The organism is Streptomyces sp. P6-2-1, assembly GCF_050613165.1.
Taxonomy (GTDB): domain Bacteria; phylum Actinomycetota; class Actinomycetes; order Streptomycetales; family Streptomycetaceae; genus Streptomyces.
This window is the reverse complement of the sequence record NZ_CP192513.1, coordinates 5,331,615-5,389,285: the sequence shown is the minus strand read 5'-3', so window position 1 is coordinate 5,389,285 and position 57,671 is coordinate 5,331,615. Positions and strand designations below refer to the sequence as shown.

The following is a 57,671-nucleotide window of genomic DNA, read 5'->3' as shown; positions in this document are numbered from 1 at the left end:
TGGCCGAGTTCGCTGAGCGCCTCCACGACGAGACCGACGAGGCCGCCGTGCGCGGCGCGGATCTTCTCGCGCGCACCGCGGTCGAGTTCGCTGGCGGAGATCGCGGCGACAGCACGGTGCCTGCGGTCCCCGACCAGGTCCAGCTGGCGCCGCACGTACGCCTCGACCTTCCCCGCCGCGGTGGGCGCCTCCGTCATGGCGAGTTCGACCTCGGCGGCCCAGACAGGGAAGTCGACGGCGCAGAGTTCCTCGACGACGGCGCCCCGGGAACGGAAGTACTCGTAGACCGAGGACCGGGCGAGGCCGGTGCGCTCGGCGAGCGCGGGGAAGGTCAGCGCTTCGGTTCCGCCTTCGGACAGCAGGGTCCGCGCGGCGTCCAGCAGGGCACTGCGCTGCATCGCTCGGTGCTCGGCCACGGAGGCCGCTCGAATCCTTGGCACCCGTCCACTTTACGGACGTCGCTTCCCTCGGCCCAGGGCGCGGGGTGCCGATACATGAAAGGAGGTCAAATTCTGGCAAAGCGCACCGCTCGCCGAGGAATCCGGCCGCCACTGGTAGGGCGCCATGTCCCACCCCGCCACCGCGGGCAGGTCCCCACGCCGCATCCGGCCCCGCGGCGTCCCCCGCGCTCCGCGTCCTGCCCTCAGGTGTCGAAGCTCGACAGTTTCGCGCGCAGCTGGAGCACGGACTTGGTGTGGATCTGACTGACCCTGCTCTCGGTCACGCCGAGGACGTGCCCGATCTCCGCGAGCGTGAGCCCTTCGTAGTAGTAGAGCATCACCACGGTCTTCTCGCGGTCCGGCAGGGAGTTGATGGCACGCGAGAGCAGTCGGCGCAGCTCGCGCCCTTCCGCGACCTCGACGGGGTTGTCGGCCCCGGTGTCCTCCAGGGTGTCCATGATGCTGAGCCGGCCGCCCCCCTCACTGCCGACGCTGAGGAGTTCCTCCAGCGCCACGACGTTGGCGAGGGACAACTGACTGAAAACGGCGTGCAGGTCCTCCACGCCCACGCCCATCTCACGTGCCACCTCCGCCTCGGTGGGGGTGCGGTGGAGCTTCGCCTCCAGCGTGGCGTAGGCGCGTTCGACGTTGCGCGCCTTCTGACGGACGGAGCGCGGAATCCAGTCGAGGGCGCGCAGTTCGTCGATCATGGCACCCCGAATCCGGGTGATCGCGTAGGTCTCGAACTTGATGGACCGCTCGATGTCGAACTTCTCGATCGCGTCGATCAGCCCGAAGACCCCGGAAGAGACGAAGTCCGCCTGCTCGACATTGGGGGGCAGGCCGACACTGACGCGGCCAGCGACGTACTTCACGAGGGGCGAGTAGTGCAGGATCAGCTGCTCGCGCAGCCGTGCGTCCCCGGTCGTCTTGTACATGCGCCACAGTTCGTCCACCGACTGGGGCGCGCGGCGCTGGACACTGTCGCCACCGGCGGCAGGGGGAGCCGCCGCGCTGTCGGAGTCGGAGATCTGCTGGGGCATGCGTCGCCTTGGGTCGTTCTGGGCCGAACTGAGGTGTTCGTCTGCGGGGTTGTGGATACGGGCCGGGCCCGCGGGGGCGGGGGCCGCCCGGTCGCCTGCGGAGAGTGGGAGTGTCGTGAGCGTAGCGTGACTACGGTGCCGCAATGTGCGCATGTTAGGGGATCACGCGTTTGCAGATACGTTCCGCTCCCCCGGCGAGACCCCACGTGCCGTCACGCTCCGCAATGGCTCCCCGCGCTCCACCCGCGGGCCGACGGGGACTTGAGGCCCCGTCGGCCCGCTCACGTCACACGCGACCACCGCGTTCGTGCCCCGGGGAAGCCGTGGTCCGCGTCCGGCGTGTCAACTGCCAGCCGTCACCGTCCCGTTCGACAAACCCGAGGGCCTGGAGCTCGTACAGGCGCGCGATGGCGTCGTCCTTGGCGGTGACAGCGGCCAGAGCGACACTCTCCGCGGACACCAGTCCGCGCGCGGGCATCGCGGCGAGCACGTCCGCCGCCTCAGGGCTCAGCAGATCTCTTGGTACGAGGGGCCCACGCCGTTCCGGGGCCAGTTCGCCGATCTCCCCGACCAGCTCCACGATCTCGGCCGCGTCCGTCACGAGGTGCCCCTGGCCGCGCAGGAGTTCGTGCACTCCCGCGGAGAGGCCGCTGGTGGCGGGACCAGGAACTCCCATGACGTGGCGCCCCAGACGCCCGGCCGCGCGGGCGGTGACGAGCGCCCCGCTTCGCAGCGCGGCCTCGACCACCACGGTCCCGCGGGTCAGTGCGGCGATGACCCTGTTGCGCGTGACGAAGCGGCTGGGGGTGGGGTGCTCCCCCGGCGGCAGCTCCCCGATCAAGAGCCCCTGCTCGGCGATCCGTGCGAGGAGGCGCGCATGCCCCGGGGGATAGCAGCGGTCGATGCCACAGGCGAGCACCGCCACCGTGCCCCCGGCGACACCCAAGGCCCCGCGATGCGCCGCTCCGTCGATCCCGAACGCTCCCCCGGAGACGACGACCCAGCCCCGTTCCGCAAGGCCGACGGAGAGCGCCCCTGCCATATAGGTGCCGTAGTCGGTGCAGGCCCGCGCCCCCACGACGGCGACTGCCCGCAGCGACCACATGCGCAGGTCAGCGGGCCCGCGCACCCACAGCCCGAAGGGGCGGATGTCCTGGAGATCGTCGAGCTGCGAAGGCCATTCCAGGTCCCCCGGGCACACGAACCTCCCGCCCACCGCCGCGGCGCGCACCAGATCCTGCTCCGGGTCCGCGCGCAGCGCCCTCGCGGTCAGCCCTTCCCAACGGGCCCTCGTGAAGCCCTTGGGGGGCTCCTTGCCCGCACGCAGGCGTTCCAGGAGCGGCGAGGCCCCACCGCTGGTGCGCAGCAGGACGCCGGTCTTCGGTTCGCCCGGTTCGAGCACCCTGCTGAGGGCGGCGCGCGCCAGGCGTTCGGTGTCGCTCGCCCCGGCCGGCGTGGGGTTCGCCTCACTCATGCGGGGGCTCCCGTCGTGAGTGCGGCTCCGCGTCGTACGCCGGTACGCAGCTCCAGAGCCAGCGCCAAGGCCGCCGCGTCGGGGCGGTCGTGGCCCGCCAGATCGGCGAGGGTCCAGGCGACGCGCAGCACCCGGTCGAGCCCCCGGGCTGTCAGCAAGCCGCGCTCCAGGTCTCTGGCGACGGTGTCCAGAGCACCGGGGGCGAGTGGCCAGCGCGTACGCAGCTCATGGCCTGGAACCTCGCTGTTGCAGTGCCACGGCTCGTCGCGATACCGGGCGAGCGCGCGTTCCCGCGCCTCGCGCACTCGCGCGGCCACGACGCTCGTGGACTCGTTGTCCGAGCGATCCCGGTGCAGTTCCGCCCGGCCGATGGGATCGACCCGGACGTGGAGGTCCACGCGGTCCAGCAGCGGGCCGGAGATCCTGGCCTGATAGCGCCGCACCAGGGCCGGCGGGCACTCGCAAGGGTCGCCCACGAGGCCGCTGCGGCCGCACGGACAGGGATTGGCCGCGAGCACCATGAGGAACTTCGCCGGCAACCGGACCACCCCCGCGGCACGCGCGATCACCACGTACCCCGATTCGAGCGGCTGCCGCAGGGAGTCGAGCACCTGACCGTGGAACTCGGGAGCCTCATCGAGAAAAAGCACTCCACGGTGGGCCAGCGAAACGGCGCCCGGTCGGGGCAGCCCGGCGCCGCCGCCCACGAGCGACTGCATCGTCGCCGAGTGATGCGGCGCGCAGTACGGGGGTGCTTCCACCAGCGGCCGCCCGGGCGGGAGCATGCCCGCCACCGAGTGCACCGCGGTGACCTCCAGGGACTCGGGACGGGTCAGCGGCGGCAGAATGCCCGGCAGCCGCTCCGCGAGCATGGTCTTCCCCGCACCCGGCGGCCCGTGCAGCAGCAGGTGGTGGCCGCCGGCGGCGGCGACCTCCAGGGCACGGCGAGCGGTGTGCTGTCCCGCGACATCCGCGAGGTCCGGCTGCCGGTCCGTGAGGCCGGAAGCGGCACCGGTCCCGAACCCCGCGCCCGGCATCGACAGACCTGCGTGCAGAGGATCAGGACGGCCGGGGGCGAGTGGCTCCTCCTCCGGTACCGGTTCGCCCGCGAGTACGGCGACGAGCTGGCGCAGGCTGCGCACCCCCAGGACGGACATCCCGGGCACGAGGGCAGCCTCGGCCGCGGAACCCTCCGGGACGACCACGTGCCGGTACCCGGCATCGGCGGCGGCGAGGACACCGGGCAGGATGCCGCGCACCGGCCGGACGCGTCCGTCGAGGCCCAGCTCGCCGATCATCACGAGGTCGGCGAGCGCGGCGGGGGCGATCCGCTCCGTGGCGCCGAGGACGGCGCAGGCGACCGCGAGGTCGAATCCGCTGCCGCTCTTGGGGACCGACGCGGGGCTCAGCCCGACCGTCAGCTTCTTCTGCGGCCACTCGGCGCCGGAGTTGACCACGGCGGCGCGCACCCTGTCGCGGCTCTCGACCAGGCTTTTGTCGGGCAGCCCGACGAGGGTGAAGGCGGCGACACCCGGTTCCAGGTCGGCCTGGACCTCGACCACCACCGCGTCGATGCCGAGCAGGGTGACCGAGCAGGTACGGGCGAAGCCCATTCAGCCCACCCCCCGCACGTGCTCGATCTCAGGAGCCCCCGACCGTCGCGGGACGAGGACCCCCACGAGATCGATGCGCACTCCTCCCGGCGGCGCCCCTCCGTGCCTGCTCAGCCACAACTCGGCGAGCCGCCGCAATCGGTCCACCTTCGCGCCCCGTACCGCCGCCATCGGGTGCTCGAACCCCCCGGCCTTGCGGGTCTTCACCTCGCAGATGACCAGGGTGTCGCCGTCCAGGGCGACGATGTCGACTTCACCGGCCCGGCCGCACCGCCAATTGCGTGCCACGATCCGCAGCCCTGAAGTGCGGAGCGACCTCACTGCGGCTTCCTCGCCGTACTTGCCCAGTGCCGTTCTGGTGTTCACGGACACCACCTCCTTCCTCACTGACTGTGACGGACGAAGAGAGGGCACGGGAGGGCTCGACGAAAATCTGTGGATAACTTGGAAGAAAAAGAAAAATCGACCACCCGTTCGGGTGAGGCGTGTCGGCGAAAACGCAGAGTTATCCCCAGGCCGGTCTCGGTACCCGGCTTCCTGATGTATGGGGACGGCCGAGCAGACATGACGGAGGGGCCCCACGCCTGCGCGCCGGGCCCCTCCGGTTGGTTCGGTTCGTCGTTCGGTTTCGCCGTCGTCGCTGTTCAGCCGCCGGGAAGGTCCAGGTCGGTCTTGTTCAGCTCCTCGATGTTCACGTCCTTGAACGTGAGCACCCGCACCTGCTTCACGAAGCGCGCGGGGCGATACATGTCCCAGACCCAGGCGTCCGCCATAGACACCTCGAAGAACACCTCGCCCTGCACCGAGTGCACCTGCATCTCGTAGTCGTTCGTCAGGTAGAAGCGCCGCTCGGTCTCGATCACGTATTTGAACAGGCCGACGACGTCGCGGTACTCCCGGTAGAGCTTCAGCTCCATCTCGGTCTCGTACTTTTCGAGGTCCTCGGCGCTCATGGCAGTTCCCCTTCAGCCGTGCGTCCCCCCATTGTGCGCCTGCCCATCCACTCTCAGGCGATTTCCGTGGCGAGGATCTCGGGCACCGGTGGCGGCCCCTCGCGCAGCAGACGCCGCAGGAGCGACGCGAGCCGGGTCGGATACACCGTCTCCGACGTGGCCTCCAGCTCGTCGCAGGTCCACCACCGGACGCCGTCCACACTGCTGCGCTCCAGCTCGGTCAGCCCCTCCGCGACTGTGGCGGTCTGCGCCGTACGGGCGAGGTAGTACCACTCGTCCTGCTCCCAGCGCCGGCCGGCGAAGGGGAAGGAACAGGTCCGCCTCCACAGGAGGGGCCCCAGGGCGACCTCCGTGATCCCTGTCTCCTCCCTCAGCTCCCGCAGAGCCGCCTGCTCACGCGTCTCGTCCCCCTCCAAGCCGCCGCCGGGAGTGAACCACCAGGCGTCGGACGCGTCCCCGGGCTCGTGTCCGTGGATCAGGAGGATGCGGTCGTCCGGATCGAGCAGGACGACCCGCGCTACGCGGCGTAGCGAAGAGGTGTCGCGGGGCGCAGCGGCCCGGGAGGTCGGGTACGGCGCGGCGGCGCGCGCGGCGGCGGTCGGCGCGGCGTCTCCGGAGCGCCGCGCCACGTTACGCAGCGTCGCGTCGTACGCGCCGGGCGAGGCGTCGTCCCCCGACGCCGCCCCGTCGCGGAAGCTCACCGTCGGGTCATCTCCACGCGCCACGCCGGCCCCAGGCGCCGCGTCGTCCCCGTACGCCGCATCGTCCCCGTGCGCCGCGCCATCCCGCCACGTACCGCCGCCCGCGTGTGTGTCCGCGTCTCCACCGCCCTCAGACCGCACTCGTCGCCGCCTCCCTCCGGCGTCGCGCGGCGCGACGTCGCTCGCCGCGTCGCGCGAGGGGGCCGTACGCCGCCCCGCCGAGGATCAGTACGGCGCCGAGCACGACGGAGCCGAGGAGCAGGCGCAGGGGTCCCGGCGTGGAGATGCCGCCCGGGAGCCCGGCGAAGCCGCTCGGGCGCTCCAGCATGCCGCGCCAGGGCAGGACGACGGCGTCCACGCGCGCCGAGACCGCGGAGCGGGGCACGGAGCCGCGCGCGACATCGTCGAGGTGGGCGGTGGAGTCGAGGGAACCCGCACGCTCGTCGCCGAGAACGAAGAGTCGGCCCTTCGGCACGACCGTCTCGGGCAGCCGCGTACCGCTGTGCGCGGCGTCGGTGGGGAGGTAGGGCTCGGCGATCTGTTCGCCGTTGACGGTGAGACGGCCGTCGGTGCAGCAGGCGACCTTGTCGCCGCCGACGGCCACGACGCGTTTGACCAGCGTCTCTTCGCCCCAAGTGCGGTCCTTGAAAACGACCACGTCGCCGCGGCGCACCTGGTCACCCGATATGCGCTGCCCGAGCACGCGGTCCCCCGCGTCGATGGTCGGGGTCATCGAAGGCGTGGGCACCGTGTACGGCCGGTACTCCCACGCCCCCCAGGCGAACCCACCGACGAGGAGCACGAAGCCCAGCGCGACGACGATGCCGGACAGCACGTTTCCCCTACGGCTTCCGGGCGGGGCCGTACCGGATGATGCGCTCATGGTGGTGCCCCCAGATGGAACGGTGCGTCACCGGGCCGGCGCACCCGGCACACGGGGCGTCCGGCCGCGGTGATCGCCGGTCTGGGGAGGCACCCTACCCGTCGGTACGCTCGGCAGAAAGCCTGCGCCTGCGCCAGAGCACGAGCGGGAAAGCACCCACGAGGCCGAGGGCAGCGGGGGCGGTCGCGGAGGCCGCCGCGTTGATGCCGGACTGGTGGAAGGTGCCGGGCACCGAGAGGGTGGACCAGCGGTTCGGCGGCCAGGCGATCACGAAGGCGCGGCCGATGACGTTGTCGACAGGGACGAATCCCTGGTTGCGGTCGGTCTGGTGGTACCGCGAGTCGGCGGACGCCTGACGATGGTCACCCATCACCCAGAGCTTGCCCTTGGGGACCTTGACCTTGAACTGGCCGCCCTCGTCGACCGAGCAGGCCGTGTTCCCCTGGAAGACGTAGGGCTCGTCGAGCGGCTTCCCATTGACCTTGAGGGGTCCGGTGCCGTTGCACTCGACGGTGTCCCCGCCGACGCCGATGACGCGCTTGATCAGGTCCTTCTCGTCCGCCGATGGCATCAGCCCGATGAAGCTGAGGCCCTTCTGGAGGATGTTGGGCGTGGGCGTGGGCTCGTTCTCCAGCCAGCGGTCCGGGTCCTTGAAGACGATCACCTCGCCGCGCGAGGGCTTCGAGCCGAACCACGGCGTGAGCTTGTCGACGAGCACCCGGTCGCTGACCTGGAGCGTGTTCTGCATCGAGCCGGACGGGATGGAGAACGCCTGCACCAGGAACGTCTTGATGATCAGCGCCAGGACCAGCGCGATGACGATGAGCAGCGGCAGTTCCTTCCAGAACGGCCGGGGCTTCTTCGGGGCGCTGGTCCTGCCATGTCCTCGCGGTGCGTCCGCGCCGGATTCGGTCACCTCAGGCTCCCGCCCTTCTCCGGCGCCGGCCGGTCCCGCGCCTCCCTGCTCCGGCTCTTCCGGCCCCTCGTGTCCGGACCGGGCGCCCACCGCGACGTCCCCCACGCTCACTCCTCACTTCGAGCCACTGCCCGCGCCGTACGAGGCGCAGGCCCATCACTCCCATAACGAGCGGGAGTTCCGCAGGGGTCGGGAGCGCGACGCCGGCCTTCGGCCGCGCCTGGGCCAGACTATGCGAGTCCTCTGTGTGCGCAGGCCACCCCGACGCCGCGTCGGGGACCCGCGCGAAGCGCTCCCTGTGGCCCGGCGTGGACCAGTTCCCCACGGGCCAGACAACGGCGATGGCCCGCCCTACCACGGCGTCCTCCGCGACGGTTCCGTCGTGGCCCGCCTCGCGGTGGAAACGGGAATCCCCCGAGTTCGCCCGGTGGTCCCCCAGCACGAAGAGGCGCCCGGCCGGTACATGGACTGTGAACTCCACTTCGGACGGCCTATTTCCCGCACGCACGTACGGCTCTTCGACGGCCTGGCCGTTGACGGTGACGCGTCCCCGCGCGTCGCAGCACGCGACGGTGTCGCCCCCGACGCCTATGACGCGTTTGATCAGGTCTTTCTCATCGGCGGACGGCAGCAGACCGATGAACGCCAAGCCCTTCTTCAGCTGCCGTACGGGGCCGGACGAGGTGTCCTGCCCCGGCGCCTCAGCCCCGAGCCAACCACCCGGGTCGCGGAAGACGACGACGTCGCCGCGGTGCACGTCGGCGCCGAACCACGGCGTGAGCTTGTCGACGACGACGCGGTCGCCGATCCGGAGCGTCTCCTCCATCGAACCCGACGGGATCACGAAGGCCTGCACGAAGAACGTCTTCAGGACGAGGGCGATGATCAGCGCCGCGCTCAGGAGGAGAGGGATCTCGCGCAACGTCGCGCGACGTCTGCGGCGCGCGACGCGACGTGCCCGCGCGCGACGTCCCACACGACCTACGTCGCGTCGCGTCCGGCTCTCCGCGTCATACGTCGCCTCCGCGGCGTCGTACCGGGCGTGCACCGCGTCGTACCCGGCGTGCGCGGCGTCGTACCCGGCGTGCGCGCCGTCGCCCGCGACGTTCGGGGCATCCCGGCCCTCGTACACGGCGTCGTGGGCCCCGGCCCCCTCCCGGCCCCCGTACGAGGCGTGCCACGTCGCGTCGGGTGACGATCCGGTCGCGTCGCGCGCCGCGACGTCGGGGTCGTCGTCGCCGTCCGCCGTTCCGCGCTGCCCCGGCTGTCCCCCGTGCCTACCCATGCGCCGCGGCGGACGGCGCCGGGACACGCGCGTAGGCGTCGCGTTGTTGCAGACCGCTCCAGCGGCTCGGTGGCCAGACCACCAGGTCCGCACGGCCACGTACGGCGTCGAGGGGGATCATGCCGCCGCCCGGGGAGCCGAGGTGGTCCCGGGAGTCGGCGGAGTCCGCGCGGTGATCACCGAGGACGAAGAGACGTCCGGCCGGGACCACGACGTCGAACGCGACGTCCGAAGGCTCGTCTCCCGCGTGGAGGAAGGGTTCGGTGACCGGCTTCCCGTTGATCGTGAGCCTGCCGTCCTTGGCGCAGCACCGCACTCGGTCACCCCCGATTCCCACGACGCGCTTGATGTAGTCGCCGTCACCGAAGTAGCCGGTGCCGTCGAAGACCACGACGTCGCCGCGGCGAGGCTCGCCGCCGAAACGGTACGCCAGTTTGTCGACCATGACACGGTCGCCGACGTGAAGCGCGGGTTCCATCGACGCGCTGGGAATCCCGAAGGGCTGCGCGACGAAGCGGCTCACGAGGAGCAGGGCGACGACCAGAGCGAGCCCCGCGACGGTCCAGGTGCCGCCGGGAAGCCAGGACAGACGAGAGCGCGACCCCTCCACCGCCTGGTCCGTCGCGTGCGCGGACGGACTCGGTACGGCGGAGCGGTCGCGCTCCGTGTCCTGCGTTTCGGTGTCCATGACGCCCCGATGGTATCGGGCGGCACTGTGGACCCCTCGGGCCGTGACGGCCCGGTGCGCGCTGCCTGCCGGCGGCGCGTGCGAGATCAGCTCTCGCGCTTCTCCTTGATCTTCGCGGCCTTGCCGCGCAGCTCACGGAGGTAGTAGAGCTTGGCGCGACGGACGTCACCGCGGGTCACCAGCTCGATCTTCTCGACGATCGGGGTGTGCACGGGGAAGGTGCGCTCCACGCCGACGGAGAAGGAGACCTTGCGGACCGTGAAGGTCTCGCGGACGCCCGAGCCCTGGCGGCGGATGACGACGCCCTTGAACTGCTGCACACGGGAGCGGTTGCCCTCGATGACGCGCACGTGGACGTTGACGGTGTCGCCGGGGCGGAACGACGGGAGGTCGCTGCGCAGCGACGCGGCGTCGACGGAGTCGAGCAGGTTGGACATGTGTGTCTGCTTCCTCGCTGATGCCACAGGTCATCAGCGGAACATGGTGATGAGTGAAGGGTGCCGCTTCGCCGGGCGGGCGTCGTTCCCCCTGTGGCAGGGGCGCGCGCCGGACGGACGGCAGCGGCCTATTCTTCCACGTCGGAGGGGGCAGGCCCAAATCGGCCGTCGGGCCCCTGCCGCCAGCCGAGGATCGAGAGCGTCTCGCGGTCCTTCTTGTCGAAGGCCGCGGGGTCGCACCGGGCGATGAGGTCGGGGCGGTGCGCGACGGTACGGCGCAGCGCCTCGTCGCGGCGCCAGCGCGCGATTCTGCCGTGGTGGCCGCTCAGCAGTACGTCGGGGATGCCGCGTCCGCGCCAGGACGGCGGCTTCGTGTAGACGGGGCCTTCGAGCAGGTCCGCCATAGCTCCGGGGGCGAAGGAGTCGTCGCGGTGCGACTCGGCGTTACCGAGCACGCCGGGCAGGAGACGCGCGACGGCCTCGGTGATGACGAGGACCGCCGCCTCGCCGCCCGCCAGCACGTAGTCGCCGATGGAGACCTCGTACACGGGCAGCCGCGTCGCGTACTCCTCCATGACGCGCCGGTCGATGCCCTCGTACCGCGCCGGTGTGAAGATCAGCCACGGGCGGGCGGACAGCTCGACGGCGAGCTGTTGGGTGAAGGGCCGGCCGCTCGGCGTCGGTACGACGAGAACCGGTTCGCGGGCTCCGGCCTCGTAGCCGTCCGCGAGCACCTCGTCGAGGGCGTCGCCCCACGGCTCGGTCTTCATGACCATCCCGGGCCCGCCGCCGTACGGCGTGTCGTCGACCGTGTTGTGACGGTCGTACGTCCAGTCGCGCAGGTCGTGCACGTGGACGTCGAGTTGCCCGCGGGCGCGCGCCTTGCCGACGAGGGAGACGTGGAGCGGGTCGAGGTACTCGGGGAAGATCGTCAGTGCGTCGAGGCGGAGCGAGGGGGCGACGGCAGCCGACGAGTCCGCGGCCGCGGGCTCGCGCGACGTGGCGGCACTGCGCGACGTGGCGGCGGTCACCGGGGGCCCTCGGGCGCGACGTCGCGCGACGTCGCGCTCTTCGCGTCGGACGTCGCGTGCGACGCCTCGTCCGCCGCCCCGTTCGTACGCGACGTGGCGTCGTCCGTACGCGACGTGGCGGGCGACGTGGCGTCGTCCGGCGTCGTGTCCTCGTCCGTACGCGACGTCTCCCGTTCCGAGGCGACGTCGGCCTCGTCCGGGTCGAGCAGCCCCCGCGGCGGGTCGATCACGGCGCGCTGTTCGTAGAGATCGATCTCGGTGACGATCTCCTCGACGAAGGGGATCATCACCTCGCTGCCGTCGGGCCGCTCGACGATGAAGAGGTCCTGCGAGGGAAGGTGTGAGATCTCCGTGATCCGCCCGATCTCCTGGCCGTCCTCGGTGACCACGTCGAGGTCCATGAGCTGATAGTCGTAGAACTCCTCGGGGTCATCGGGCACCTCCTCCGGATCGACCTCGGCGATGAGCAGCGTGTTGCGCAGCGCCTCCGCGGCGGTGCGGTCCTTCACCCCCACGAAGCGCAGCAGCAGCCGGCCGCTGTGCACCCGTCCCTGCTCGATCGTCAGCGGCCCGGCACCGGGCGGATCGGTCGCGAGCACGGCGCCGGGCGGCAGCCGCAGCTCCGGCTCGTCCGTACGCACCTCGACGGTGACCTCGCCCTTGATGCCGTGGGCGCGGCCGATCCGTGCGACTACCAGCTGCACTCTGGGGATCTCCTGTCCTGCTACGACGCCTGCGGCGACGTGGGTCCTGGTACGACGACGGGCCGGGACCGGCCCGAGGGCCCGCCCCGGCCCGCGCCGGTGCTGTGCTGTGTCCGGTGGGACCTCAGCGCATGTGCGAGTTCAGCGCACGTGGTCCACGTCGACGAGATCGACGCGGACGCCACGGCCACCGATGGCACCCATGACGGTGCGCAGGGCACGCGCGGTGCGGCCACTGCGACCGATCACCTTGCCGAGGTCGTCGGGATGCACCCGTACCTCAAGCACGCGCCCGCGGCGCAGGTTGCGCTCGGCGACCTGCACATCGTCGGGGTTGTCGACGATGCCCTTCACGAGGTGTTCGAGAGCCTCGTCGAGCATGTCAGCCCTCGGTCGACTCGGACGAGTCGGACTCGTCCTTCTTATCGGCCTTCTTCGCCTTCTGGGTGATCGCCTCGCCCTTGGGCTCGTCGCCGGCCTTCGCCGCGGCGGCCTCGAAGAGACCGCTGTGGTCGGGCTTCGGCTCCGGCTGGAGCAGCGGCGCCGGGGCGGGCTCGCCCTTGAACTTCTGCCAGTCGCCGGTCTTCTTCAGGATGGCGAGCACGGGCTCGGTCGGCTGCGCGCCGACACCCAGCCAGTACGCGACGCGGTCGGCGTCGACCTCGATGCGCGAGGGGTTCTGCACCGGGTGGTACAGGCCGATCTCCTCGATCGCACGGCCGTCACGGCGGGTGCGGGAGTCGGCGATGATGATGCGGTAGTGAGGCGCGCGGATCTTGCCCAGACGCTTCAGCTTGATCTTGACTGCCACGGGAGTGGTGTCTCCTGGTCTTGACGGGGTGGGGCACCGGATGATGCCGCGTGGGGTTGCGGAATCCGACCGGGCCCGCAGGACACGTCAGCCGGAGGAGAGAGGGGTCCTGTGCGGCTGTCGAGTACAGCTGTCCATTCTGCCACAGCCGACGACGCGCCCGGACCCGTGGGTAGGAGCGCCAGGATCACCGCCGCTACGGGGCCACGCGACGTGCGCGACCCGTACGACGCGACGGGGGACGCGACGTACCCGACGTGCCGGGGGCGACGCGACGTCGCGTGCGATGACGCGGGGACGGCGCACCGCACGGGACGCCGTGCCGCGACGTCGCCCGCGTGATGCGCCGCGACGTCGCGCGCGAGGAGCACAGGCGTACGAGAGAAGCGCGCCGCGGCGTCCGGCGGCGTGGCACGTCCGGGGCAGGGGTGCCGGACATGCCGCGCCGTCGGCTCGCACAGCGGCACGCGGCCCGGCGTTCAGGACATGGCGGGCACGGCGGGCTCGGGGATGCGGAACGGCTTTCCGCAGCCGCCGCACATGATCGGCGCCTGGGCGAGGACCGAGGGAACGACGCGTACGTTCCGCCCGCAGTCGCACACCGCTTTGACGCGCACGCCGCCGCCGGACGAACCGTGCCGCGCCGCGGGGCCGCGGAAACTGCTCGACGAGTCGGTGGAGGTCGCGGCGGTGTGCGCCTTCAGCGCGCGGTGCAGCTGGTCGATGGTGGCGCGGTACCGCTTCCTCGCCTCGGTACTGAGCGTGACGAGGGAGAAACCGCTGCTCGGATGCGGCTCCTCAGGATGGTCCAGGCCCAGCTCCTCGGCGATCGTGAGGAATCTGCGGTTGTGGTAGCGGCCGGCGCGGGAGGTGTCGCGAACACCCCGGGCGGCGGCGAGACCGTGAACTGCCTCGTGAAGCAGTCGTTCGAAGGAGAGTTCGTGTCCGCAGGCGGACGACGACTCCCCGATCAGGGACTCGGGCGCGGCAAGATCCGGCAGGTCGGGGTGGTACCGCTGAATGTCGGCCCACGCCTGTGCCAGCTCTGCGGCGAGAACAGGTGGTGTCGTGCTCACGTCGTGACCAACGAGCCGCGCGCGCGGCGTGTTCCTATTCCGGGCCATCCCAAATAATTTGCTCGTACCCGCCAGTTGGTCTTGATGCGTCCTGAGGAGGGCGGGTGCGTCGATGTGCGGAGAAGCCGTCACAGTCCCCCGCAAGACCGTACGTAGCGCCGCTACGCACTGCGTCCGGCGACGCGACGCGGCGCGCCTCGGGCGGCTCCGAGAAGTGCCACGGGGAACTCGCGGCGGGAGCCGCGTGTCCGGCCCGGTCGCCTGCCCTGCTCGGAGGTGTCCCGGGGCACGCGACGGGCCGACGTTACCGCGCGACGCGCGAGGCCTCCCCGGCGGGGGGCGGGGCGGGTACGACGCCGCAGGTACGGGGCGACGTCGCGCGGTCCGCCGACGCGACGTGGCCGCGCGCGGCCACGTCGCGTGCCCGGCACCACGTCGCGTGGCGCACTACGCGACAGTGGCGTGACGTCGGGGCGCGGCGCCGCTCGGAGGCCACCGGAACGCGCACGGCACGCGGCACGCGGCACGCGGCACGCGGCACGCGGCACGCGGCACGCGGCACGCGGCACGCGGGCATTGGCCGACAAGCCCCGGGCCTCCCCTGGACGGCACGGCGCGGACGGAGTTTCCTGGCATACGGGAGAGGGAGCACGCGCGGACAAGCGACGGCTCACGCCGCGCACGAGAGCGGCATGGGCCGCACGGGGGCGGACTGCACAGGCATCACACACCTCTGGGCCGATGGGGGCGCCATCCATGACATCCATGCTCGTGCGGGAACAACGTCCTGGGGCCGCGGTCTCCCGGCGCGCACGCGACGAGGAACGGGCCGCCCTGGACTGGGCGGAGATCCAGGAACGCACGCTCGTCCCGCTCTACGAGGCCGTGTACGAGCGGCTCGACGTCGGTCCTGGTGCGCGCCTGCTCGGCCTGGGCTGCGGGGCGGGGCTCGCGCTGGTGCTCGCGCGGGCACGGGGTGCGACGGTGACGGGCGTGGACGAAGGACCACGGGCGCGCCTGGCACTCGCCGCCGAGCGACTCCGGTGCCCTGTGACCGAGGAGGGGCGACGGTCGGGGGGAGCGGTTCCCCCGCCCGGAGCAGCCGTGCCGGAGCGCGACGTCGCGGCGGGCGACGTCGCGTCCGCCCCCGGAGGCGTCGCGACGCCGCGTCTTCTGCACGGGTCACCCGCCGTGCTGCGCGACGTGGACACTCCGCCGTACACGGTCGTGACCGCCTTTCAGCCCGCAGGCGCGACGGCGGGTGACTACGAGACCCTCACGGCGCGACTGTGCGCGGCGTTGCCGTTCGCCGCACGCGGTGCGACGGTCGTGGTGGCCGGCTGGGGACCGCCGGAACGGTGCGCCGCCTCGGCGGTGCTGCGTGTCGCGACGCGGCTCGCGGCCACGGACGCGTCGCTCGCCTTCGGGCCCGGCGAGCTGGGAGCGGGGGACGGCTGGCGCCCGGAGCGCAGGGACGACCTGGAGGCGGTCGCCGCCCGCGCCGGTCTGCGGCTGCTGGGCTCGGGGCGCGTGGCATGCCCGTTCGGGTACGCGGGGACGGCCGGCGCGGTGCGGGGTCTGCTCTCCACGGGGCTCTTCGACGCGGCGGTCGAGGCGACGGACGCCGCGCAGGTGGACAAGGAACTGCGCGAGGCCCTGCACCCGTACACGCGGCAGGACGGCACCGTCTGGATGCCGAATGTCTTCCGCTACGTAGTCGCTCAGCGGAACTGACGGCACACGCGAGGACGACGCGTGTGCCCACGACGACGCGCGGGGCGGTAATACGGACGGTGTGTCGCGCTACGTCGCGCGCGTCACGTACCACCACGCGCGACGCGACGTAGCGCGTTCCCGCGACCCACGTCGCGCCCCCGCACACGTCGCGCCCCCACCCACGTCGCGTCGCGCCCGCTCCCGTCGCGCGCCCCCGCGCGCGACGTCGCCTATGCCACGTCGCGTGGGCCGCGGCCGTCGGCCCCGCGCCATCTCGACGCGACGTCGGGGCGTCGAGGTGTCGGCGCGACGTGTCGTACCTCCGGCGGCCGCGGCGTCTGCGCGCGACGTCCGCCACGCGGCGTATCCCCGCGCCGTGACACGACCTGTTTCGGCCACGCTCCGGGCGTCGCGCGGCGGCGGTTCAGTCGTCCTTGGCGAGGCGGGGGATGCCGGCGGCGCGGTACGCGTCCGCCTCGTCGAGGGTCTCGCTCTCCAGGAGGGCACCGGCGAGGGCGTCGAGCTGGGCGCGGTGTTCCTGGAGCGTGCGCACGGCGTGGGCGTAGCACTCGTCGACGATGCGACGCATCTCCTCGTCGATGGTGTCGAGCGTCGCGGGCGCGGCGGCGAGGCCGTAGGGCTGCTGGCCGTCGTTGGGGAGCGCGGAGAGCCTGCCGACGCGTTCGCTCATGCCCCAGCGGCCGACCATGCCGCGCGCGAGGTTGGTGACCTGTTCGAGGTCGCTCTCGGCGCCGGTCGTGATGACGCCGAAGACGAGTTGTTCGGCCGCCATCCCACCGAGCGCGCCGATGATGCGGCCGCGCAGGTACTCCTCCGTGTAGGCGTACTTGTCGGCGTCCGGGGTCGAGAGGGTGACGCCGAGGGCGCGGCCGCGCGGCACGATCGTGATCTTGCGGACCGGGTCGGCGCCCGGTTGCAGCATGCCGAGGAGGGCGTGGCCGCTCTCGTGGTACGCGGTCCTGCGCCGTTCCTCGCCGGGCATGACGAGGCTGCGTTCGGCGCCGAGCTGCACCTTCTCCAGGGCGCCGGAGAAGTCGGGCATGGTGACGTCGTGCTTGCGGCGCTTGACGGCGAGGAGGGCGGCCTCGTTGGCGAGGTTGGCGAGGTCGGCGCCGGTCATACCGGGGGTGATGCGGGCGACCTGGGCGAGGTCGACGTCGGGGGCGAGCGGGATGCCCCGGGTATGGATGCGCAGGATCGCCTCACGGCCCTCGCGATCCGGCGGGCTGACGACGACGGTGCGGTCGAAACGGCCCGGGCGGGTGAGGGCGGGGTCGAGGACGTCGGCACGGTTCGTCGCTGCGATGACGACGACGCCCTCGGACCCCGAGAAGCCGTCCATCTCGGTGAGGATCTGGTTGAGCGTCTGCTCGCGCTCGTCGTGGCCTCCGAGGCCGGAGCCGCCGCCGCGTGCGCGACCGATCGTGTCGATCTCGTCGATGAAGATGATCGACGGCGCGACCTTGCGGGCCTCGGCGAAGAGTTCCCGCACGCGGCTCGCTCCGACGCCGACGATCATCTCGATGAACTCCGAGGCCGAGGCCGAGAAGAAGGGCACGTTCGCCTCACCCGCCACGGCGCGCGCGAGCAGCGTCTTTCCTGTTCCCGGCGGTCCGGTGAGCAGGACGCCGCGCGGCATCTTCGCGCCCATCGCGCGGTAGGCGTCGGGGTGCTTGAGGAAGTCGACGACGTCGTTCAGCTCCCCCTCGACCTCGTCGATGCCCGCGACATCGGCGAACGTGGTGCGCTTGCCGCCCTCCATCTCGATCGGCTTGGGCGGCTGCTTGCGGCCGAGCATCCCGCCGGCGCCGCCGAGGCCGGAACTCACCCGGCGTGCGATGAACAGCCACAGCACGATGATCAGGATCATCGGCGCCAGTGAGATGAGCAGATTGGTCAGGAGGCTGCGTTCCTGCACAACGGGGCGTGCGGTGACAGTGACCTTGTGGCGTTCGAGATCGGCCCAGATCTTGTCATCAGCGAAAGAAGGGCGCTGCGTCGTGAACTTCTTGTAGTCCCCGTCGCCGTCCGAGTCCTTCGGTTTCGGCTCGGACTTGCGCAGCTCGCCCTGGATCGAGTCGCCCTTGGAGTAGATCTTGGCGACGTTGTTGTCGTCGACCTGCTTGCTGAACTCGGTGTACGAGATCGTGGTGTCGTCATCGCGGTTGACCAGCGTGAGCACCAGGTTGGTCAGGAGGTAGACGAGGAGCGCGGCGATGATGATCCGCCCCCACGGCGGCTTCCGCTTCGGCGGCGGTGGGGGCGGTGCCCCCTCCGAGCGCCACGGCTGGTCCGTCCGGTCGCGCGGGGGTACGGGATTGCTCACGCGTGCTCCTTCGCCGCCGGAACGGGTCCTCCCCCGCATGCCTTGATCCGGACATTAACGGAGGTATGCCACGACAGCCCCCCGGCTTCGGCCGGACAGGGGGCGAGTGAGGAGGCGGGGGCACCGGGCGCGCGGGGAGGGACGCCGCGTACGTACGTCGCGCGGTGACGCGACGTCGCGTACGGGCCGGACGTCGCGGCGGGTGCGGTGGGCCCGTGCGGCGCGACGTCGCGTGGCCGCCGTAACGCCGCACGTCGCGTCCCTGCCGCGTACCGTCGCGCCGTCACGTTCCGTCTCGCGGCACCGACGACGCGCGCCGCGCGCGTGAAGAGGCGTCGCCCCGCATGACGAGGCGCCCATGCGTAAGGGCGGGACGCCCCCGGAAAGGGGACGCCCCGCCCTTGCGCACAGGGGTCTGCGATGGCCGGGCGGCCTCGGCTCAGCCCATGAACTTCTTGAACTCGTCGGGCAGCTCGAAGGTGCCGCCGCCCTGCTGCGCGTCGTCCTGGCCGCCGGCCGCGGCCTGGGCACGGCGTTCGGCCGCGGCCTGCTCCTCGGCCTTGCGCTTCATCGGGTTGCCACTGCGGCGCTTGCCCTTGGCCTGCTTCTGCTGCTTCTTCTGGCGCCCTGGGCCACCGCCCATGCCCGGCATACCGGGGAGCCCGGGCATCCCGCCGCCCTGGGCCATGCGCGACATCATCTTGCGCGCCTCGAAGAAGCGCTCCACGAGGTTCTTCACCGCGCTGACCTCGACGCCGGAACCCTTGGCGATACGGGCACGACGCGAGCCGTTGATGATGGTCGCGTCGGCGCGCTCGGCCGGGGTCATCGACTTGATGATGGCGGCGGTGCGGTCGACGTCGCGCTCGTCGAGGTTGTTGATCTGGTCCTTGATCTGGCCCATGCCGGGCAACATGCCGAGCAGCTTGGAGATGGAGCCCATCTTGCGGACCTGCTCCATCTGGGCGAGAAAGTCGTCGAGCGTGAACTCCTTCGGGCCCTTCTGCAACTTGCGGGCCATTTCTTCAGCCTCTTGCTGGCTGAAGGTCCGCTCGGCCTGCTCGATGAGCGTGAGCACGTCGCCCATGTCGAGGATGCGCGACGCCATGCGGTCCGGGTGGAACGCGTCGAAGTCGTCGAGCTTCTCGCCGTTGGAGGCGAACATGACCTGCTTGCCGGTGACGTGCGCGATGGAGAGCGCCGCACCGCCTCGCGCGTCGCCGTCGAGCTTCGAGAGCACGACGCCGTCGAACCCGACGCCGTCGCGGAAGGCCTCGGCGGTGTTCACCGCGTCCTGGCCGATCATCGCGTCGACGACGAAGAGGATCTCGTCCGGGCTGACGGCGTCGCGGATGTCCGCTGCCTGCTGCATCAGCTCCTGGTCGATACCGAGTCGCCCGGCGGTGTCGACGATCACGACGTCGTACTGCTTCGTCCGCGCGTACTCGACGGAGTCCTTGGCGACCTGCACGGGGTCGCCGACGCCGTTGCCGGGCTGCGGCGCGTAGATGCCGACGCCCGCGCGCTCGGCGACGACACTGAGCTGGTTGACCGCGTTGGGGCGCTGGAGGTCGCAGGCGACGAGCAGCGGGGAGTGCCCCTGTGCCTGGAGCCAGCGGCCGAGCTTGCCCGCGAGGGTCGTCTTACCGGCACCCTGGAGACCCGCGAGCATGATCACGGTCGGGGGCTGCTTGGCGAAGCGCAGGCGACGCGTCTCGCCACCGAGGATGCCGACGAGCTCCTCGTTGACGATCTTGATGACCTGCTGCGCGGGGTTGAGTGCCTTGGAGACCTCTTCGCCGAGGGCGCGCTCCTTGACCTTCTTGATGAAGGCGCGCACGACGGGAAGCGCGACGTCGGCTTCGAGGAGCGCGATGCGGATTTCCCGCGCGGTGGCATCGATGTCCGCCTCGGACAGCCGCCCCTTGCCGCGGAGGCTCTTGAAAGTCGCTGAGAGGCGATCGGAGAGGGTATCGAACACGGCGCTCGTCGGTCCTCGGGGTCGGGGGCAGGGGTAATCGCTGTCTAGGGTATCCGCCCTGCCGCGAACGAAAGCCGTCGCGGGGGAAAGGGGGACTGTTCCGCCACGGGGTGGGGGCGCGACCACGGCGGCAGGGCGGGGGCTGGGGGTGCCGAGGGCGCGGCATGCGGCGCTGCGTTGGGCGCGACGTCGCGCGCGGGCGACGTCGCGCCGCCCCCCGTACGCGGCGTCGCGCGCACCGCGGTGACGTCGCGGCGTACGCGGCGTCGCTTCACCCTGCGTCGCGGCGTCCCCGCGTCGCGGCGTCCCCGCGTCGCGGCGTCTCAGCTCAGCGTGCGTTCCAGTTCGGCCGCGAGCGTCGACGCCGCGTCGGGGGCGAGGGGGCCGCCGTCGGGGCCTGTGACGTAGAAGGCGTCGACGGCGTTGGCGCCGAGGGTGCTGGCGTGGGCGCTGCGTACCCGTACCCCCGCGTTCTCCAGCGCCAGGCCGAGACGGTGGAGCAGGCCGGGGGCGTCCTGCGCGCGGACCTCGATGACTGTCGCGCTGTGGGACGCGGCGGGGGCGACGCGCACCCGGGGCGGAGGGACGGAGAGCCCCTTGCGGCGCGGGTACGCCGCGTCGCGTTCCGCGAGACGACCGCGGATGTCGAGGCTGCCGTCGAGTGCGCGGACGAGATCGGCGCGCAGCCGCGCCGCCTGGGGCAGCGAGCCGTACGCGGCGGACACGCGCCAGTCCAGGACGAGGACGGCTGTGGCGTCGCCCGCGCGCGCTCCGTCGCGCCTCGTATCGGCTGCTGTCTCGGGCGCCGTGCGCAGTTCGCCGGGGATCTCGGTGCCGCGGAATTCCGCGGTGCGGACGGTGAGCCGGTGCATCGCGAGGACGCCGGCGACGGCGGACAGGACGCCGGGCTGGTCCGGCACGGCGACGAGCAGCTCGACGCCCACGGGGGCCTGCGCCTCCGCCGCCGCGTCGTCCGGCTCTTCCTCGTGGTGGGTACGGAGCGTGAGGACGGGGCCCGCGGTGCGGTACGCCTCGACGGCGAGCCTTTCCTGCTCGGCGGTGAGCGCCGCCGGTTCCGGTTCGGGTGGCTCGGCGCCGGAGAGCGCGGCGGCGACGCGGCTCGCGAGGTCGTCGACGAGCGAGGCACGCCACGCGGACCACGCGGCGGGACCCGTCGCGAGGGCGTCGGCCTCCGTGAGGGCGTGGAGCAGTTCCAGCGTCGCGACGTCGCGCACGGCGTCGGCGACGCCGCGTACCGTCGCGGGATCGTCCAGGTCACGTCGCGTCGCGGTCTCGACGAGCAGCAGGTGGTGACGCACGGCTGTCGCGAGCGTCGCGACGTCCGCGGCGTCGAAGCCGATGCGCGCCGCGACGTCGCGCACGATGATCTCGCCCGCCACCGAGTGGTCGCCGGGCCACCCCTTGCCGAGGTCGTGGAGCAGCGCGGCGACGAGCAGCAGGTCGGGGCGCGAGACGCGACGGGTCAGCGCGGCGGCGCGTACCGCTGTCTCGACGAGGTGGCGGTCGACGGTCCAGGTGTGGACGGCGTTGCGCTGCGGGCGGCACCGTACGCGTTCCCAGTCGGGCAGCAGCCTGGTGACGAGTCCGCCCGCCTCAAGGGCTTCCCAGACCTCGACGGTGGGCCGTCCGGCGCCGAGGAGGGTGACCAGTTCCTCGCGGGCCTCGGCCGGCCACGGTGTCGGGAGCGGCGGGCAGGCGGTCGCGAGGCGGCGTACGGCGTGCGGGGACAGCGGGACGCCGGCCTGCGCGGCGGCCGCGGCGGCGCGCAGGGGCAGGACGGCGTCGCGTTCGGGGCGCGCCGTCCTGGCGAGGACGGCTTCGCCCTCCTGCTCCACGACGCCGTCGGCGAGCGGCGTGCGCTCCGGGGCGGCACGTCCGCCGCCGAAGACGGCGCGCAGCCGAGGACGCAGCGAACGGGCGCGCAGGACGCGCTGCACCTCGCGCCAGGTGACGTCGCCCGCGTAGGCGAGGGTGCGGGCCGCTTCGTAGACCTGCCGGAGCAGCGCGTCGGCGTCGAGCAGGCCGAGGTGGGCGGCGACCTGGTCCTGCTCCTGGAGGGCGAGACGGTCGGTGGCGCGCCCCGTCGCGAGGTGGAGGGCGTCGCGTACGTCGAGGAGCGTGCGGCGCGCCTCGTCCAGCCCGGCACGCGGTGCGTCGGCGAGCCACGACGCGGCGACGGCGCGCAGGGCGGTCGCGTCGCGCAGGCCGCCGCGCGCCTCCTTGAGGTCCGGTTCGAGGAGGAATTGCAGCTCACCGTGGCGCTCGGCACGTTCGGCGCACAGGTCGTGGAGGGCGGGGAGGCGCTTGGGAGCCTGGTTGCGCCAGTCGGCGAAAACGGTCGAACGCAGCGCGGTCGTCAGTCCGAGGTCGCCGGCCACGTGGCGGGCGTCGAGGAGGCCGAGGTGGGCCTTCAGGTCCTCGCCTGCGGTCTTGCGCGCCTCGTCCGGAGTGCGTACGGAGTGGTCGAGGTCGAGACCGAGGTCCCACACGGGGTACCAGACGCGGTCGGCGACGGCCGCGATGGCGGCCGGTTCGGCGCGGCCGTCGTGGAGGAGCAGGAGATCGAGGTCGCTGCGGGGGGAGAGTTCGCCGCGTCCGTAGCCGCCGACCGCCACGAGGGCGACGCCGCGGGGCGCGGCGGCGGCGTCGAAGAGCCCGGCGAGCCAGGTGTCGGTGAGCGTGGCGAGTGCCTGCCTGCGGGCGCGGCCGTCCTCCGCGTTCTCGTGCAGCAGGCGCAGTCGCGCCGCCGCGTAGCCCCCCGGCTCGGCGTCGTCGGTTTCCTGGCGTTGGTCGAGGCTCGTCACCCGGCAGCTCCTGGCCCCCGCCGGAGCGGGGTTCGTGATCGGTCAGCGGTGTCAACGGCGAAGGTTCGTGATTCCTGGGGCTCGTTGGTCGTTTCTGTGATTCCAGCGGTTTCTCGAGTTTCCGTGGTCGCCAGGGACGGGGCGACGTCGCGGCGAAAGCGCAGGTCGCACGCGACGTCGCATATGCCACGACGCGTGGCCCGAGGGCCCCGACGCGCACGCCCCGCTCGCCCCTGTACGCACCGGGTCGGCCTCGTACCGGCAGCGTCGCCCCCGTATCGGCAGCGTCGCTCCCATACCGGCGGTGTCGCCCCCATACCGGCAGCGTCGCTCCCGTACCGGCGGCGTCCGCCGCGTCCCGCGCCGTACCCGCCGATCTGCCGTCGCCCGCGGCGACGTCGCACCCGCTCCCCCGACGCGTCCCAGCCCCGATACGCCCGTCCCCCACCCCGTACGTCGCGTGGGCGGCGTGCGGGGCGGGGGACGTCGGGGCGGCACCGGGCATGGCCCAGGGATCAGAGGGCGTCGGGGCCGCGCTCGCCGGTGCGGACACGGACCGCGGTGTCGACGGGGAGGCTCCAGACCTTGCCGTCGCCGATCTTGCCGGTGCGGGCGGCCTTGACCACGACCTCGATGAGCTGCTCGGCGTCCTCGTCCTCGACCAGGACCTCGACGCGGATCTTGGGCACGAGGTCGACGGTGTACTCCGCGCCCCGGTAGACCTCCGTGTGGCCGCGCTGCCGGCCGTAGCCGCTCGCCTCGCTCACTGTCAGGCCGTGGACGCCGAAGGCCTGGAGGGCTTCCTTGATCTCGTCGAGCCGGTGCGGCTTGACGACCGCGGTGATGAGCTTCATGCGTCCACCTTCTTGTTCGTCGCCGCAGCGGCCGAGGTCTCGGTCGCGAGCGGGGCCGACGTGCTGCGGGGCAGGGAGCCGCCGCCGGCTCCGCTGTAGTCGTACGCGGTCTCGGCGTGCTCGACCTGGTCGATGCCCGAGACCTCGTCGTCCTCACTCACCCGCATGCCCATCGTCTTGTCGATGAGGAAGGCGAGGAGCGCGGAGACGACGAGAGAGTACGCGAGGACTCCGAAGACGCCCGCCGCCTGCTTGCCGAGCTGGTCGAGCCCGCCCCCGTAGAAGAGGCCCTTGGCGTCGGACTGGACGCCGCCGGTGGCGAAGAAGCCGACGAGCAGGGAGCCGACGATCCCGCCGACGAGGTGGACGCCGACGACGTCGAGCGAGTCGTCGTAGCCGAACTTGAACTTGAGCCCGACGGCCATCGCGCACAGCAGACCGGCGATCGCGCCCACGGCGATGGCGCCGAGCGGGCTGACGGCACCGCCGGACGGAGTGATCGCGACGAGGCCGGCGACGGCGCCGGACGCCGCGCCGAGGGTCGTGAAGGCGCCGTGGCGGATCTTCTCGTAGATGAGCCAGGCGAGCATCGCCGCGCCGGTGGCGACCTGCGTGTTGAGGAACATCACCGCGCCCACGCCGTCGTCGTTGCCGAGCCACGAGCCGGCGTTGAAGCCGAACCAGCCGAACCACAGCAGCGCGGCACCGAGCATCACGAGCGGCAGGTTGTGCGGCCGCATCGGGTCCTTCTTGAAGCCGATGCGCTTGCCGATGACGAGGATGACGCCGAGCGCGGCGGCACCCGCGTTGATGTGGACGGCCGTACCACCTGCGAAGTCGATGACGCCGAGGTCGGCGGCCCAGCCGCCGCTGCCCCAGACCCAGTGCGCGACGGGGAAGTACACGACCGTGACCCAGAGCGCGATGAAGAGCGACCAGGCGGTGAACTTGACGCGGTCGGCGAGCGCGCCGCTGATGAGCGCGGGCGTCAGGATCGCGAACATCAGCTGGAAGACGGCGAAGACGTAGATCGGGATGGTGGTCCCGTCCCAGAGCTCCACGACACCGATCCCGCTGAGTCCGACGAAGTCGCCGTTCCAGCCGATCAGGCTTCCCTTGTCCGTCCCGAAAGTGAGACTGAAGCCGTAGAGCACCCACAGGATCGTGACGATCCCGAGGCTGATGAAGCTCATCATCAGCATGTTGAGGGTGCTTTTGACGCGGACCATGCCTCCGTAGAAGAAGGCCAGCGCCGGGGTCATCAACATGACCAGGGCGGAACAGATGAGCATGAATCCCGTGTTCGCGGCAGACAGCTGGGGAGCGTCTGCGGCGAGCGCAATGCCTGGGGGCATCTGCGTCTCCTCGTCGTCGGTGCGGCCCGTGCGGGCTCAACCAGTGCGGTCGTGAGGGGTGGGCCGTTATGCGCCAAGAGGTTGTCGCAGCGCGGTTTCGGTCGATGCCCCTCGGTGTTTCGCCGCCGTGACGAAGGCGCGACGCGTGTTACGCGTTCATGAACCGCGAGTCGGCCGCGCGACGCGTCGTTATCGTTGCGCAACCTACGGGACGGTCCGCGACGCCTCGCGCGCTCGCTGCGTCCGTATACCTGCGCGGGCCACCCGGATGCCGCGTCGGAACGGGGCGCGGGGGCCGGGACGGGGCGGCGTACGGGCAGGCATGGCCGGAATCGGGCGCTTGCGGCGGCGCGCGGGGGCGGGGTACGTCGCGTGGGGTGGGTACGTCGCGTGGCGTGGCATGGGTACGGGGCAGGGCGACGTCGCGCGCTACGTCGCGTCGCGGCGCCGGGCACGCGCGGTCAGTGGGCAGCACGTCGTGCCATCGGGCCACGTCGCGTCATCACGGGCCCACGTCGCGTCATACGGGGGACGTCGCGCCGTACACCGCGCGCGTCGCATGGCACGCACCGTGGACGTGCGTCCCGCCGCATGCGGCGGCGTCGCGCCTCCATCGCCTCCGCCGACGTACCACGACGCGCCGTACCGCGACACGACATACCGCGATGCGCCGTACCCACGCCCCGCCCGGCCCGGACACGGCCCACCCCGCCGCTCGCCCGCCGACTACACCTCCACGTCCCCGTCCTCCGGAAGCTGTCTGTCCATCTCCTCGCGCAGCTGGCGGACCTCGGGGACGGCACCGTAGGCGCGGACGACCTGGTCGACCGTCGTGCGCAGGCGGTTGTTGAGTCGTTCGGAACGGACCTTGCGCGCGATACCGATCGCCGCGCCCGCGCGTTCTGCGCTCAGCTCGGGTTCTTTCTTGATCAGGTGCACGGTCGAGAGACCGATGAGATTGAGCGCGTACGAACGGTGGTGATCGAGATCGCTGCCGAAGAGTTCGACGGCACGCCCGATGCGCGGCTCGGCGAGGGCGGCGTACTCCTTGTGGCGCCCCGCCGTGTAGACGAGGTCGCGGAAGGAGTGGCCGTTCTCGGCGTGCAGTTCGGCCTCGCTGAAGAAACCGATCCAGTCCGGGTCGCGCTCCTCGCCCGCCGACTCCGTCGCCTCGGCGTACGTGTCCTCGGCGATGCGCACGGCGCGCTTGCACTTGCCGGGCTGGGCGAGGTTGGCGTAGGCGCGCGCCTCCATCGCGTACAGCATCGCCTGCGTGCGTCCCGTGGCCTCGTGACGGCTGCCGTACTGCGCGAGGTGGATGAGTTCGAGCGCGTCGTCGGGGCGGCCGAGGTGGATCATCTGGCGCGCCATGTTGGAGAGGATGTACGAGCCGAGAGGCCGGTCCTCGGCCTCTTTCGCGGCGTGCAGGGCGAGGACGAAGTACTTCTGCGCCGCGGGCTGGAGGCCGATGTCGTAGCTCATCCAGCCGGCCAGTTCGCCGAGTTCGGCGGCGACGCGGAAGAGGCGGCGCCCCGTCTCGGCGGTCTGCGGCTCCTGGAGCAGGTCCGTGACCTCGTGCAGTTGACCGACGACCGCTTTGCGGCGCAGTCCGCCCCCACTCTGCGCGTCCCACTTGCGGAACATGATCGTCGTTGATTCGAGAAGGGCGAGTTCGGGTTCGGACAGACGGCGCGCGGTGCGGTTGGGCGTGGCGATGTCGGCGAGGGTGGGGAGGCGTTCGCCGTGGGCCGGCTGGAGCCAGCGCTGCATCGGCTCGACGAGCCCCGCGCCCGCGGTGAGCGCGAGGGAGCCGCCGAGGAAGCCCCTGCGCGCGAGCATGAGATCGCTGCGCGAGAACTCGCTCATCAGCGCGACGGTCTGGGGCGCCGTCCAGGGCAGGTCGATCCCCGCCGTCGACGGCGTCTGGTGGACGGGGCGGAGCCCGAGGTCCTCGACGCTGACGGCGCAGCCGAAGCGCTCCGAGAAGAGCGCCGAGAGCAGGCGCGGGATCGGGTCGCGCGGTTGCTCGCCGTCGAGCCAGCGACGTACCCGCGAGGTGTCGGTCGAGATGTGCACGGCGCCGAGCTGGCGCGCCCTGCGGTTGACCTGCCGGGCGAGTTCGCCCTTGGACCAGCCGCTGCGGACGAACCAGGATTCGAGGAGTGCGTTGGGTTTCTTGTCGACGCCGTCCCCGGCGCCGTCATCGGCGACCTCGCTGTTCGTCCCGCCGAATCCCCGGCTCATGTCCATGAGCGCGCCCCCATCCGTCGCACGTCGCCCCGCGCCTCTGCCGTACGCGGCCCCGACCCCTCTCAGCATGCGCGACGTCGCGTGCGCCCACGCGCCGTCGCCGCGATCGGGCGCACCGACGCGCCGTCACCGTCGTCGCGCGCCGTGTCACCACAGCCGCAGGCGACGGACGACGCCCCGCCGTTATCGCCCGACGCGGCGCGCGAGACTGCCGGAGTCTGTCCCGTGAAGGTAGGACGTCCCTCACGCGCGCACGAGCCCGCCCCCGGAAACGCCACCTTTCGCCACCCCCGCGCCAATAACTCGCCCTGTACTTCACACGATTGACTGACAGCAGACGAACGGGGACCAGCGCATCGAAGCGCACAGGGGCGCATCCGTCGATACACGCGCCCCCTCCGTACGCCGCACGCTACACACGGAGTGTCACTCCAACGGTTCGGTGCGTAACTGGTGGAGCGTCAACGACGTTGGACGCTCCAGACACGTTGGAGGGGGCATGGGCTTCACGATCGGCGGCATCCGGGAGAAGCGCGAGGGCGTGCGGCGCCGCGGACGCTCCTCGGAGTGCACCACGGTGGCCGAGTTCACGGGGCTGTGGGGCTGGGACGTCGCGCCGGGCGCGCGGGTCGAGGCAGGTGGCTGCTCCTGCGGCGACGCGACGTGCCGAGCGCCCGGGGCGCATCCGCTGCGCCGTGCGCGTCCGGTACGTGCCGGCTCCACGCTCGCCGACGCCACCGCGGCGTGGTCCCGCTGGCCGGGCGCCGCGCTCATGTTGCCCGTCGGTACCGCCTTCGACGTCCTCGACGTACCGGAGCGCGCGGGCCGCCACGCCCTCGCCCGCCTGGAGCGCATGGGCCTGCCTCTCGGCCCCGTCGCCCTCACCCCGCAGGGCCGCGCGCAGTTCTACGTCGCCCCGGGTTCCGCCGCCGCTCTCCCCCGCCTCCTCGCCCGCGCGGGCTGGGAGGAAGCGGACCTCGATCTGCGCGCCCTCGGCACCGGCGCGTACGTCACCGCGCCGCCCTCCGACCGCGGCGGGCGCGGCCCCGTCCGCTGGCTGCGCGCCCCCTCGCTCGACACGGCGCTGCACCCGCCGGAGCTTCGCCTGCTGCTCGGGACGGTCGCTTACGTGGCGCACCGGGCGCGGAGATGACGGCGGGCGGGCCGGTGGAACGGGGATGACCGGGGCCGCCGCCACGTGCGCGTGGGCGGAGCCACGCGGGACGGCCGCCTCGTGCCCGTCTCGCGACGTCCGGCAGCGGAGGCGGCCGTACCGGAAGGAGCGGCGGCCCTCGCGGGATGGGGCGCCCCGTGCCACAAGGGGCGGCTCGGGCCCGACAGCGGAGAGGCCCCGTGGGTGTGCCACGGGGCCTTTCGTCGCAAGGACTGCGCACGGTCGTCGCGTGGCCGGGCTGTCGGGAGCCGCGGCGGCGCGGTCGGTCAGTCGCCGATGAGGGCGTCCACGAAGGCGCCCGGTTCGAACGGGGCGAGGTCGTCCGCGCCCTCTCCGAGACCGATGAGCTTGACCGGGACGCCGAGTTCGCGCTGAACAGCGATGACGATGCCACCCTTGGCCGTACCGTCCAGCTTCGTGAGCACGATGCCCGTGATCGACACGACCTCGGCGAAGACGCGGGCCTGGACGAGACCGTTCTGCCCCGTCGTCGCGTCGAGCACGAGGAGCACCTCGTCGACCGGCGCCTGCTTCTCGACGACGCGCTTGACCTTGCCCAGCTCGTCCATGAGGCCGGTCTTGGTGTGCAGGCGACCCGCCGTGTCGATGAGGACCGCGTCGGCCTTCTCGGCGATGCCCTCCTTGACCGCGTCGAAGGCGATCGACGCCGGGTCGCCGCCCTCGGGGCCGCGCACGGTGCGCGCGCCGACGCGCTCGCCCCAGGTCTGGAGCTGATCCGCCGCGGCGGCGCGGAAGGTGTCGGCGGCGCCGAGCACGACGCTCTTGCCGTCCGCGACGAGGACGCGTGCGAGCTTGCCCGTAGTGGTGGTCTTGCCGGTGCCGTTGACGCCGACGACCATCACGATGCCCGGCTTGTCGGGCGCGGCCTCGGTGTGCACGGTGCGGTCCGTGTCCGCGCCGACGAGCGAGAGAAGCTCCTCACGGAGCAGGGTGCGCAACTCGTCGGTCGTACGGGTGCCGAGCACGCGGACGCGCTCGCGCAGCCGCTCGACCAGCTCCTGCGTCGGCATGACGCCGACGTCGGCGGTGAGGAGCGTGTCCTCGATCTCCTCCCACGTGTCCTCGTCGAGGTGCTCGCGCGAGAGCAGGGTCAGCAGGCCCTTGCCGAGGGCGTTCTGCGAGCGCGAGAGACGGGCCCGCAGGCGCACCAGGCGCCCGGCGGTCGGCTCGGGCACCTCGATCTCGGGCTGCGGGGGCAGCGCGACGACCGGGTCCTCGACGGCCTCGGGCGTCGACGTCGCGGCTTCCGCGTCGGGAAGCGGTACCTCCTCGATCGTGCGGCGCTGCTCGTCGCGCGGCTTCTCGGCCTCGTCCCCGACGTGCGGTTCGGCCTCCGGGGCGGTGACGCTCGGCGTGCGCTCCGGCGGCGTGGGGGGGAGCCGCTTCTTGCGGCGTCCGCTCACCACCAGACCGCTGATCGCACCGATCACGACGACCGCGATGATGATTGCAAGGATGACGATGTCCATAACGCCCCCCAGTATCAGTCATGGCCGGGATGTGGTCGGGGATTGCGTCTGACGGGAGGGCGGAGGAGGCGCGACGTCGGGGCGGGGGCGCGATGTCGCGGGGGGCGCGATGTCGCGGGGGGGCGGGGGATACGTCGCGGGTGCTGGGGTATGTGGCGACGCGACGTGGGGTGTGCGGCGCGGCGACGTCGCGCGGCGTGGATGCGTGTACGAGGCCGTGGCGTCGCGCGGCGCGGATGCGTACGAAGCCGTGGCGTCGCGTGGTCGCGCCCGGTACGACGACGCGACGTCGCGCGGGACACGTCGCGGCGTGGGTGCGTCACGCGACGTCGCGACGCTCGCTGCGTCGCCTGGCTCACTTCAGCCGCTGGCTGATCACCTTCGAGACGCCGTCGCCCTGCATCGAGACGCCGTAGAGCGCGTCGGCGACCTCCATCGTGCGTTTCTGGTGGGTGATCACGATGAGCTGCGAACTCTCCTGAAGCTCCTGCATGATGCGGATGAGGCGCTGGAGGTTGGTGTCGTCGAGCGCCGCCTCGACCTCGTCCATCACGTAGAACGGACTCGGCCGCGCCTTGAAGATCGCGACGAGAAGCGCGACGGCCGTGAGAGACCGCTCGCCGCCCGACAGCAGTGAGAGCCGCTTCACCTTCTTGCCCGGCGGGCGGGCCTCGACCTCGACGCCGGTGGTGAGCATGTTCTCCGGGTCGGTGAGCAGGAGGCGTCCCTCCCCTCCGGGGAAGAGCCGCGAGAAGACGCCCTCGAACTCGCGCGCCGTGTCGTGGTACGCCTCCGTGAAGACCTGTTCGACGCGCTCGTCGACCTCCTTGATCACCTGGAGCAGGTCGGCGCGCGTCTTCTTGAGGTCTTCGAGCTGCTCGGAGAGGAACTGGTGGCGCTCTTCGAGCGCTGCGAACTCCTCCAGGGCGAGCGGGTTGATCTTGCCGAGCCGCTGGTAGGCGCGTTCGGCGTCCTTGAGTCGCTTCTCCTGCTCGGCGCGGACAAAGGGGCGCGGCTGGTTGCGGGGGTGCTCGGGGTCCTCGGGCAGTTCCTCGCCCTCGGCCGGCGGCGAGGGCGGTACGAGTGTGCCGGGGCCGTACTCGGCGAGCAGGACGCTCGGCTCGACGCCGAGTTCGTCGAGCGCCCTGGCCTCCAGTTGCTCGATGCGCAGGCGCTTCTCGGCGCCGAGCACCTCGCCGCGGTGGACGGAGTCGGTGAGTTTGTCGAGTTCGGTCTTCAGCCTGCGGCCGCTCTCGCGCTCGGCGGTCAGCTCGCGTTCGGCTTCCTCGCGGTAGCGCTCCGCCTCGGCACGCTCCGCCTCGGCGCGGGCGAGCGAGACCTCGACGTGCGCGAGGAGCTGCCGCGCCCCCGACGCGACGGCGCGCGCGACAGCCGCCTCGTGACGCAGCCGCGCGCGACGTCGCTCCGCCCGCTCCCGCGCCTCGCGTTCGGCGCGCGCGGCACGGTCGAGGCCATCGGCCCGGCCCGCGAGCGCTTTGACGCGCTCCTCGTGCGTACGGAGCTGGAGCCGGGCCTCCATCTCGGTCTGGCGGGCGTTCGCGCCGTCGGCGGCGAGCCTGTCGCGCACGGAGGTGTCGGGTTCCTCGTCGCCGTCCCGTTCGCCCGCGTCGCCGAAGGGCGAGGACTCCTCGGCGACGGCGAGACGCTCCTCCAGCTCGGCGGCCTCCGTCTCGGCGCGGTCGAGCGCGTCCTGTGCGCGCGCCGCAGCGGCGGCGGAGCGCTCCGCCTCGCCCGCCGCGCCCTTCGCCTGCCCGGCGAGCGCCCCGAGACGCTGCGCGACGGCGGACTTCTCGCGCTCGGCGGTACGGCGCTCGCGCTCCAGCTCCTCCAGGACCGCCGCGGCCTCGGCGCGACGTGTCGCGGCGTCCTCCTGCGCCGCGGCGAGCGCGGCGCAGCGTACGGACAGCTCTTCCAGCTCCGCTGTCGCCTCGTCCACGGACGCCTGCACCTCGATCAGGCTCGGCGCCCCGGCCGAACCGCCCTGCGCGAGGTGCGCGCCGAGTACGTCGCCCTCGGCCGTGACCGCGATGAGCGACGGGTGCGCGCGGACGAGGGCGAGCGCGTCGTCGAGCGTGCCGACCGCGACCATGCCGCGCAGCAGGCGGCGCACGGCGCGGAGGAGGTCCTCGGGGCCGCGCACGAGGTCGGCCAGCGGGAGGCCGGGGGCGACGGCGTACGCGGCAGCGTCGCGGGGCGCGGCGGCGGGGGCGACGTCGCGCGGGGCGTCGCGGGGGGCGGGGGGCGTCGCGCTGCGGCCGGGGGCGGGCGGGGCGGCGTCGCGTGGGGCCGAGGTGTCGACGGTGGCGGGCACGTCGCGTACGTCGCGTGGCGCCGGCACGTCGCGCGGTTCGCCGCGCGACGTCGCGTCGTCCCCCGGGGCCGACGTCGCGCCGTAGGGCGCGCCGCCCGCCCGCGACGCCGCATCGGTACGCGACGTCGCGTCGTACTCCGCGCCGGTACGCGGCGTCGGGGCGTCGTCCGGTCGCGCGAAATCGTCGTCCGTCCCGTCGGCGAGAAGCAGCACGGCGCGGCCCGCGTCCTGTGCGCGCAGCAGGCGGAGGGCCTGGGCGGCGGCTTCGGGGCCGTTGACCGCGAGGGCGTCCGCGGCGGTACCGAGTCCGGCGGCGACGTGGGCCTCGTGGCCGGGCGCGACGGTGAGGAGTTCGGCCGCGGGGCCGAGCAGACCGGTGAACCTGTCGCCCGCGGCGAGGAGCGCGCCGGTGCCGTCCTTGCGGCGCAGCCCGAGTGCGAGGGCGTCCCGGCGCGCCTCGGTCGCGGCGCGGGACCGCTCCGCCGCCGCCGCGGCGTCACGGGCTTCGTGGTGGGCGGCGTCGGCCTCGGCGCGGGCACGGCGCGCCGCCTCGTACCGTTCCTCGCGCGCGACGTCGCCCGCGTCGAGCCCCTCGACCTCGGCGCGCAGCCGCTCGTACTCCTCGTGCGCGACGTCGGCGCGTTCCCTGGCCTCGTCGCGCGCCGTCGCGAGGCGCTCGATCTCGGCGCGGGCCGAGGTGGCGCGGCCGCGCGCGGCGGTCACCTGGCCGCTGAGGCGGGCCAGGCCCTCGCGGCGGTCGGCGAGGGCACGGCTGACGTCGCGCAGGCGACGCTCCTCGACGGCGAGCTGACGCTCCAGTTCGCCTCGGTGCGCGACGGTGTCCTCAAGGGCGCGTTCCGCGGCTTCGAGCGCCGCGGAGAGTTCCGCCTCCTGCTCGCGGATGCGGGCGGCCTCGCGCTCCAAGTCCTCCGGGTCGCGTCCGCGCCGTTCCTCGGCCGGCGCGGACGTCGCGCTCGTGACGCGTGCCTCGGCGAGGCTGACGGTGCCCCGCACGCGCTCCGCGAGGCGCGACAGCTCGTACCACGTGTGCTGCGCGCTCTGGAGCCGCGGCGCCAGGGCGCGTACCGCTTCCTCCAGGCGTGCCTCGCGTGCCTGCGCAGCCCGGAGAGCACTCTCCGCCGCTTCCTTCCGCTCCTTGAGTGCGGCCTCGTCGGCGACCTCGGCGTCGAGCGCGCGGCGCAGCGTGACGAGGTCGTCGGCGAGCAGGCGCAGGCGTGCGTCGCGCAGATCGGCCTGGATGACGGCGGCGCGGCGCGCGACGGCGGCCTGACGGCCGAGGGGCTTGAGCTGGCGGCGCAGTTCATCGGTGAGGTCCTGCACGCGGGCGAGGTTGGCACGCATCGCGTCGAGCTTCCGCAGCGCCTTCTCCTTGCGCTTGCGGTGCTTGAGAACGCCCGAGGCCTCCTCGATGAAAGCGCGACGCCCCATCGGGTCGGCGTGCAGGACGGAGTCGAGCTGCCCCTGCCCGACGATGACGTGCATCTCGCGGCCGATGCCGGAGTCGGAGAGGAGTTCCTGGATATCGAGGAGGCGGCAGGTGTCGCCGTTGATCTGGTACTCGCTGCCGCCGTTGCGGAACATCGTCCGCGCGATGGTGACCTCGGCGTACTCGATCGGCAGGGCGCCGTCGCTGTTGTCGATCGTGAGCGAGACCTCGGCGCGGCCCAGCGGTGGCCGCCCGGTCGTCCCGGCGAAGATGACGTCCTCCATCTTGCCGCCGCGCAGCGATTTGGCGCCCTGCTCGCCCATCACCCACGTCAGCGCGTCCACGACGTTGGACTTGCCGGAGCCGTTCGGCCCGACGACGCACGTGATCCCCGGCTCGAACCGCAGCGTCGTCGCGGAGGCGAAAGACTTGAACCCGCGCAGAGTCATGGCCTTGAGGTGCACGCCGCCGGACTCTACCGCCCCGGCTCCACGTGACGACGGCCCGCGGAGCGCGCGGCGCGACGTCGCGTCGTGGGACGGGTGGGATGCCGCACGTCGCGCGACGCGGCGCGGGAAGGCGACGTCGCGCGACGCCACGTCGCCGTACCAGCGTCCCCGCGGCACGCGCCGTCCACGTCGCGTCATGCCGCCACGACGCGTCGTACACCGCCACGCGTCGTACACCGCCACGTCGCCTCGCGGCGTCGCCCCGCCACGTAGCGTCGCGCTCACGCCGCGTCGTGCACGCGTCGTAGCCGCGGTACGAGGTCACGCGACGTCCCGCGCACCGTCACGGTTTCACCACGGAGCGCGCAGGGCAGATCAGACGGTAGACACAGCCGGGAGGGGCGGGAAACGGCGGGGAACGAGTGGGTGCCGGCGGCGGAGGGCCGCGGGGCGGGCGTACGGGCCCGGCCCTCGCGAGCCGCAGTCGCCGCAGCGCCTGCCCGGGGAGACCGCGCCTGAGGAGACCGCGGGAGCCGAGGAAGCAGGGAGCCCGGCGCGGAGAGCCGGTAGCAAGGAGAGACGGGGCGGCGAGCGACGGAAAAAGAAAGGGACGCCGAAGCGTCCCTGGCGGTACCGGCGTGGCCGCACGGTTCACCTGGTCACGCGCCTTGGACCCGCGTTCCGCCGCGACGAGGTGCGCGGCGGTGTGCGGCAGCGACATGAATCAGGTGAGCGCGGGCTCCGCCTGCGGTACGTCGATGCTCTCCAGGAGAGCGCCGCCGTGCTGAGAAGCGGCAGCCGCGAGCGCGTCGTTCTCCGTCTGAATCCGTACCAGCTCGGATTCGAGGTCCTGCACGCGCTGCTGGAGCCGTCGCATCTCGGCGAGGAGTCGCGGGTCGGAGCCGCCGACGTAACCGAGAAGCGCCTTTGCCATGATGAGTGGTCCTCCACACTGAGTGACCGACCAGTACGGTGGTGGGTCGAGAGGGATTCGGTCCGCACCCGCGGTGTCCGGCAGCACTCCGTCTGTGACGTCGCCTGTCAAACAGTTAAGGTGCGCGGGGATTCCAGAGTCTCACCAAAAAGTTTGACGGTCAACACGATCAAGCCCCGGTGCGGCACGGCCAAGGGGCGCGCGGTGCTTCGGTCGACGGCGCGCGCACTCCCGTGAGCCGTGGGGGCGTGCGGGCCATCCTGGCGAGCGCAGGGCGGGCCGCACAAGGGGCTCGCGGCAGTCACCAGCGGCTTTCCCCGGCGCCCCCGAAGCACACGGGGGAGCATCGGCGGCGCACGGCGGGGGCGCGCACGGTGTGATCAGCGGATCGCGAATCCCTCGTAGCCGCCGCGCGGCGTGTCCCAGATCTCAGTCACGCCTTGGACGCTGCCGGGTGTGTCGCTCCCCCGCAGCCACTCCAGCAACTCCTCGCACGCCCCGCGCGGCCCCTCGGCGACGACCTGGACGCGTCCGTCGCGCACGTTGAGAGCAAAACCACTCAGTCCGCCGATCTCCAGCGCCCGCGCCCGCGTGAACCAGCGGAAACCCACGCCCTGGACCGTTCCTCTGACCCATGCGGTCAGCCGTGCCTCGTCTTCCATGAGGGCACGCTAACCGGCCAATCGACTCAGGCACACGTCGTCCCCCGGGGTCATGGCGTAGGGTCCGCAGCGCGGAAGACTCACTCGTACGGGTGAGTGCGTCCGGGACAGTGACGAAGGAAGGCCAGGACCACATGGGACGCCACCGACGCTCAGCCGCCGGCCGCGCCGAACCAGCGGCGGGCTCTCCGGCCGGGACCCCCACGGGGCCCGGCCACGCCCCGCACGACCGCGACGCCACGTACGGCGACGCCACGTACGGCGACGCCACGTACGGCGACCACGCGACGTATCGCGACCGCGCGACGTATCGCGACCGCCCCCCGTACGAGGACCACGCGACGTACCGCGACCGTGCCCCCTACGGAGACGGAGCTTCCTCCGGCCCCTACGTGTCGGCGCCGTACGCGACGTCCGAACCTCACGCGACGCCCGCCCCGTACGCGACGTACGAGACCGGCCCCGCCCCCGATCTTCTCCGCAGCCACCCCGGCCCTCACTCCGGCGGCAGCGCTCGCGGCCGCGTGAGCGGGCATCGCGGGAAGCGGCGTGGCGCACCCGTGCGCACCGGTCTGCTCGGGGTGTCGGCGGCGGTGGCGCTGGGGGCCGTCGCGGTTGGTACGGGGCTGGTGCCCGGTGGCGGGTACTCCCTCGGCGGGGGCCACGACGCGAAGGTCCGCGCGGCCGACGCGCCTCCGGAGGGGCAGCGGAGCGACGACGATGCGGTCGCTTCGGACCGTACGACGGCAGCGGCGAGCCGCGGCGCCACGCGCTCCGACGCCCCTTCGCACGCGACGTCGGCCTCGCCCCGTACCGGGGAGAAGAGCAAGGCCGATGCCAAGCCGAGCCCCTCCCGCTCCGTCACCACGAAGCGGCCCGGTGCGGGCACCACGACCTCGCCCGCGGCGGGGACCGCCCCGACGACGCCGCCCAAGAGCGTCGCGCCCACCCGTTCGGAGCCCGCGTCGCAGGCGCCCGCCAAGCCACCCGTCACGTCGGCGCCCAGCAGCGACGAGAGCGCGGCAGCGGCCGCTGTCCTCGCGCTCGTCAATCAGGAGCGCGCCAAGGCGGGGTGCAGTGCGGTGCGCGCGGACGGCGCGCTCGCCTCGCTCGCCACCGCCTTCAGCGACGACATGGCGGCGCGCGGCTTCTTCGACCACACCGACCCCGACGGCGACACGCCCTGGGACCGCGCGGACCAGGCCGGGATCGGCAACCTGGGCGGCGAGAACATAGCGCGCGGCCAGGCCGACGCCGCCGCCGTCATGGACTCCTGGATGAACAGCCCGGGCCACCGCGCGAACATACTCAACTGCGACTACAAGACCCTGGGTGTCGGCGTGCACTTCGGCTCCGGTGGCCCCTGGTGGACGCAGGACTTCGGCTTCTGAGCCGAAGGGACGCGCACGCCGCGACGCGCACGCCGCGCGGGGCGCTCGGTGACCACGCCGCGTACCACCGCGTCGTCGCACGAGGCGACCGCCTCAACGCAACCCCGGACACGTCGCGGACGCGGGCACCACGTCGCCCACGCCGCCACGTCGCGCACGCCGCCACGTCGCCCACACCGCCACGTCACGCGCGCCACATCGTCGCGTCCATCGCGCCCTCACGCACCCCACCACGCGACGTCGCCCCACCCCGTCACCACGCGACGTCGCCCGCCCCGTCACCACGCGACGTCACCGCGCGACGTCGCCCCACCCCGTCACCCGCGCGGCCTTCGCTGGCACTTCGGGCAGTAGTAACTGGACCGGTTCATCCACGCGTCGCGCCGGATCGGGGTCCCGCAGCGGCGGCACGGCTGCCCCTCGCGCCCGTACGCGTCGAGTGAGCGGTCGAAGTAGCCCGACTCGCCGTTGACGTTCACGTACAGGCTGTCGAAGCTCGTGCCGCCGACGGCGAGCGCGGCGTTCATGACGTCGCGCACGTGGCCGAGGAGTTCGTCGGTCCTGGGTCGGGTCAGGCCCGCCGTCGGGCGGTCGTAGTGGAGGCGGGCGCGCCACAGCGCCTCGTCGGCGTAGATGTTGCCGACGCCGCTGATGAGCGACTGGTCGAGCAGCGCGCGCTTGACCGTGGTGCGCTTGCGGCGCAGCGCCGCGTGGAACGCCGCGTCGTCGAAGAGCGGGTCGAGCGGGTCGCGCGCGATGTGGGCGATGACGTCGGGGACGCCGCCGTCGCCCGTCTCATGGAGCGAGAGGCCGCCGAAGGTGCGCTGGTCGACGAAGCGCAGCTCGGTGCCGAGCGCGTCGTCGAAGCCGACGCGGACGCGCAGGTGTTTCTCGGCGGGCGCGGCATGCGGCTGGACGAGGAGCTGGCCGCTCATGCCGAGGTGCGCGAGGACGGCCTCGGCGCCGCCGTCGAGCGGCAGCCACAGGTACTTGCCACGGCGGCGCGGCGTCGCGAACGTACGCCCCTTCAGGCGCGCGGCGAAGTCCTCGCCACCGGCGACATGCCGCCGCACGGCGCGCGGGTGCAGCACTTCGGTCGCGGCGACGGTGCGCCCGTCGATCCAGCGGGCGAGTCCTCTGCGGACGACCTCGACCTCGGGCAGTTCGGGCACGGTGCGGCTCTCCTGGGCTGGGGGACGGGAGCAGTACGGGTACGGGCGCGTCGGCGCCCCCAACGACGCGTCGCCGCCCCCAACGACACCCACCCGGCACCCGCCGCCCCCGTCCGTACGAGGTACGGACCGGGGCGGAGCGGATACCGGGTGGGCCGACGGACGTGCCGCCGGGTGCCGGACAGTCGCTGTCAGGCGGGGGAAGCGGAGCCGCCCTCGGGGACGGCGTCGCCGGGCGAGGGGACCTCGCCCGCGGCGGCCTGCTCGGCCGCGCGCGCGTCGGCGGCCGCGCGGATGCCGCGCCACGCCGACTCGGCGGCCTGCTGCTCCGCCTCCTTCTTGCTGCGGCCGGTGCCGGTGCCGTACGAGACGCCTCCGACGCGGGCGGCAGCAGTGAAGGTCTTCTCGTGATCGGGGCCTTCCTCGGTAACGAGGTACTCGGGAACCCCGAGCCCCTCCATCGCGGTCAGCTCCTGGAGGCTGGTCTTCCAGTCCAGGCCCGCGCCGAGTTCCGCGGACTTCTCGATCAGCGGGTCGAAGAGGCGGTGCACCAGCTCCGCCGCCTTGTCGAGACCCTGATCGAGGTAGACCGCGCCGATCACGGCTTCCAGTGTGTCGGCGAGGATCGAGGCCTTGTCCCTGCCGCCCGTGCCCTCCTCGCCCCTGCCGAGCCTGATGAAGGCCCCCAGGTCGAGACCCCGGCTCACCTCGGCGAGCGCGCGGGAGTTGACGACCGCCGCGCGCAGCTTCGCGAGCTGCCCCTCGGGGAGGTCGGGGTGGGTCCGGTACAGCGTGTCGGTCACCACCAGGCCGAGCACGGAGTCCCCGAGGAACTCCAGGCGCTCGTTGGTGGGCAGTCCGCCGTTCTCGTACGCGTACGAGCGGTGCGTGAGCGCACGCACCAGAAGGGCGGACTCCAGGTGATACCCGAGCCGCCCTTCCAGGAGCGTGTGGGACGAGGCCGCGGTGTCCGCCGAGGCGCCCGAGCGGGGCGCCTTCTTCTTAGGGGCGTTAACCAATTCCCTCTCGGCCTTTCTCGCCTGTCTCGTCAGACCTCAAGGACCTGACGCTTGTTGTACGTGCCGCAGCTCGGGCACGCGATGTGCTGGAGCTTGGGCTCGTGGCAGCGCTCGCACGCCACCAGGGTGGGGACCGCAGCCTTCCACTGCGACCGGCGGTGGCGCGTGTTGCTGCGCGACATCTTCCGCTTCGGAACAGCCACGGCTACTTCTCCTGCTTCTCGTCGACGCCTGCTTCGGCGCCGTCCAGCTCGTCCTTCTCGCCGGCCGGCATGGTCCCGGCGAGTCCCTGCAAAGCCGCCCAACGTGCGTCGACGGCGTCATGGTGGTGGTCCGGGTCGTCCGCGAGCAGCGCACCGCAGACGGCGCACAGCCCCGGGCAGTCCTCCCGGCACACCGGCTGCATGGGCAGTGACAGCACCACCGCGTCACGCAGCACGGGTTCGAGGTCGAACATTCCGTCCTCAAGGGGGGTGATGCTCTCGTCCTCGTCCGATTCCGCGTCGACGCCCGCCATGCGGCGGTGGCGCTCCTCGGCCTCGGGGTACGAGAACATCTCCTGGAAGTCCGCGGTGAGCTCGCGCTCCAGCGGTTCCAGACACCTTACGCACTCCCCCTCGGCGCGCGCACGGGCGGTGCCCGTGACGAGCACTCCGTCCATCACCGATTCGAGGCGGAGATCGATCTCCACCGGGGAGTCTCCCGGGATGGCGATGACGTCGGCGATACCGAAGACGTTGTCGCCGCCCGGGGCCTGGACCGTCCGGGAGAGCTTCTGCATCGCACCCGGACGGCGCCCCAGCTCGTGCGTGTCGAACACGAGGGGGTTGCGGTGGTCAAGGCGGGCGTTCAGAGCTGCTCCTGTGTTTCGGTCCTGAGATCTGGGGGCCTGTCGCTGCGGGCAGGCGGGGCGCTCCGGCCACGCACGTGGACACCGTGACGACCTTCGGCGTCGCGAATGGGCACACGTCTGGGCAGAGACAAACCGAAACCCCAGGGTACTGGAGAGTGCGCGATCGGCCCAATCCGGCCCCGGCCGGTGCGTACGGGCCCCTCAGCGCCCCTGTTCGTACGCCCGCAGCTGCTCCGCGCTGATCATCGTGGTGTCGAAGAAGCTCGTCTCGTCGAGCGCCCCGCCCCCGCCCTGCGGCAGCGGCTGCGGCTGCCCCTGCTGCTGCGGCCAGGTCTGCGCGGGCTGCTGGCCGTACTCCTGCTGCCCCTGCCGCGGGTCCTGCGCGTAGCCGTACGCGGCCTGCGCGGCGTACGGGTCCTGCTGCTGCGGGTAGCCGTAGGGGTCGGCGGGCGCGGCGTAGGGGTCGGTCTGCTGCGGGTAGCCGTACGCGTCGGTCTGCGCCCCGTAGCCGTACGGGTCGCCCTGCTGCGCGGCGTAGGGCTGCTCCGCCGGGAGTTGCGGGGCCTGCTCGGGAAGGGCGGCGACGGCGGGTTCAGGGAGCGGCGGGAGTACGAGTCCGCCCGACGTACCGCCGCCGAGAGTGCCACCGCCCGACGTACCGCCGCCGAAGGTGCCGCCCGACGTGCCGCCGCTCGCGGAGGTGTCGCCGGGCGACGCGGCGTCCGGCGCGGCGTCGCGCGTCGTGGCGAGGTCGGCGAGGTAGTCCGAGTCGTTGCTGTACTGGCGCTCGCCGCCGTCCTCGGCGAGTGCGGCCAGATCGTCGGTGGCGACGCGCCCGTGGAGCTTGTCGCGGCCGCGGCCCACCGCGTCGAGGGTCTTGGCGAGGACCGCCTCGAAGGCGCCGAGCTTGACGTCCACGTACTCGTCGGCGCGGCGGCGCAGCGTCTCCGGGTCGCCGCTGCGCTCGGGGGCCTCCGCGTAGTCGGGGTCCTCGTAGCCCTGCGCGTCGATGCCGTCGCCGGTGCCGAGGAGCTTCTCGCGGCCGCGGCCGACGGAGCCGAGGGTCTTGGTGAGCACGACCTCGAAGTTGGCGAGCTTGCTGTCGACGTAGTCGTCGGCCTCGGCCTTGACCTCTGCCGCCTCGCGCCGCGCGTCGTTGAGGATGCGGTCGGCCTCGCCCTGCGACTGCCGCGCGACGGCGGTGTCGGCGACAAGGGTGCCGCGCTCGTCGTGGGCGCTGCGGATGATCCGCTCGGCCTCGGCGCGCGCCTCCCCGACCATGCGCTCGCGCTCCCCGATCAGCTCCTGCGCCTGGGCGAGCGAACCCGGCAGGGCCTCCCGTACCTCCTCCAGCATCGCGAGCAGCTCGGCGCGGTTGATCACGCAGGAGGCCGACATGGGCATGGACCGGGCCGCGTTGACGACCTCGACGATCTCATCGAGTTTCTTCTGCACGTCCACCGTGTGCTCGCCACTCTCTCGACTGATGGGGAGACGGACCGCTCGGCTGCTGCGGAGCCGGACGGGACGACTGTACGGCCACGACGCGGGGCGGCGACACCGGGTGACGCGACGTCATGGAGGGGCGCACGGGGCGAGGTGACGCGACATATCGCGTGGCCTGGGGCGACGTACGGGGGCGCGGCGCGAGGGCGCGGCGCGACGTACCGGTGCGCGGCGTCGCGACGTACGCGTGCGCTACGTGACGCGACATACGGGCCACGCGGCGCTCCGTACGGCGCGACGAGATCGCGACACGACACGCGACACGACACCACGCCACGTCACCCCGCTACGTCGCCTCCCGTGCCCCTCCCGCGCGCCGCGCCGTTCACTGCTCGGCGAGGCGTCGCGTGAGCGCGGTGTGGACGGCCGGGGGCAGGAGGTGGGAGACGTCGCCGCCCCACTGCGCGACCTCCTTGACGAGCGAGGAGGAGAGGAAGCTGTAGGTGGGGTTCGTCGGGACGAAAAGGGTCTCGACGCCGGAGAGCCCGTTGTTCATCTGGGCCATCTGCAACTCGTAGTCGAAGTCGCTGACGGCGCGCAGGCCCTTGACGATGGCGGGAATGTCGCGCTGCTTGCAGAAGTCGACAAGGAGACCGTGGAAGGCCTCGACCTCGACGTTGCCGAACTCGGCGGTCACCTCGCGGATCAGTTCCATGCGCTCGTCGATCGTGAAGAGCCCGCGCTTGGACTTGTTGATCATCACGGCGACGTGCACGACGTCGTAGAGCTTGGAGGCCCGGGCGATGATGTCGAGATGACCGTTGGTGATCGGGTCGAAGGACCCAGGACAGACGGCGCGGCGCAACGTGATCCCCTCGCTCTGCGGTCGATTCATGGTGCGTTTTCGCACGTGGAGGCGGCGCGACCGTACCAAAAGGTCCCTTCGCCGTAGCGCCGGGACCGCAGTCCCGCGAAGCCCTCGGGCCAGCCGAATTCCCCGCCCCTGGTGCTGCGCTCCACGGTGACCAGCGCTTCTTCCGCGAGCCAGCCGCGAGTACGGAGTGTGATCAGAATCTCCCCGAGTTCGGCGTCGGAGACCGCGTAGGGCGGGTCGAGGAAGACGAGGTCGTACGGGGCCGGGGGCGGCGGCCCGGCGACGATCTGTGCCGCTTTGCCCGGCCTGACCTCGGCGCCCGCGAGGCCGAGGGCGCGGACGTTGGCGCGGATGGTGCGTACGGCGCGGGCATCGCTCTCGACGAGCAGCGCGTGCGCCGCGCCCCGCGAGAGCGCCTCCAGGCCGACGGCGCCCGAGCCCCCGTAGAGGTCGAGGACGCGTTCGCCGTCGAGCGGGCCGCCGAGGAGCGCCTCCCACGTCGAGAAGAGGCCCTCGCGCGCCCGTTCGGAGGTGGGGCGGGTGCCGGTGCCTGGCGGTACGGCGAGGCGGCGGCCCCCGGCCGTCCCGGCGATCACGCGGGTCATGGTGCTAGTCGGTCCTCGTCGCTCGGCCCTCGCCGGCGCCCGTCCCGGTGACCACGGCATGCGCACACGCCACCGGTCTCCCGGCCGGACCCGGTCGGTACGTCTCCAGCGTAGGCGGCGGGACACAGGGCGCGCGCGGGGGCCTGCGCGGGGAGACGCGGGGCCTGCGCGGGGAGACGCGGGGCCTGCGCGGGGAGAGAGGGGAGGCGGGACGGCGGTCGAGGGTACGGGCACGGGGGTGCTGCGGGCACGGGGCGTGTCGACGTGGCGTGACGCCGTGAAACGGGGCGCTGCCCGCGCGAGGCCGCCCCGCGCCCGTACCGCCGTACACCGACGACGCGGACGCCACCCCGCGCGACGCCGCGCCGTCCCCGTACCGCCGCCTGCCCTCAGCCCTTCTCCAGGTACCGCTCCCTCTCCTCGTCGAGCAGCGCGTCGAGCGCGGTGCGCAGTGCCGGGTGGGCCTCCAGGCCGGGGTCGGCGGCGACGACGGCCGTGGCCTCCTCGCGTGCCTCGGCGATGATCTGCTCGTCCTCGATCACGGCGAGCATCCGCAACGAGGAGCGGACCCCGGACTGGGCCTGGCCGAGGACGTCGCCCTCGCGGCGTTGTTCCAGGTCGACGCGCGACAGTTCGAAACCGTCGAGCGTCGCGGCGACGGCGCCGAGGCGGGCGCGCGCCGGGCTCGCCTCCGGCATGTCCGTGACGAGCAGGCACAGTCCGGCTGCCGAGCCGCGGCCCACGCGGCCGCGGAGCTGGTGGAGCTGCGAGACCCCGAAGCGGTCGGCGTCCATGATCACCATGACGGTCGCGTTGGGCACGTTGACGCCGACCTCGATGACCGTCGTCGCGACGAGCACGTCCAGCTCGCCCGCGGAGAAGCGGCGCATCACGGCGTCCTTGCCGTCGGGCCCGTCCGGCGCCATCCGCCCGTGCAGGACGCCGATGCGCAGCCCGGCGAGTGGTCCCTCGGCGAGACCGCGCGCCACGTCGAGCACGGCGAGGGGCGGCCGCTTGTCCCCCGCGGCGTCGGCACCCGCGTCCTCGTCCGCGCCGAACCCCGTACCGCCCGCGTCGTCCGCGGCTTTCGCGGCCGCCGCCTTCGTACGCGACGACGCGCCCTTCACGCCCTTGCCCGTCTTGGCGCCCCGGGCCCCCGCGGCCTCCTCCTCGTCGCCGATCCGTGGGCAGACCACGTACGCCTGATGGCCTGCCGCGACCTCCTCGCGGACGCGTTCCCAGGCACGCGCCAGGAAGTGCGGTTTGTCCTGGGCGGGGACGACATGCGTCGCGATCGGGGACCGCCCGGCGGGAAGCTGGTCGAGTACGGAGGTCTCCAGGTCACCGAAGACCGTCATCGCGACGGTGCGCGGGATGGGTGTCGCCGTCATGACGAGGAGGTGGGGCGGCTGCGCGCCCTTGGAGCGCAGCGCGTCGCGCTGCTCGACGCCGAAACGGTGCTGCTCGTCGACGACCACGAGGCCGAGGTCGTGGAACTTCACGACGTCCTCGATGAGCGCGTGCGTCCCGATGACGATGCCCGCCTCGCCCGTCACGAGGTCGAGGAGGACCTTGCGGCGCGCGGCGGCACCCATCGAACCGGTGAGCAGCACGACACCCGTCGCGTGCTCCGCCGCGCCGAGCGTGCCGCCCGAGGCGAGGTCGCCCATCATCTCGGTGATCGAGCGGTGGTGCTGCTGCGCGAGCACCTCGGTGGGGGCGAGCATCGCCGCCTGCCCGCCCGCGTCGACGACGGCGAGCATGGCGCGCAGCGCGACCATCGTCTTGCCCGAACCGACCTCGCCCTGGAGGAGGCGGTGCATGGGGTGGTCCGTGGCGAGGTCGTCGAAGATCTCGCGCGAGACCTTCTGCTGTCCCTCGGTGAGCGTGAAGGGCAGACGCGCGTCGAAGGCCGTGAGCAGTCCGTCGGACGCGGGACGGCGCGGTACGGCGGGCAGTTGCGCGTCCGCGTGGCGGCGGCGGGCGAGCGCGGTCTGGAGGACGAACGCCTCGTCCCACTTGAGGCGGTCGCGCGCCGCGTCGACGTCGGCCTTGCTGTGCGGCCGGTGGATCTTGAGCAGAGCCTCGGGCAGCGGGAGCAGCCCGCGCCCCTCGCGCAGCGCGTCGGGCAGGGGGTCGAGCGCCTCGGGCGCGCTCGGCAGCACGGCGTCGACCGCCTTGGCGATCTTCCAGGACTCCAGTTTCGCCGTGGCCGGGTAGATCGGCAGCAGGCTCGACGCCCAGGTCCCCGCGGCCTCGTGCGCGTCGCTCTCCTCGGCGAGCAGTTCGTAGGCGGGGTGGGCGAGCTGGAGCTTGCGGTTGAAGACGGAGACCTTGCCCGCGAACATCGCGCGCGTGCCGGGGAGCAGGTCGTGCTGCGGCTTGTGCACGCCGCGTCCGAAGAAGACCAGCTGGAGCCGGCCGCTGCCGTCCGTGATGGTCACTTCGAGCCGCTTGCCGCGACCCGCGTTGAAGGTGTGCACCCGCGCGTCGGCGACGCGCGCCACGACCGTGACGTGCTCGTCGAGCGGCAACTCGGCGAGCCGCGTCAGCTCCCCGCGCTCGGCGTACCGGCGTGGGTAGTGATGGAGCAGGTCACCGACGGTGTGCAGACCGAGGTGCTCGGCCATCACCTTCGCGGTGGGCGGTCCGAGCACCTTCTTCAGCGGTTCATCGAGCGTGGGCACCCTCCCATTGCACACCACGACGCCGACAACCGTCCGCGCACGCCTCGCGGGCGGAGGTGAGAGGGCCGGGGGAGATTGGCGGGGGCGGGGCGAGGTGGGGAGGGAGGGGGCGGCACGGGGCGCTGCGCGGTGGGGCGCGGGTGGGATGGCTGCGGGGGCGGTGCACGGGAACGGGCGGCGCCACGTCGCGGGCAGGGCGCCACGTCGCGTAAGCCGTCGTCGGTCCTGTCGCTGCGCGGGCTCCGTAGCGGTGCGACGTCGCGCGGCACGGCCCAGGCCGCCGACGCGACGTGCGCCGCTCCACGCGACGTACGCGGCCCCACGCGACGTGCGCTGCTCCACGCGACGTGCGCGGCCCCACGCGTGGGCCCCCGTCACGCGACGTACGTACCGCGACACGTCGCGACATACAGCGCGCCGCCACGCGACGTACCGCCCCACGTCGCGCCCTCCCGCGCGACGTCGCCCCACGTCGCGACGTCCCCGGCCCGCCGCGCCTCTCTCCCTCCCCACGATCCGCTCAAACCTTCCCCACCCCTACCGGAATTCACTGTTCAGGCGCGCGGGCCGCGGCCTAGGATGACGGGCCTCCCGCTCCTTCGCGGCCCGCACCGGCCGCCCGACCCGCGCCGTCGCACGTCCCCCCACCGGCGCAGCGACGATGACTGCTGACTCCTCCGCATCGACGGACGCCGCCCCCGCGGCTCCGCACACGTTCCAGGTCGACCTGCGCGGTCTCGTCGACCTCCTCTCCCACCACCTCTACGCCAGCCCGCGGGTCTATCTGCGCGAGCTGCTCCAGAACGCCGTGGACGCCGTCACGGCGCGCCGCGCCGCCGCCCCCGAGGCACCGTCACGCATCCGCCTGCGCACGGGCGACAACAGCCTGAGCGTCACCGACACGGGCGTCGGCCTGAGCGAGCGCGACATGCACGAGCTGCTCGCGACGATCGGCCGCAGTTCCAAGCGCGGCGACGGGCTCGAAGCGGCCCGCACCGGCTTTCTCGGGCAGTTCGGCATCGGGCTCCTCGCCTGCTTCGTCGTCGCGGAGCGCATCCGCGTCGTGAGCCGCTCGGCGCGCACGCCCGACGCCGCGCCCGTCGAGTGGACGGCGCGCGACGACGGTTCGTACACGGTGCGCGTCCTCGACGTCGCGGCGCACCCCGAACCGGGGACGACGGTGCACCTGGAGGCGCGACGTGGCGCCGAAGAGTGGCTGACGCCGCGTCGCGTCGCGGAACTGGCGCGCCACTTCGGCAGCCTCCTCCCGTACGACATCCGTGTGGACGACGCGCCCGTGACGGGCGACGCCGCGCCGTGGGCCGCGTCGTACGCGACGCCGCAGGCACGTCGCGCGGCGCTCGTGGCGCACTGCCGCGAGGTCTTCGGCTTCGCGCCGCTCGACACGATCGACCTCGACCTGCCGGCTGCGGGAGTGCGCGGCGTCGCGTACGTACTGCCCGGCGCCGTCAGCCCGGCCCAGCGCGCGGGGCACCGCGTGCACCTCAAGGGGATGCTGCTCACCGATCGGGCCGACGGGCTGCTGCCCGACTGGGCGTTCTTCGTACGGTGCGTGCTCGACACGGACACGTTGCGGCCCACGGCCTCGCGCGAGGCGCTGTACGAGGACGAGGCGCTCGCCGCCGTGCGCGAGGCGCTCGGCGCGCGCGTACGGGACTGGCTGACCGGGCTCGCGGCCTCGGCGCCCGACCGGCTCGAACGCTTCGTCGCCGTGCACCACCTGGGCGTCAAGTCGCTCGCGCTGCACGACGCGGAGCTGCTGCGCACGATGCTGCCGTGGCTGCCGTTCGAGACGACGGACGGACGCGTCCCGCTCACCGAGTTCGCGCGACGTCACCCCGTCGTGCACTTCACGCGCACCGTCGAGGAGTTCCGCCAGGTCGCCGCTATCGCGTCGGCTCAGGGCATCGGCGTCGTCAACGGCGGCTACACGTACGACAGCGAGCTGGTCGAGGCGCTGCCGCACGTCCTGTCCGGCGCGACGGTCGCCGAGCTGGACGGCGAGACGGTGACGGCACACCTGGACGCGGTGGACGGCGCGGAGGAGCTGGCGCTCGCTCCGTTCCTCGCGACGGCGCGCGCCCGTCTCGACGCGCTCGGCTGCGACGTCGCGCTGCGTGCCTTCCACCCCGTGACGGTGCCCGCGCTGCACCTGGACGACCGGCAGGCGCGGCACGAGCAGGCGCGGCAGGAGGCCGCGGAGGAGGCGGACGAGCTGTGGGCGGGCATCCTCGGCTCGCTGCGCGGCGAGACGCCGCGCGCCCGCCTCGTCCTCAACCACCTCAACCCGCTCGTACGCCGTATCGCCGCGCTCCCGAACGCGGAGCTGGCGGGCACCGCCGTGGAAGCGCTGTACGGGCAGTCCCTGCTGATGGCGCGGCGTCCGCTGCGTCCCGCGGACTCCGCATTGCTCAACCGGGCCTTCGCCGGCCTGCTGGAATGGTCGACGCTGCCGGGCGGCGGCGGGCACGAGGGGGACGAGGCCCGATGAGCACCACGCACGCGGAGACCCTGCTGCGCGCCATGCGCGAGAACGGCGCACTGCCGGAGGGCCCGGCGCGCAACGCCCGCGCCGAGGCGTTGCTCGCCGAGGCGGAGGCGCTGAACGATCCCGCGACGCTCGTCGCGGCGCTCGACCACCAGGTGCAGGTCTACAACTACAGTTCGGAGCGCGCGAAGATCTTCGTCCCGTTCGCGCGGCTGCTGCGCATGTGGGACGAGCACCCGGAGCACTTCGACAGCTACCACACGCACACGCTGCACTGGGTCTTCAAGTGGGTCTCGGCAGGCATGCTGAACCAGCCGGACATCCCGCTCGCCTCGATCGAGAAGTGGCACGCCGAGATGGCGACGCGTTACCGCGTCGCAGGGCACTCCGAGCGCGCCGTGCACATGGTGGACTTCTCGATCGCGCAGCACATCGGCGACGAGGCTCGCGCCGAGGCGGCGTTCGGCAACTGGCTCGCCGCGGACCGCGACAGGATGAGCGACTGCCACGCGTGCGAGCTGAACGAGCAGGGGGGACGGCGCGCGCGGTCGAGCGACGACGCGGGCGCGCTCGACCTGTGGCAACCGGTTCTCGACGAGACGTACACGTGCGCGCACGAGCCGCACGCGGTCCTCGCCGCCTCGCTCCTGCCGCTCCTGCGCCTGGGCCGCGACGCGGACGCCCGCGCGCACCATCTGCGCGGCATCCGTCTCGTACGGCGCATGGAGAGCATGCGCGAGGCGCTCGCCGACCACATCGAATTCTGCGCCCTGACCGGCAACGAGGCGCGAGGCATCGAACTCCTCGCCGAGCGGCCCGCGTACCTCACCGACGAGGGCGATCCGCGCGGTCTCCTGGAGTACCTGGGCGTGACAGCGCTCCTGATGGACCGCCTCGTCGCGCGCGGCCTGGGCGCGCAGGAGATAGCGCTCCACGGTGCGGACGCCGCGCGGCAGGCGCCGTGGACGGCGCGCACGCTGGGTGCCCACGCGCGCGAGCGCGCCCTCGCCCTCGCGGCGCGCTTCGATACGCGCAACGGGACGTCGCGCGTGTCCACGCTGCTGCGCGAACGGATGGACGCGGCACCGCTGCGGGAGCGGCTTCCGCTGGGGGTACGGGGCACGACGCCGCGTCCTGGCACGGGATCGGCGCCGGGCGGCGCGGGCACGGGCGACGCGACGTCGCGTGCGGGAGGCGACGTGGTCGCGGGCGACGTCGCGGCGGGCGACGCGTCGTACGACGTACTGCGGGACCGGGCGCGCGAACTGACGGCGCGCCTCGACCCGGAGTCGGACGCGGCGTGGCGCGCGGTCGGCGCCGCGGCGGAACGCGCGGGTGTCACGCTGCCCGCCGCCGACCGCGCCGAGATCGTGGAGGCGCACGCGACCGACGCCGCGACGTCGCCCGCGGAGACCGCACGTCTCTTCCTCGTCGCCGCCGGGCTGTACGCGGAGGCCGGCGACCCGGGCGAGAGCCTGGCCGCGCGGGCCCGCGCGGCGGGACTGCCGGCCCGCGCGGGCTCCCCCGAGGACACCGCCGCCGCGCTGCCCGCCCTCGACGCCCTGCGCACGGAGGTCCTGGCGCTGCGCGCGGCGGGCGGTACGGGGCGGCCGCAGACCGTCTCCGTCCTCATCGCCCGCGCCCGCTTCCTGACCCGCCTCGCGGAGGCGGCCGCGCGGGGCGACGACGCGCCGGAGGGCCACGAAGGCGACGACGCGCGCGACGCGGCGTACGAGGCGCTGCGGGAGCTGCTGGACGTCGCCTACGAAGCAGAGAACGACGCGCACGAAGCGGGGGCCGACGCGACGCGCGGAGACGACGCGACGCGCGGAGACGACGCGACGCGCGGAGACGACGCGACGCGTGAGGACGACGCGGGGTCGGTGGGTGTCGCCGACGGCGCGACGGCGCGTCCCCTCGGTGGCGGTGTCGTGGTCGCCGCGCGCGCCGCCGAGGCGCACGCGCACCTCGCCGCCCTGGCGCACCTGCGCGGCGAGCTGAAGGAAGCGGCGGAGCAGTACGCGCGCAGCGCCCGCGTCGCCGAGGACGCGGCGTTGACGTGGTACGCCGTCGACGCGCGGGCGCGGCTCTCCGAACTGAGCCTGCGCCTGGGCGACGTGGAGACCGCGGTGGGTTCCGCCCGGGCGGCGCTCTCGCACGGCGCCCCGCGCGCCGACGCATCGGCGCACGCCAGACTCCGGCTTTTGCTGGCCGACGCGCTCGCGCAGGGCGGTGAGGCCGAGGAAGCCGCGGAGCACGCCCTGGAAGCCACGCACTGGGCCGAAGCGGTACCGGAGGGCGAAGGGCTCGCGGCCTGGGCACGGTTCAAGCTCGGCGGGTTGCTGCTCGGGCAGGGCCGCGGCGAGGAGGCCGCCGTCATCCTTGAGGCCGCGCTCACGGGCCTCGACGTGGAACGGCACGGTGACGGCGCCGTCGTGCAGGCCCGCTGGTGGCTCGGCGACTGCCATCGCCGGATCGGTGAACCCCGCGAGGCTGCGCAGGCGTACCTGCTCGCTGCCGAACTCGCCCAGCACTGGCCCGATCAGCGCGACCACGCGGTACTCGCCAACCTGGCCGCCGACGCGCTCGGCGACGCGGGAGTGCGCGACGGCGCCGAGCGCGCCTACGCGCGCGCAGGTGAGCTGTGGCTCGGCATCGGCAACCCCCTCGCGCACGTCCGCACGCTGCGTGCCCGTGCCTGGCTTCGCGCGGACGGCGACGGGGCGGACGCGTTGGAGCACGCCCTCGCGTTCATGGGCGAGGCGACTTCGTCCGGCGAGGCGCTCCTGACCGAACCGCCGTTCGCCGACGACCCCGAGGCCCGTTCCCAGGCGTACGCCGAACTCGCCCGCACGTACTCCCAGCACGCCGAAATCCTCGGCGACAGCCTGCCGGACGAGGACGACGGCCCCGAGGAGGGGGGCACCGCGCGGGACGCGGGCGTCCGCGCCGTACGCGCGGAGGCACTCGGGCTCGCACGCCGCGCCGCCGACGCCTTCGGCACGGCGGGCCCCGAGTACCTTGCCGAGCTGAGCGGGGCGCGGCTCGGCGCGGCGTGGCTCTGCGTCGCCCTCGGGCTCGTAGGCGAAGCGCGCGCCCTTGCCGAAACGGTGCGCGACGCGCACGCCGCCGACGAGTCCCCCGACGGGCAGGCGTGCTCCACCGCGGCGACGCGAATCCTGGCCGCGACGGAGGAGGGAGCGCGGAAGGGAACCGCCTGACAGACGCGCGTATGGGGACGGTCATGCAGGACGGCCGTATAAGACGGCCGTACAGGACGCTCGTCTTATACGCTCGTATAAGACGAGCGTGCAGGTCTTGCGCGCGCCTCAGACGCGCGTGCAAGACCTGTGTCCGTGCGACATCGCCGCGCCCGTCACTCCACGCCGACGAGCAGCAGCGCCGCGTCGCGGCCCCCCGCGTAGACGACGGTGTCCACCGCGAGGTGGTGCGCGCGCACGTGCCGCTCCAACTCGTCCGCGAGCGTGGCGGGGCACGCCTCCCCGAGGACGAGCGTGACCATCTCCCCGCCCGCCGCGAGCATCCGGTCGAGGACGGTGCGCGCGATGGCCGCGACGTCCTGCCCGATGACCGCGACGTCGCCGTCGATGAGGCCGAGCACGTCGCCGGCCTGGCAGATCCCGACCGAGGTCCACGAACGGTGCTCGGCGACAGCGAGTTCCGCGTAGCGCGTCGCGCCCGCGGCGCTGGTCATGGCCACGACGTCCTCGTCGAAGCGTCGCTCCGCCTCATGGACGGCGAGCGCGGCGACGCCCTGCACGGCGGAGCGGGTGGGGATCACCGCGACGCGTACGCCCAGGTGGCGCGCGTCCTGCGCCGCGGCGGCCGCCGTGTGGTGGAGGTCGGCGTCGTTGGGCAGCAGCACGACCTCGTGGGCGTGCGCGCGACGCACCGCCTCGGCGAGTTCGCCGCTGCCCGGCAGTTCGCCCGGTCTGGCGGGCACCGTCGCGGCGCCCGCCTCCGCGTAGAGCCGGGCGAGCCCTTCGCCCGGTACGACGGCGACGATGGCGCGCGGGGCGCGCTCCCCGCCCGCGGGCGCGGGCCGCGCGGCGTCGGAGGCGAAGTGCGTGATGCGCACGCGGTGCGGGCGCCCGGCCTCGATCCCGGCCTCGACGGCCGCCCCCGCGTCGTCCACATGGACATGCACGTGCCACAGACCGTCGCCGCCGACCACGACGAGGGACTCACCGAGCGCGTCGAGCCGCGCGCGCAGGCGCGCCACCGCTTCGTCCTCGGCATCGAGGAGATAGATCACCTCGTACCCGGGTCCCGACCCGTCCCATTCCTCGGTGTCCCTGCACGCGATGTCGCCGCTCCCCCGCCGTGCGATGTCGCCGCTCCCCCGCCGTGCGACGTCGCCCGCGCACGCGTCGTGCCCCGCACACGCGACGTCGCGACGCGCGCCGTCCCCGTACGCCGCGTCGCCCCTGTACGCCGCGTCACCCCCGTACGCGCCGTCCGCCCGCGCCCCGTCCTCCGCTCCGCGCGACGTCTCCGGATGCCGCGGCTGCCAGCGCGCGGGCCGCGCGACCGGCCCGCCCGCGAAGGGCTCCCCGCCGAGCGCCGCGACCAGCGCGGCGAGGACCGCGACGAAGCCCCTGCCCCCCGCGTCCACGACGCCCGCGCGGCCGAGCGCGGCGAGTTGCCCCGGGGTGCGTTCCAGAGCCTCACGCGCGGCGTCGTACGCGGCGCGGGCGACGACGCGGCAGTCGGCCTCGTTCTGCGGGCAGGCGCGCGCGGCGGCCGAAGCGACGGTGAGGACCGTGCCTTCGACAGGGTGTGCCACGGCCTCGTAGGCCGCCTCCGCCGCGCGGCGGAGCGCGGTGGCCAGGACGACGCCGTCGACCGCTTCGCCCGCGGCCGCGACGAGAACCTGCGCGGCGCCGCGCAGCAACTGCGCCAGAATGGTGCCCGAGTTGCCGCGCGCGCCGACGAGCGCGCCGTGCGCCATCGCGCGGGCGACCCCGTCGAGACCAGGCACGGACGCGGCGTCCGCGTCGCCCTCGTACGCCTCGAAGACGGCCTCGACGGCGCGGAAGGCCGCCTCGGTCGTGAGGTAGAGGTTGGTCCCGGTGTCGCCGTCGGCGACCGGGTAGACGTTGATGGAGTCGATCTCCTCGCGCGCCCGGCCCAGTGCGTCGAGGGCCGTCGCGCACCAGGCGCGGAGCGTGGTGGCGTCGAGGAGTCGTCCTTCGTTCCCGGACATCAGGGCCTTCCCGGGCACCAGGGCCTCCTTGCACAGCCGGACGAACGCAGCGTAGTCGCAGCTCGGACCCGGTACGGGCGGAGCCCGGGAACGGTCATGGCCGCGGTCATGGTAGTTTCGTAGAGCGGGAGTGGCCGCTGTATGCTGCTCCGGTTGCCCGATGAGAATCGGGCCATTCCCCCCGGCAACGCCAAATCAGGCACTTCCGTCTCTGATCCCGGCCTGCCGGGATTCACTGTAAGTGCATCTGAAGTCTTTGGAGTGACCCGTGGCTGCCAACTGCGACGTCTGCGGCAAGGGGCCGGGCTTCGGCAACAACATTTCGCACTCGCACCGCCGTACGCCGCGTCGCTGGAACCCCAACATCCAGCGCGTGCGTGCCGTGGTCGGTGGAACGCCGAAGCGGCTCAACGTCTGCACCTCGTGCATCAAGGCCGGCAAGGTCTCGCGCTAAACGTGAGGCGGTCCCGTTTCACGACGGTACCGATCCGGTCTCGCGCTGTCGTAGTGCGGCGCGGCCACCTGGCTGGTTGCTGTGAGAGCCGGTCCGTCTTAGGGCGGACCGGCTCTTACGTGTGCCCGGGCACCGAAGCGGCTCCGTCCGGCACGGGTCCGGGTCCGGGTCCGGGTCCGTCCGGTACGGTGCCGGCGCAGCGTACGGAGCCGCCGGCCGCACGACGCGTCCCGTGACCACCCCCGCTCCGCTCCCCTTCTTCGGCGTACTCGGCCCGCTCGTGGTGCGGGCACCGGACGGAGCGGAACTGCCCGTCGGCGGCCCCCGCCCGAGGGCTCTGCTGACGCTGCTCCTGCTCGACGAGGGACGCGTCGTCCCGGCGGGGCACCTGCTGCGCGGCGTGTACGGGGAGCAACCGCCCGACGGCGCACGCAACGCGCTCCAGTCACAGGTCTCCCGGCTCCGCCGCCGCATCGCCGCGACGGGCGCCGAGGTGACCCACATCTCCGCCTGCTACCGCCTTCGGGTCCCCGACCGCGCGTGCGTCGACGCGCACCGTTTCACCGCGCTCGCGGCGTCGGGGCAGCGGCGGCTCGACGCGGGGGACGCGACGGGGGCGGTCGGCCTCTTCCGTACCGCCCTCACGCTGTGGCGCGGCGCGCCGCTGCCCGACGTCGCGATACGCACCGACCACGCCGCGCGGCTCGACGCGCTGCGCGCCGCAGCCCTGCGCGGCCGCGTCACCGCGGAGCTGGGTGTACGGCCGAGCCCGGCGCTCATCGCCGAACTGCGCGGGCTGCTCGCGGCGTCCCCGCTCGACGAGCCGCTGCGCGCCCTCCTGATGCGCGCACTGCGCGACACGGGCCGCCCGGCCGAGGCGCTCGTACTGTACGAGGAGACCCGCGCCCTCCTCGCCGAACGGCTCGGCACCGATCCTTCGCCCGAACTCGCGGCGCTGCACACGGAGCTGCTGCGCGGCACAGCGCCGCGCGACGTCCGGGCCGATACGTCGCGTGCGGACGACGCGACGTCTCCGCAAAACCGCAGGTCGCACGCGACGTCCCCGCCGCACGACACGACGTCGCATCGTGGTGCCGCGGCGCGCCCGCCCTACGCGCCGCTCGACGACGCGCCATTCGACGACGCGCCATTCGACGACGTGCCGTCCCCCGCCCTCCCGCACGGTCTTCCGCTCCCCCTCACCGAGTTCATCGGCCGTGACCGGGAGCGTGCCGCGCTCGCCGGGCTGCTCGCCGACCCCGCTCGCCGCCTCGTCACCCTCACGGGGCCCGGAGGAGCCGGCAAGACGCGGCTCGCTGTCGAGACGGCGCGGGGCGTGGCCGCGCCCGTCCGCTACGTCGAGCTGGGCGCGCTGGAGGACGGCGCGCAGGTGCCCCACGCGCTGCTCGCGGCACTCGGGGTGCGCGACGCGTTCCGGGGGCCGGCGGAGGACGATGCGCTGGGCCGGCTCGTGGCGGTGGTGGGCACGCGGCCTGTGCTGTTCGTCCTGGACAACTGCGAGCACCTCGTCGCGGACGTCGCACGCTACGTCGCGGCGCTCCTCGCGGGCTGCGCCGGTGCGCGCGTGCTCGCGACGAGCCGCGAGGCGCTCGGGCTCACGGGCGAGTACGTCCGCCCCGTACCGCCACTCGATCCCGCCGACGCCGTACGGCTCTTCGCGGCCCGCGCGGCAGCAGTGCGCCCTCCGGCGCACGAGGGCTGGGCCGCGACGTACGAGGCGGAGGCCGGGGCGGACGACGAGGCGGATGTGGTCCGGCGGATCTGCGCGCGGCTCGACGGGCTGCCCCTCGCCGTCGAGCTGGCCGCCGCGCGCGTACGCACCCTGCCTCCGCGCGAGCTGGAACGCCGCCTGGACGACCGCTTCGCGGTGCTGTCGCGCGGGGACCGGACGAAGGCGCCGCGGCACCGTACGCTGCGCGCCGTCGTGGAATGGAGCTGGGAGCTGCTCGACGCGCGGGAGCGTCAACTCGCGCGACGTGTTTCCGTGTTCGTCGACGGAGCCGAGGCCGCCACGGTCGCGGAGGTCTGCGCGACGCCCGCGGCGGCGGAGCTTCTCGACGCGCTCGTCGAGAAGTCCTTCCTGGAGGTGAAGAGCGGGCGCTACCGCATGCTTCAGACGATCCGCGACTACTGCGCGGCCCAACTCGCCGCCGAGGGCAGTACCGAGCGCCTGCGCGAGGCCCACGCCGCGTGGTTCCTGCGCCTGGCCGAGGAGAGCGAGCCGCTGCTGCACGAGGCGCGCCAGGTGGCCGCTCTCGACCGCCTCATGGCCGAGCGCCACGAACTCGACGCGGCGCTGCGCCACCTGCGCGCGCAGGCGCCGGAACGCGCCCTGCGCATGGTCGCCGCGCTCGCCTGGTTCTGGCGGCTGCGCGGACTGCACAGCCGGCAGGTCGGCGCGGCGCGTGCGCTCCTCGCGGTGCTCGGCGACGTACCGCCGCCCGGTCTCGCCGAGGAGTACGCGCTGTGCCTGTGCACCGCGACGTCGGAGGACCTCCCCGTACGGGAGCGGCGCGCGCTGACGGACCGTGCGAACGCGCTGCTGCGTGGTCTGGCGGCACCGATGCGGCACCCCGCGCTCGGCGTGCTCTGGTCGCTGGCCGGGGGGCCGAGGGAATGGGGCGACGCCTCGGCCGGCTGGCAGCTGGACGGGACGCCGTGGGCGAGGGCGTTGCTCCTCCTCGGTACCGGCCTGTTGGAGACGGAGGCGGGGCTCCCCCTCGCGGGCGAGGCCACGTACCGGGAGGCGCTGCGCGGTTTCCGCGCGCTCGGCGACCGCTGGGGCATCGCCAACAGCCTCGACCGGCTCGCGCACACCGCCGACGTCTTCGGGCGCCGTGACGAAGCGCTCGCGATGCTCGACGAGGCGCTGGAACTGACGGAGCAGCTGCGGTCATCGGAGGAGCACGCGGACATGCTGACGCACCGCGCGGAGGTCCTGCTGCGGGCGGACCGTCCGTGCGAGGCCGCGGCGGACCTGCGGCGTGCCGAGGCGGCGTACCGGCGCTACGGGCTGACCGACAAGGCGGGGGGCGCGCTGCGCGGCCTGGGCGACGTCGCGCGCCACGAGGGCGCGGCGTCCGAGGCACGCGACAGGTACGCCGCGGCGCTCGAACTGTTCTCGGCCACGTGGTTCGGCGTCGCGGAAGAGGTCCGCGCGCTCCTCGGGCTGACGCGGACGTACCTCGACGCGGGTGAAGTGGAGCGGGCCGGGGTCTGGGCGGAACGCGCACGGGCGAAGGCGGCGACGGTGCGGGTGCGGAGCGTGCGCGCGGAGACGCACGAGGTGCTCGCGCGGTGGTGCGTCGCGGAGGCCGCGCACGGGGCGCGAGCAGCGGAGGACGGGGAGGGCGAGGAGGGCGGGGGCCGCCTGGGCGGCGACGCCGCGTCGCGGGAGCGGCTGCGGGACGCGGCGGAGCACCTGGGACGCGCGGAGGCCGTACGGGGCGTCGCCGGTGAGGACGCAGAAACGGCCGTCGTGCGGGCGACGGTGCGCGGCGTCCTGGGCGACGTCGCGTACGACGCGGCGCGGGAGAGGGGAC

At 73.2% G+C, this 57,671-nt stretch carries 43 protein-coding genes (2 of these 43 cut by a window edge); 7 read left to right on the top strand and 36 right to left on the bottom strand.

Translation table 11 applies throughout. The features are described 5' to 3' along the window. From ACQYWQ_RS23025 to ACQYWQ_RS22945, 17 genes are all read right to left on the bottom strand, one after another. A protein-coding gene (locus ACQYWQ_RS23025) for a TetR/AcrR family transcriptional regulator (protein ID WP_431037138.1) crosses the window boundary here: on the bottom strand, positions 1 to 416 show its 5' portion. It extends 145 nt beyond the left edge of the window; only the first 416 of its 561 coding nucleotides appear in the window; it begins with the start codon at positions 414 to 416; its stop codon lies off the left edge, out of view. Between the two features lie 227 nt (positions 417 to 643). After that, positions 644 to 1,483, bottom strand: a complete 840-nt coding sequence (whiG, locus tag ACQYWQ_RS23020; RefSeq protein WP_431037136.1) for an RNA polymerase sigma factor WhiG — start codon at positions 1,481 to 1,483, stop codon at positions 644 to 646. A 286-nt stretch (positions 1,484 to 1,769) separates the two neighbouring features. Continuing rightward, a complete protein-coding gene (gene dprA / locus ACQYWQ_RS23015) occupies positions 1,770 to 2,957 on the bottom strand; it encodes a DNA-processing protein DprA (protein ID WP_431037135.1) in 1,188 nt (395 codons plus the stop codon). Further along, positions 2,954 to 4,570: a YifB family Mg chelatase-like AAA ATPase gene (locus tag ACQYWQ_RS23010; protein WP_431037134.1), complete on the bottom strand. Its 1,617-nt coding sequence runs from the start codon at positions 4,568 to 4,570 to the stop codon at positions 2,954 to 2,956. Before ACQYWQ_RS23010 ends, dprA begins: the two co-directional genes overlap by 4 nt. Next, positions 4,571 to 4,936 carry a YraN family protein gene (locus tag ACQYWQ_RS23005; protein WP_431037132.1) on the bottom strand — a complete coding sequence of 122 codons (366 nt, stop codon included), beginning with the start codon at positions 4,934 to 4,936 and terminating at the stop codon, positions 4,571 to 4,573. 278 nt (positions 4,937 to 5,214) lie between these two features. Further along, entirely contained in the window at positions 5,215 to 5,523 is a 309-nt protein-coding gene (locus ACQYWQ_RS23000; protein WP_007821609.1) for a DUF2469 domain-containing protein, read from the bottom strand. A gap of 53 nt (positions 5,524 to 5,576) precedes the next feature. After that, positions 5,577 to 6,152: an NUDIX hydrolase gene (locus tag ACQYWQ_RS22995; RefSeq protein WP_431039306.1), complete on the bottom strand. Its 576-nt coding sequence runs from the start codon at positions 6,150 to 6,152 to the stop codon at positions 5,577 to 5,579. Between the two features lie 202 nt (positions 6,153 to 6,354). Next, positions 6,355 to 7,107, bottom strand: coding sequence for a signal peptidase I (gene lepB, locus ACQYWQ_RS22990; RefSeq protein WP_431037131.1), 753 nt, complete (start codon positions 7,105 to 7,107; stop codon positions 6,355 to 6,357). A 94-nt stretch (positions 7,108 to 7,201) separates the two neighbouring features. Next, positions 7,202 to 8,128, bottom strand: coding sequence for a signal peptidase I (lepB, locus tag ACQYWQ_RS22985; protein ID WP_431037129.1), 927 nt, complete (start codon positions 8,126 to 8,128; stop codon positions 7,202 to 7,204). Continuing rightward, complete coding sequence (lepB, locus tag ACQYWQ_RS22980; RefSeq protein WP_431037128.1) at positions 8,025 to 9,308, bottom strand: signal peptidase I; 1,284 nt, start codon at positions 9,306 to 9,308, stop codon at positions 8,025 to 8,027. Before lepB (ACQYWQ_RS22980) ends, lepB (ACQYWQ_RS22985) begins: the two co-directional genes overlap by 104 nt. Continuing rightward, positions 9,301 to 9,996, bottom strand: a complete 696-nt coding sequence (lepB, locus tag ACQYWQ_RS22975; protein WP_431037126.1) for a signal peptidase I — start codon at positions 9,994 to 9,996, stop codon at positions 9,301 to 9,303. The genes lepB (ACQYWQ_RS22980) and lepB (ACQYWQ_RS22975) overlap by 8 nt, the downstream gene beginning before the upstream one ends. Positions 9,997 to 10,082: 86 nt before the next feature. Continuing rightward, the gene (gene rplS / locus ACQYWQ_RS22970) at positions 10,083 to 10,433 is read right to left on the bottom strand and encodes a 50S ribosomal protein L19 (protein ID WP_008745407.1); all 351 of its coding nucleotides are present in this window, start codon (positions 10,431 to 10,433) and stop codon (positions 10,083 to 10,085) included. Positions 10,434 to 10,561: 128 nt separating this feature from the next. Continuing rightward, positions 10,562 to 11,368, bottom strand: a complete 807-nt coding sequence (gene trmD, locus ACQYWQ_RS22965) for a tRNA (guanosine(37)-N1)-methyltransferase TrmD (RefSeq protein WP_431039305.1) — start codon at positions 11,366 to 11,368, stop codon at positions 10,562 to 10,564. A 92-nt stretch (positions 11,369 to 11,460) separates the two neighbouring features. Continuing rightward, positions 11,461 to 12,168, bottom strand: a complete 708-nt coding sequence (rimM, locus tag ACQYWQ_RS22960; RefSeq protein WP_431037125.1) for a ribosome maturation factor RimM — start codon at positions 12,166 to 12,168, stop codon at positions 11,461 to 11,463. A 141-nt stretch (positions 12,169 to 12,309) separates the two neighbouring features. After that, a complete protein-coding gene (locus ACQYWQ_RS22955) occupies positions 12,310 to 12,549 on the bottom strand; it encodes an RNA-binding protein (protein WP_431037123.1) in 240 nt (79 codons plus the stop codon). Position 12,550: 1 nt separating this feature from the next. After that, positions 12,551 to 12,979, bottom strand: a complete 429-nt coding sequence (rpsP, locus tag ACQYWQ_RS22950) for a 30S ribosomal protein S16 (RefSeq protein ID WP_431037121.1) — start codon at positions 12,977 to 12,979, stop codon at positions 12,551 to 12,553. A 479-nt stretch (positions 12,980 to 13,458) separates the two neighbouring features. After that, positions 13,459 to 14,103, bottom strand: a complete 645-nt coding sequence (locus ACQYWQ_RS22945) for a hypothetical protein (protein ID WP_009068899.1) — start codon at positions 14,101 to 14,103, stop codon at positions 13,459 to 13,461. A 717-nt stretch (positions 14,104 to 14,820) separates the two neighbouring features. Here ACQYWQ_RS22945 and ACQYWQ_RS22940 point away from each other — a divergent pair. Next, on the top strand, positions 14,821 to 15,789 hold the full coding sequence (locus tag ACQYWQ_RS22940) for an SAM-dependent methyltransferase (protein ID WP_431039304.1): 969 nt from the start codon (positions 14,821 to 14,823) through the stop codon (positions 15,787 to 15,789). 406 nt (positions 15,790 to 16,195) lie between these two features. Here the strand turns inward: ACQYWQ_RS22940 and ftsH are convergent, their stop codons facing one another. The 6 genes from ftsH to nsdA all read right to left on the bottom strand — a co-directional run bounded on the left by ftsH (position 16,196) and on the right by nsdA (position 27,377). Continuing rightward, positions 16,196 to 18,118 carry an ATP-dependent zinc metalloprotease FtsH gene (gene ftsH / locus ACQYWQ_RS22935; RefSeq protein WP_431037119.1) on the bottom strand — a complete coding sequence of 641 codons (1,923 nt, stop codon included), beginning with the start codon at positions 18,116 to 18,118 and terminating at the stop codon, positions 16,196 to 16,198. Between the two features lie 439 nt (positions 18,119 to 18,557). Further along, a complete protein-coding gene (gene ffh / locus ACQYWQ_RS22930) occupies positions 18,558 to 20,099 on the bottom strand; it encodes a signal recognition particle protein (RefSeq protein WP_431037117.1) in 1,542 nt (513 codons plus the stop codon). 323 nt (positions 20,100 to 20,422) lie between these two features. Then, positions 20,423 to 22,924 (bottom strand): [protein-PII] uridylyltransferase, encoded by a 2,502-nt coding sequence (locus ACQYWQ_RS22925; RefSeq protein WP_431037116.1) that lies wholly within the window; start codon positions 22,922 to 22,924, stop codon positions 20,423 to 20,425. Positions 22,925 to 23,439: 515 nt separating this feature from the next. Beyond that, positions 23,440 to 23,778 carry a P-II family nitrogen regulator gene (locus ACQYWQ_RS22920; RefSeq protein ID WP_431037114.1) on the bottom strand — a complete coding sequence of 113 codons (339 nt, stop codon included), beginning with the start codon at positions 23,776 to 23,778 and terminating at the stop codon, positions 23,440 to 23,442. Then, entirely contained in the window at positions 23,775 to 25,133 is a 1,359-nt protein-coding gene (locus tag ACQYWQ_RS22915) for an ammonium transporter (protein ID WP_431037112.1), read from the bottom strand. The genes ACQYWQ_RS22920 and ACQYWQ_RS22915 overlap by 4 nt, the downstream gene beginning before the upstream one ends. Positions 25,134 to 25,859: 726 nt before the next feature. Continuing rightward, positions 25,860 to 27,377: a transcriptional repressor NsdA gene (gene nsdA, locus ACQYWQ_RS22910; RefSeq protein WP_431039303.1), complete on the bottom strand. Its 1,518-nt coding sequence runs from the start codon at positions 27,375 to 27,377 to the stop codon at positions 25,860 to 25,862. Between the two features lie 505 nt (positions 27,378 to 27,882). On the opposite strand from nsdA, the gene ACQYWQ_RS22905 reads away from it, so the two are divergent. Further along, complete coding sequence (locus ACQYWQ_RS22905) at positions 27,883 to 28,536, top strand: bifunctional DNA primase/polymerase (RefSeq protein ID WP_431037110.1); 654 nt, start codon at positions 27,883 to 27,885, stop codon at positions 28,534 to 28,536. 287 nt (positions 28,537 to 28,823) lie between these two features. Here the strand turns inward: ACQYWQ_RS22905 and ftsY are convergent, their stop codons facing one another. The 4 genes from ftsY to ACQYWQ_RS22885 all read right to left on the bottom strand — a co-directional run bounded on the left by ftsY (position 28,824) and on the right by ACQYWQ_RS22885 (position 35,871). Next, entirely contained in the window at positions 28,824 to 30,047 is a 1,224-nt protein-coding gene (gene ftsY / locus ACQYWQ_RS22900; protein WP_431037108.1) for a signal recognition particle-docking protein FtsY, read from the bottom strand. A gap of 355 nt (positions 30,048 to 30,402) precedes the next feature. Next, positions 30,403 to 34,290, bottom strand: coding sequence for an AAA family ATPase (locus ACQYWQ_RS22895; RefSeq protein ID WP_431037107.1), 3,888 nt, complete (start codon positions 34,288 to 34,290; stop codon positions 30,403 to 30,405). A 709-nt stretch (positions 34,291 to 34,999) separates the two neighbouring features. After that, a complete protein-coding gene (locus ACQYWQ_RS22890; RefSeq protein ID WP_009068885.1) occupies positions 35,000 to 35,209 on the bottom strand; it encodes a hypothetical protein in 210 nt (69 codons plus the stop codon). 380 nt (positions 35,210 to 35,589) lie between these two features. Next, entirely contained in the window at positions 35,590 to 35,871 is a 282-nt protein-coding gene (locus ACQYWQ_RS22885; RefSeq protein ID WP_431037106.1) for an acylphosphatase, read from the bottom strand. 134 nt (positions 35,872 to 36,005) lie between these two features. On the opposite strand from ACQYWQ_RS22885, the gene ACQYWQ_RS22880 reads away from it, so the two are divergent. Next, positions 36,006 to 37,262, top strand: coding sequence for a CAP domain-containing protein (locus ACQYWQ_RS22880; protein WP_431037105.1), 1,257 nt, complete (start codon positions 36,006 to 36,008; stop codon positions 37,260 to 37,262). A gap of 317 nt (positions 37,263 to 37,579) precedes the next feature. Here ACQYWQ_RS22880 and mutM read toward each other — a convergent pair whose 3' ends face one another. From mutM to recG, 8 genes are all read right to left on the bottom strand, one after another. Continuing rightward, positions 37,580 to 38,434, bottom strand: coding sequence for a bifunctional DNA-formamidopyrimidine glycosylase/DNA-(apurinic or apyrimidinic site) lyase (gene mutM, locus ACQYWQ_RS22875; protein WP_431037104.1), 855 nt, complete (start codon positions 38,432 to 38,434; stop codon positions 37,580 to 37,582). A gap of 191 nt (positions 38,435 to 38,625) precedes the next feature. After that, a complete protein-coding gene (gene rnc / locus ACQYWQ_RS22870) occupies positions 38,626 to 39,453 on the bottom strand; it encodes a ribonuclease III (RefSeq protein ID WP_431037103.1) in 828 nt (275 codons plus the stop codon). A 29-nt stretch (positions 39,454 to 39,482) separates the two neighbouring features. After that, positions 39,483 to 39,656, bottom strand: coding sequence for a 50S ribosomal protein L32 (rpmF, locus tag ACQYWQ_RS22865; RefSeq protein WP_007493396.1), 174 nt, complete (start codon positions 39,654 to 39,656; stop codon positions 39,483 to 39,485). Positions 39,657 to 39,658: 2 nt separating this feature from the next. Continuing rightward, positions 39,659 to 40,306 carry a YceD family protein gene (locus ACQYWQ_RS22860; RefSeq protein WP_431039302.1) on the bottom strand — a complete coding sequence of 216 codons (648 nt, stop codon included), beginning with the start codon at positions 40,304 to 40,306 and terminating at the stop codon, positions 39,659 to 39,661. A 201-nt stretch (positions 40,307 to 40,507) separates the two neighbouring features. After that, entirely contained in the window at positions 40,508 to 41,767 is a 1,260-nt protein-coding gene (locus ACQYWQ_RS22855) for a cell division initiation protein (protein WP_431037101.1), read from the bottom strand. A 370-nt stretch (positions 41,768 to 42,137) separates the two neighbouring features. Next, on the bottom strand, positions 42,138 to 42,617 hold the full coding sequence (gene coaD / locus ACQYWQ_RS22850) for a pantetheine-phosphate adenylyltransferase (protein ID WP_431039301.1): 480 nt from the start codon (positions 42,615 to 42,617) through the stop codon (positions 42,138 to 42,140). 26 nt (positions 42,618 to 42,643) lie between these two features. After that, positions 42,644 to 43,231: a 16S rRNA (guanine(966)-N(2))-methyltransferase RsmD gene (gene rsmD, locus ACQYWQ_RS22845; protein ID WP_431037100.1), complete on the bottom strand. Its 588-nt coding sequence runs from the start codon at positions 43,229 to 43,231 to the stop codon at positions 42,644 to 42,646. Between the two features lie 389 nt (positions 43,232 to 43,620). Further along, positions 43,621 to 45,861 carry an ATP-dependent DNA helicase RecG gene (gene recG, locus ACQYWQ_RS22840; RefSeq protein WP_431039300.1) on the bottom strand — a complete coding sequence of 747 codons (2,241 nt, stop codon included), beginning with the start codon at positions 45,859 to 45,861 and terminating at the stop codon, positions 43,621 to 43,623. Between the two features lie 718 nt (positions 45,862 to 46,579). On the opposite strand from recG, the gene ACQYWQ_RS22835 reads away from it, so the two are divergent. Both ACQYWQ_RS22835 and ACQYWQ_RS22830 read left to right on the top strand, forming a co-directional pair. After that, positions 46,580 to 48,430: an HSP90 family protein gene (locus ACQYWQ_RS22835; protein ID WP_431037098.1), complete on the top strand. Its 1,851-nt coding sequence runs from the start codon at positions 46,580 to 46,582 to the stop codon at positions 48,428 to 48,430. Continuing rightward, positions 48,427 to 51,648, top strand: coding sequence for a tetratricopeptide repeat protein (locus ACQYWQ_RS22830; RefSeq protein WP_431037096.1), 3,222 nt, complete (start codon positions 48,427 to 48,429; stop codon positions 51,646 to 51,648). The genes ACQYWQ_RS22835 and ACQYWQ_RS22830 overlap by 4 nt, the downstream gene beginning before the upstream one ends. Before the next feature lie 155 nt (positions 51,649 to 51,803). On the opposite strand, the gene ACQYWQ_RS22825 is transcribed toward ACQYWQ_RS22830, so the two are convergent. Beyond that, positions 51,804 to 53,654: a DAK2 domain-containing protein gene (locus tag ACQYWQ_RS22825; RefSeq protein ID WP_431039299.1), complete on the bottom strand. Its 1,851-nt coding sequence runs from the start codon at positions 53,652 to 53,654 to the stop codon at positions 51,804 to 51,806. A gap of 268 nt (positions 53,655 to 53,922) precedes the next feature. Here ACQYWQ_RS22825 and rpmB point away from each other — a divergent pair, with 268 nt between their 5' ends. Continuing rightward, complete coding sequence (rpmB, locus tag ACQYWQ_RS22820) at positions 53,923 to 54,108, top strand: 50S ribosomal protein L28 (protein ID WP_008745436.1); 186 nt, start codon at positions 53,923 to 53,925, stop codon at positions 54,106 to 54,108. 232 nt (positions 54,109 to 54,340) lie between these two features. Continuing rightward, positions 54,341 to 57,671: the 5' portion of an AfsR/SARP family transcriptional regulator gene (locus tag ACQYWQ_RS22815; protein WP_431037094.1), read on the top strand. 26 nt of this gene lie beyond the right edge of the window; only the first 3,331 of its 3,357 coding nucleotides appear in the window; its start codon is at positions 54,341 to 54,343; the stop codon falls past the right edge of the window.

Excerpts from the sequence above, each read along its gene's own strand:
- whiG (WP_431037136.1), bottom strand. The coding sequence starts at position 1,483 with ATGCCCCAGCAGATCTCCGACTCCGACAGCGCGGCGGCTCCCCCTGCC.
- dprA (WP_431037135.1), bottom strand. The coding sequence starts at position 2,957 with ATGAGTGAGGCGAACCCCACGCCGGCCGGGGCGAGCGACACCGAACGC.
- ACQYWQ_RS23010 (WP_431037134.1), bottom strand. The coding sequence starts at position 4,570 with ATGGGCTTCGCCCGTACCTGCTCGGTCACCCTGCTCGGCATCGACGCG.
- ACQYWQ_RS23000 (WP_007821609.1), bottom strand. The coding sequence starts at position 5,523 with ATGAGCGCCGAGGACCTCGAAAAGTACGAGACCGAGATGGAGCTGAAG.
- lepB (WP_431037131.1), bottom strand. The coding sequence starts at position 7,107 with ATGAGCGCATCATCCGGTACGGCCCCGCCCGGAAGCCGTAGGGGAAAC.
- lepB (WP_431037128.1), bottom strand. The coding sequence starts at position 9,308 with ATGGGTAGGCACGGGGGACAGCCGGGGCAGCGCGGAACGGCGGACGGC.
- lepB (WP_431037126.1), bottom strand. The coding sequence starts at position 9,996 with ATGGACACCGAAACGCAGGACACGGAGCGCGACCGCTCCGCCGTACCG.
- rplS (WP_008745407.1), bottom strand. The coding sequence starts at position 10,433 with ATGTCCAACCTGCTCGACTCCGTCGACGCCGCGTCGCTGCGCAGCGAC.
- ACQYWQ_RS22955 (WP_431037123.1), bottom strand. The coding sequence starts at position 12,549 with ATGCTCGACGAGGCTCTCGAACACCTCGTGAAGGGCATCGTCGACAAC.
- ACQYWQ_RS22945 (WP_009068899.1), bottom strand. The coding sequence starts at position 14,103 with ATGGCCCGGAATAGGAACACGCCGCGCGCGCGGCTCGTTGGTCACGAC.
- ACQYWQ_RS22940 (WP_431039304.1), top strand. The coding sequence starts at position 14,821 with ATGCTCGTGCGGGAACAACGTCCTGGGGCCGCGGTCTCCCGGCGCGCA.
- ACQYWQ_RS22920 (WP_431037114.1), bottom strand. The coding sequence starts at position 23,778 with ATGAAGCTCATCACCGCGGTCGTCAAGCCGCACCGGCTCGACGAGATC.
- ACQYWQ_RS22915 (WP_431037112.1), bottom strand. The coding sequence starts at position 25,133 with ATGCCCCCAGGCATTGCGCTCGCCGCAGACGCTCCCCAGCTGTCTGCC.
- nsdA (WP_431039303.1), bottom strand. The coding sequence starts at position 27,377 with ATGAGCCGGGGATTCGGCGGGACGAACAGCGAGGTCGCCGATGACGGC.
- ACQYWQ_RS22905 (WP_431037110.1), top strand. The coding sequence starts at position 27,883 with ATGGGCTTCACGATCGGCGGCATCCGGGAGAAGCGCGAGGGCGTGCGG.
- ftsY (WP_431037108.1), bottom strand. The coding sequence starts at position 30,047 with ATGGACATCGTCATCCTTGCAATCATCATCGCGGTCGTCGTGATCGGT.
- ACQYWQ_RS22890 (WP_009068885.1), bottom strand. The coding sequence starts at position 35,209 with ATGGCAAAGGCGCTTCTCGGTTACGTCGGCGGCTCCGACCCGCGACTC.
- ACQYWQ_RS22885 (WP_431037106.1), bottom strand. The coding sequence starts at position 35,871 with ATGGAAGACGAGGCACGGCTGACCGCATGGGTCAGAGGAACGGTCCAG.
- ACQYWQ_RS22880 (WP_431037105.1), top strand. The coding sequence starts at position 36,006 with ATGGGACGCCACCGACGCTCAGCCGCCGGCCGCGCCGAACCAGCGGCG.
- rsmD (WP_431037100.1), bottom strand. The coding sequence starts at position 43,231 with ATGACCCGCGTGATCGCCGGGACGGCCGGGGGCCGCCGCCTCGCCGTA.
- recG (WP_431039300.1), bottom strand. The coding sequence starts at position 45,861 with ATGGCCGAGCACCTCGGTCTGCACACCGTCGGTGACCTGCTCCATCAC.
- ACQYWQ_RS22835 (WP_431037098.1), top strand. The coding sequence starts at position 46,580 with ATGACTGCTGACTCCTCCGCATCGACGGACGCCGCCCCCGCGGCTCCG.
- ACQYWQ_RS22830 (WP_431037096.1), top strand. The coding sequence starts at position 48,427 with ATGAGCACCACGCACGCGGAGACCCTGCTGCGCGCCATGCGCGAGAAC.
- ACQYWQ_RS22825 (WP_431039299.1), bottom strand. The coding sequence starts at position 53,654 with ATGTCCGGGAACGAAGGACGACTCCTCGACGCCACCACGCTCCGCGCC.